Below are 57,073 nucleotides of genomic sequence, written 5' to 3' on the forward strand. Positions count from 1 at the left end.
ATGGAGCGGCAATAGCAGCGGCCAAGCAAGGTTTTGGGATCACCCGCCTAATGTCGTATCAGATTGGTGAGGAGTTAAAAAACGGCTCCCTGACGCGCATATTACGTGACTACGAACCCAAACCACTTCCGGTCAGCATCATTCATCTCGAAGGGCGGCAAGCCAACGCAAAGATCAGATCGTTTATCGACCTTGCTATCGATCGATTAAGGGCCAGTCCCTATATAGACCACTACTAAACAGGTCATTCGATATTGCCAGTACCCAGAGGAAAGACAGCAAACGTATCGATAGAGCTGTCGGCCACTTTCGCTCGAAGTGAAGCAATGTCCGGTAAGTGCCCTTAGGGGGCACTCAATAAAGCGTTAATATACTCACCGCCAAACCACTTTTGGCCGGTCACGCCATTGCTGATCGGTCAGTCCGGCGAGTTTTTGCTGTCATGGGGTAGCCCAACGGCTGCACGAACTGCCGTAGATCCAGCAACCACTGCTTTGTGACCCGCAACGGCTATTTCCCGGCCTCAGGCGAGCCGGTGCCAGCGACACTCAGAACTAACCCCTTCCAAACTGTAAGTAGGCCCTGTTGACGTTTGCAGGATATGTCCTGCGCGGAAGGGGTTGCTCTGCAAAACGCATCATACGGCTTCAGCGAACTTGCAAAGGGAGCCACCCTGAGCGTCGTCCGCTTCATTGTCTGAGGGATTTTGCAGAGCAACAGAACGCATCCGCAAACGCCAACAGGGCCTATAGTGACTCTTTAGTGAGGCGGCTCGAAAGCCGTTCCGTGGAATATCAGCAAGGGAAGTAAGCATATGTTAAATAGCGTGACGGTCAGAAGCTTCTGTTTGGCAGTGGTCATGGCGCTGGGTGCCGGTTGTGCGCAGCACAGCGGCATGATGGAAGAGGGCCTGATGCAGGAGGGGGTGGCGACCGATCCCGGCAGCGCCCAGGGCACCAGCTGGCAGTGGTTGTCGAAAACCACGCCGAGGGAAATGCTCGAGGTCGCACAGCCGGAGCGCTATACCCTGGCGCTGCAGCCGGATGGCAGGGTGCAGGCGCAGTTTGATTGCAACCGGGGGCACGGCAGCTACGAGATTAGTGATGGCAGGCTAACAATCGGCCCCGTCGCCACGACGATGATGGTCTGCTTGCCGGGGTCTTTGGATGCCGTTTACGGCCAGGCATTGGAGAAGGTGGAAAGCTTTCGCGTCGAAAACGGCGAGCTGCTGCTGGGGCTTGAAGACGAGGGAGGAACATTGCGCTTCAGGGCGGCACCCTGAGTGCATCGCCGGATCCCCGGCCGGGGATCCAGTGTTCATTGCCTCAATTCAGCAGCACAAAAAAGCCCGAGGTGATCGCAAACACCATCACGAAGTTGCGCAGAAAGCGGCCGTTGATGGATTTGTGCACCAGGTGGCTCAGCAGCATGCCGGCCAGCAGGGCGGGCAGCAGCCAGAGCATGGGGGTAATGCCGGATGATTCCAGATGGCCGCTTCCGGCCAGTACCGCCAGCGAGACAATTTCACCAATCAGGAAGCAGAGCGCGACCGAGGCCCGCAGTGTCGCCACCGGCATATGCTGGTACACCAGCGCCAGGGGCGGGCCGCCAATGCCGGTCGCTGTTTCGGTGATGCCGGTGATAACGCCGGTGGAGACGAAAGCCCGCTTGCCGGGGGAGAAAACCGGTGCCAGCCAGGTGGCGACCGAGGCCGCAATGGTCGATACACCGATCAGAATGTTCAGGTAATTGAGCGGCAGTACGATCAGCACCCAGAGACCGCCAAAGGTCCCCAGCACCCGCCCCAGCGTTATCCACTTGGTGCCCATCAGGTCAATGGCATCGCGTTCGCGCCAGGCAACGGCGGCATTAAGGGGCAGCATCAGTACCAGCAAGCCGACCGGCAGCAGCGACGGCTGCAAAATGCCCAGCACCGGGGCGACGATAAGCGCGAAGCCCATGCCGGTGCTGCCCTGTATAAAGGCGCCGCTGGCCACGGCCAGCGCCAGCCAGCCAAAAATTTCCGGGTTCATAGGGGAGATTCATCCTGTGTTGCAGATTGAGGAAAACCTGTGGCTATCAGCCGCTGCATGCTGCGGCAAGGGTATCGGCCGGGCCTTGGCTGCCCGGGTTCCGGCGGCTACGTTCGGCATGCTGCTGCCGGTGCTGATCCGAGAAGCTGTGGATTTTCTGGATCGGGGCCCCGGCAACACCGGCTTTGGCCTCTGCGCTGACCTGGCGCATCAGCGCCCGGGCGTCCCAGTCCAGCGGCCAGCCCTGCCATAGCCGCAGTTTGCCATCGACAAAGACGCCTTCGATCTGGTCACGGTTGGCCAGGCGCACCAGCTCCCAGCTCAGATCCCAGGATGGCACCATCTCCGGAACCTCCAGATCAATCAGCAGGAAGTCGGCCGCCCGGCCGGCGGCAATTTCGCCGGTTTTGCGGCCCAGCCCGAGCACGTCGGCGCCGCCCAGGGTGGCCTTCTCCAGCCAGGGCCAGCCACCGCCACAGGATGAGTCGCCGGCGGCCATGCCGAAGGCAAAGCGCTGGGCGGCCTCGGCGTAATCCATCAGGCGAAAGCCATCACTGCGGGTACCATCGGTGCCCAGCCCCAGGCGGATATTGAAGGCGTGCATCAGCTCGGCCTGGGCCACGGCATTGCCTTTCCAGGCACTGGCCACCGGGTTGTAGGAGACGGCGGTATCGGTCTGCTGAATCATGTGGATTTCAGTTGGCGTCAGCAGGGTAGCGTGGGCCAGCAGTGTCTGGGGGCCCAGAGCGCCGGCGTGATACAGATGTTCAACAGGACGCTGGCCGCGCTGCTCCAGTGAGCGCTCAACCGCCACCAGGTGTTCATTGGCATGGGTCTGAAAGATGATGCCGGCTTCACGACACAGAGACGAAACGGCGTGCAGCATTTCATCGGTTGCAATCTCGGGTATGGGGATGGCCAGGGAAGGGCTGACCAGGTGGCCGGACCCCTGCCAGGCACTGATATGCTGGTCGGCCCTGGCGAGGATGCTGTTCTTGTCCAGCAGCGTCGTGCCCTGCTTGTCATTGCAGACCATGCCGAGCACGCAGCGAATGCCGGCTTCCTCGGTGGCGCGGGCAATGCTGCTCAGTGCCGCGGAAGAGCGGGTGCCGGCATCGCAGACGGTGGTAAAGCCGCCGCGCAGGGCTTCCAGTGCCGCCAGCTTGCTGCTCAGATAGAGGAAATTTTCATCAAGGCTCGCTTCCAGAGGCACCCAGACACGGCGAAATATCTCCGACGGTTCGCCAAACACCAGCGCCTTGCCAAAGGCCTGGGTCAGGTGGTGATGGGTATCGATAAAGCCGGGCATGATCAGGCGGCCAGGCAGCGACAGCAGCGGCACAGCGGGCGCCTGGCGCTGCAGTTCGGCGACGCTGCCAACGGCGCTGATGTTCCCCTGGCTAACCAGGATGGCCTGGCCCTGTACCGGCTTGTCCCGGAGCAAAAGCCACTCGGGGGCCAGAATCTGTTCGGGCGCGTTAAAGTTGTTGGGGGAGAAGGGAGCTGTCATTGGAATTCCGCCAGTGTGTTCATTGAGAGTATGTAGCGGGCGCCGACGGGACCTGGGTCCCGCCGGTGCCTTGGCCCTGCGGTTGTCCGAGCGGGATCAGTTCTGCGACTGGATGGTCTTTTCCAGCGGGGCAGGCTTAGGTTCAGGCGCAGACTGGGTGTGATGAAAGATCGCATTCAGGACTGCGGCCGTAATGGCGCCGGCGGCGACACCGTTGCCCAGGAAGGCGGCGATGCCGGTCGGGAAATTGCTGTAGGCGCCGGGTACCAGGATCGGAAACAGACCCACCGCCAGGGCGACCGCAACAACATACATGTTGGCGCTGTCGCGCAGGTCGGTACGGCGCAGCATTTCAATGCCCATGACGCCGACGATGGCAAAGAGCACCAGCCCGGTGCCGCCGATCACGGCATCGGGTATGACCTGAATGGCGCTGGTAAAGGGTGCCAGAAACGAAATGACAATCAGCATGCAGCCGGCGGCTACGGTGACCCAGCGCGAGCGGATGCCGGTTGCCTGAACCACGCCGATATTTTCACCGCTGGTGATGATCAGCGAGGTACCAAAGAAGCCGCCCAGAAAGGAGATAATGGCGTCACCGCGGATGGTGCTGGCAACGTCCCGTTCCTTGTCGAGCTCCTTGCCGACCACCTCGCTGATGGCCACGGTCTGACCGGTGGCTTCCACCATGGAGATCATGCAGAAAATCATCAGCGGCAGGGCAGCGATAATATCAAAGGTGGGCATGCCAAAAGGCAGTACCTGGGGTACGCCGACCAGGGGTGTGAGGCTGAAGTTCTCGGTATGCATGGCGCCGGTCATGAAGGCGATCAGGGTGCCGCCGATCAGGCCGCCGAGAATGGCCAGTTGCTTGAATATGCCGGTCAGAAAGCGGGCCATCAGTACTGTCAGTACAATGGTCGCGAAGGCCAGGAAGATATTGCCGGGGTCGGCAAAGTCGGGCGCTTCAGGGTTTCTGCCAACGATCAGCAGGCCCAGGATTTTCACCAGGTTGACACCCACCAACAGCAACATGGTGCCTATGACCATGGACGGGAAGAACCTCAGCAGGCGCTTGAACACCGGTAGCACGACAAAATAGAACAGACCGGTCAGAATGACCGCGCCCGACGCCGTCGCTGCGTCGTACTGCTGTGCAATCTGAATAAACAGAATGATCGGGGCACCGCCTGGCAGCATGATAAATGGCAGGCGGGAACCAAAACCCGCGTAGCCAATAGACTGTAGCAAGGTGCCCAGACCGCAGATCAGAAAGGTGGCGCTGAGCAGGCTGGCGGTGAGGTCGGCATCGAAGCCCAGGATTCTGGACATCAGGAAGACCGAGGCGATGGGGGAGGCGGCCATAACCAGCACGTGCTGCAAGCCGAAGGCGAGCAGTGTTCGTAATGGCAGCTTTTCATCCACGGGGGCAGTCTTGCCCACGGCATCTGTGTTTAACATTTTGATTTTCCTTTGTATTTATTGTCGGCGTTAAGGCATCAAAGCATGTTGCTGCACGGCACTGACCAAATCGATTTGGGTTGGAGGTAAAAAATTCCCCGTACCTCTTTCCGGCAGAAAAAGCAGATACGGGGTCCTGAAACCCGAAAACCTAAAGGGTAGGCATGCATAAATCGATTTTGGTTGCATTTCGTCGTGGCCTAAATCGATTTGGTTAACGTACCTCCGTTAATGATTTCTGTCAACCGCTTCTGTTACAGGGGGAAGGAGTACCGGATAGCTCTGGGGCTCACGTATGCCAAATCGATTTAGAACGGCGGCCGGTTTGGGTATACTCAGACGCTGTGCAGCCCGAATTCGAGTGCCCCATGTCTGAATCCCCCCTTCGTGCCCCGTCCCGTTTGACCATTGCCGATGTCGCCAGGGCGGCAGGCGTTTCCCGTACCACTGTCTCCCATGCCCTGAATGACCGTGGCCAGGTTGATCCCCGGACGCGGGAGAGGGTCAAGCAGATCGCGCAGGAGCTGGGCTACCGTCCCAACCTGCGGGCGCAGCGGTTGCGCACAGGCAAAGCCAACTCCATTGCCCTGGTGTCGTCCATGCCCTTTTCCGTGGCCGGCGGCCCATCGCGGCTGGGTTTCATGATGGAAGTTGCGGGCTCGGCCATGGAGGCCGCCCTCAGACAGGGGCTGGCGCTGGTGCTGGTACCGCCGCTGGATGCGGCAGAGGCGCTGCTGGATGAGCTGGATATCGATGGCGCCGTGGTGATTGAACCGGCGGCCCATGATCGCAATGTGACACAGTTGCAGCGCCGCGGCGTCAAGGTGGTGTCTATCGGGCGCCAGCCAGAAGGAGATCAGGCCTTGCCCTATATCGACCTGCAGGGCTACGAGACCGGTCGCATCCTGCTGCAGCACCTGGAGGAGCAGGGGGCCCTGCGCACCGCGCTGCTGATCGGCACTCAGCCGCGTCATTCCTATGTCGATATGGAGCAGGCGTATCGGGATTTTGTCGGCGCACGGGATATGCCGGTGATCATCGCACGCGCCGAAGAAGCCGGCGGCGAAAGCGCCGGTCGCGAGGCGTGCCGGGCGCTACTTGAGAGTCACCCTGGCATTGATGCGATCTGTGCGCCGGTGGATGCCTTTGCCGTCGGTGTGGTGAAGGAGGTTCAGGCCCGGGGGCTGCGTGTGCCCGAGGATATCCGTGTGGTGACCCGCTACGACGGTCTGCGGGCCCGAAGCTGCCAGCCGCCTCTCACCGCGGTTAATCTGCATCTGGACGAGATTTCCGCCCTGGCCATTGACCTGCTGTTCGAGCATATCAATGGCCGGACTCAGCGCACCGTCGTGACGGGCCCCAAACCCGGCCTGGTGATCCGGGCATCCTCGGTTAGCCCTCGCGGCAATTGACCGGCTCCCATCGTCGCCGGGCGTCAACGATGCTGTTTGCTTCTTGGTCATCAGGCGTCCAGTAGCGACTTGAGTACCTGTTTGAAGCGGGTCGCACTGGTTTCTTCCAGCGGGTGGTGGCCATCCTTGATGACCCATTGCCCCGCAACCATCACATCTTTTACCGGGTTACTGCTGCTGGCGAACAGCCAGCGATTGAGCAGTGCATCGCCCTGGGCGGTCGCCAGGTAGGGGTCGTTGTGGTCCAGTACCAGCAGGTCGGCGCGTTTGCCGACGGCGAGCGCACCGATGGCTTGCCCTGACGCCTGGGCGCCACCGGCCAGCGCCGTGTCGAAGAGCGTGCGGCCAATCACCGGGTTGTCCTGACGGTAGAGGCGGTTGCGCTTTTCATCGCGCAGACGCTGCCCGTACTCCAGCCAGCGCAGTTCTTCAACAACGCTGAGCGATACATGGCTATCCGAGCCGATGCCAAAACGCCCGCCCTGGGCCAGGTAATCGGTCGCCGGGAAAATGCCGTCACCGAGATTCGCTTCGGTGGTCGGGCATATCCCGACCACGGCCTGACTGCGCGCCATGGCCGTCACTTCGTCCGCCGTGGCATGGGTGGCATGCACCAGGCACCAGCGATCATCCACCGGTACGTTCTCGTAGAGCCATTGCAGTGGCCGGCGCCCGCTCCAGGCCAGGCAGTCGTCGACTTCCTGCTGCTGCTCGGCGATGTGAATATGGATGGGGCAGCGGCTGGATTCGACCGCCAGCACCTGCGTCACCTGCTCGGGTGTTACCGCACGCAGCGAATGGAAACAGAGCCCCGTGGATTGACAGGCGTGTGCGCTCTGGTGCGCGCGTATGGACTCCAGCACACCGAGGTAGCTGTCGACATCGTTGATGAAACGGCGTTGGCCGTCGTGTGCCGGCTGTCCGCCGAATCCTGCATGGCTGTACAGCACCGGCAGCAGTGTCAGGCCAATGCCACTGTTTTCGGCCGCCCGGCTGATCCGCAGGGCCAGCTCTGCCGGTTCGTCGTAGTGGTGGCCGTGCGGATCGTGGTGGACGTAGTGGAATTCGGCGACATGGGTATAGCCTGCCTTGAGCATTTCGATATAGAGCTGGCAGGCGATGGTCTCCAGCTGTTGCGGGGTTATACGGCCGACCAGCTTGTACATCAACTCGCGCCATGTCCAGAAACTGTCCTGCGGATTGCCGGCCACTTCGGCCAGGCCCGCCATGGCGCGCTGAAACGCATGGGAGTGAAGGTTGGGCATGCCCGGCAGCACTGGCCCCTTCAGAGCGTGTGCGCCGTCGCTGCTCGCCTGGGTCTGGATATCCTGGATGAAGCCGTCGGATGACACCTCGATGCGCACCGCATCGGCCCAGCCCTGTGGAAGTAGTGCGCGTTCAGCGTAATAGGTTGGCATCCTGGTTCTCGTTCTTTTGAATGTATATACATAGATATATACATGTGTTTTCAAGGTGCGTAAACTGCTATTTTCACCGCTCAATCATGGGGCTTAACGATACGCCTGTTCAATACGTACCTGCAGTGTCCGGGGATGCGTCACTGCCTGAAGGGAATATGTCTATCATGATTCAACTTTTGCGCGCGCCAGGGTATCCACGCATGCCCTGGAAAAACGGTGCAGGCACTACGCTGGAAATCATGCGTGATGCCGGCGTGAACCTGGATGGGTTTGGCTGGCGCGTATCGATCGCGGATATCGACGAGGCGGGCGCCTTTTCGTCGTTCGCCGGGTACCAGCGCATCATCAGTGTGCTGGAGGGAGAGGGTATGTGCCTGAGCGTCGACGGTGCCGATTCTCGCCCGTTGCGCGCCTTTGATCCCTATGCCTTCGCGGGAGACAGTCGGGTGGAGTGCCGCCTGCTGAACGGTGCAATCCGTGATTTCAACCTGATTTATGCGCCCCAGCGCTATAGCGCGCGCCTGCAGTGGTTACGCATAGAGCAGGCCCAGCGGCTGTTCAGCTCGGCAGCAACCGTCCTGGTGTTCAGTACCGGCGAGGGCCTGCAGGTTAACCGGCGAGGAGACGACTGCGGTGTTCTGGGGCGTTACGACTGTCTTGGTATCGGTGGCGACGGGCAGCTGCTGGAGCTGACGCTGTCGGCGCCGGCCGCGGTGAACTGCTGCCTGATTGAATTGACGCCCCTTTAGCACCGGGTGAGCAGGCGCTGTTCTGAGCCCGGCCCGCACGGCTTTTAATCGGATGGTGTCGAAACGGATAGTATCGAAGCGGTGTGCAGAGTTGGCATCTGTGATGTTCAGTGGCCTGCAACGTAATTTGTATATACATTTGGAGCCTGAAGCCCGGCCAGCCGGCTTGGTCCCGTTTTTTCCCGGTCTGGAGCGGCTTTGCGTGTGACGCCGGCCAAGCCGTTTTACGGGCAGGCCCGGTTGCCACGCAGTATCCGCAAACATAAACAGAGCATACGGAGGTATCCATGGAGAACGTTCTAAATTTCACGCGCGGTCGAGTGCCGCTGCTGATCAGCATGCCGCATCCCGGTACATGCCTGACACCGGCTGTCGAGGCGGGGCTGGTGCCCGAGGCGATGAGTCTCGCCGATACCGACTGGCACATTCCCGAACTGTACGATTTTGCAGACGCGCTGGGGGCCAGTGTGCTGGAGGCGCGCTATTCGCGCTATGTGATCGATCTCAACCGCCCGGCCGACGACACGCCGCTGTACGCCACGGCCACCACCGGGCTCTACCCGGATACGCTGTTCGATGGCCGTCCGCTGTTCCGCGACGGGCTGGCGCCGTCTGCAGCGGAGCGTGCCCGTTACCTGGCAGAGATCTGGACGCCCTATCACCAGACCCTGCAGGCGGAGTTGCAGCGCCTCAAGGCCGAGTTCGGCTATGCGCTGCTCTGGGATGCACATTCCATCCGTTCGCAGGTCCCGCGGCTGTTCGACGGCCGCCTGCCGGACCTGAACCTGGGCACCAACAGTGGTGCCAGCTGCAATCCTGCGTTGGCGGCGCGGTTGCAGGCGGTGTGTGCGCAGCAAAAGGACTACAGCCACGTTTTTAACGGTCGCTTCAAGGGCGGCTATATCACCCGCCAGTATGGCGATCCGCAGGCGGGTATTCACGCCGTTCAGCTGGAACTGGCGCAATGTGCCTATATGGATGAAACCGAACCCTTTGGCTTACGCCCGGATCTGGCACAACCCACCCGGCAAGTCCTCAGGCAGCTGCTGCAGGCGGCGCTGGATTGGGAAGGGCGCTGACAGCGGGTTTGGCACATTTGAGTCCCGGCGGGCGGCCCGGTTGCTGCCGGGGTGGCGCTACCAGCCCGGTGGTTGGCAAGCTTCAGGGCGCGCTGGCGACCGGCGTCAGTTTGCGGTAGTCCGACGGCGTCATGCCCTTGAGTGCCTGAAAGCGGCGGTTGAAGTTGGAGATGTTGGTGAAGCCCACATAGAAGCAGATCTCGGTGATGGGCAGGTCGCTGTGGGCCAGCAGGTCACAGGCCCTTGTGATGCGCAGGCTGTTGATAAATTCAACCAAGCGCCGCCCGGTGGCCTGGCGGAAGAACTTGGAGAAGTAGGTTGGCTGCATGGCCAGATGCTCCGCGACTTCTTCCAGGCTCAGGTCGCGGTTGTAGTGCTCGAAAATGTAGTTCACCGCCAGATTGACCCGGTGCTGATTCTTTTCGCTGCCCAGGCGGCGGTACTGATCGCTGGACAGCAGCGCGTACTGGTCGGTTTCCGCCAGCAGGCTCATTAAACTCAAAAACGCCGCCAGTCGTCTGAGGCCTTCGCTTTGCGATATCTCCTGCATCAGCGTGCTGACCTGGCTGATCAGCGCCGGGCCCTGAAACTGAATACCGAACCTTGAGCGCTGCAGCAGGGTGTCGAGGGAGGTGATCTCCGGAAAAACCGAGCGGGCTGACTGGATCAGTTCATCGGTAAAGGTGACCACCTTGTCGCGCTCCGCGAAGGTTTCGCCATCATTGGTCTGGCTGATCCAGTTATGGGGCAGGTTGGGGCCGGTGAGTATCAGGTTGCCGGGGTAGAAGTTGCCGATGTAGTCACCCACAAACACCTTGCCCGAACTTGCCGTAATCAGGTGCAGCTCGTATTCCTGGTGGTAATGCCAGCGCACCAGCGGATGGGGGAAGCCATGCTGGCGATACAGGATGGAGCTATTCTCAAGGGGATTGATCAGTTCGTAGGCTGGATCCGCCTGTCGCTCGGCACGATTGGGCATGGTGCGAACGGGCCTCCCGGGGTGCTGGTTTGAACAGGCCTCAGACTACCCCAACGCTCATTACCTGTACACTTTGGGATGGCAGTGCTTTTCTTTAAAAGTTTATATAGTGCTGATTATTAAGGTTTTATATTTATTTTTTGATCATTTTTTATTGGCATCTATAGTTGTTGAGTGCAAAAAAGTATAGGAATTGGGTGGTTTTTGCATTTGTTTTGATTCCCCGCGAAGCGTGTAATGGATTCACCCTCGCTCCCCCGCTGTATCACCTGAATGTACAGGGGAGGGTACACAAGAAAGATAATAACAAAGCTGATCGCGGTATCAGCTCAGGAGTGTAACCCAATGAAACAACGTTTGATTCCCTCGCTGCTTGTCTCGTCTATGGCACTGGCGTCCCTGGGGGCACAGGCCGCCACCGTCACCATCGGCACTGTCAACAACGGCGACATGATCCGCATGCAGGAACTGTCCGGCGCCTTTGAACAGGCCCATCCCGATATCAAGCTGGAATGGGTGGTACTGGAGGAGAACGTGCTGCGTCAGCGTCTGACCACCGATATCGCCACCGGCGGTGGGCAGTTCGATGTCATGACCATCGGCATGTATGAAGCCCCCATCTGGGGCAAGAAAGGCTGGCTGGCACCGATGGATAATCTGCCGGCCGACTACGATCTGGCGGATATCTTCCCGTCGGTGCGCAACGGCCTGTCGTCCGAGGGCACCCTCTACGGGTTGCCGTTCTATTCCGAAAGCTCCATGACCTATTACCGTACCGACCTGTTCGAGGCCGCGGGCCTGAGCATGCCGGAGCAGCCGAGCTGGGATCAGGTACGTGATTTTGCCAAGGCACTGCATAAGCCTGCGCAGGAGCAGTACGGTATCTGCCTGCGCGGCAAGGCGGGCTGGGGCGAGAACATGGCGCTGGTCAGTGCCATGTCCAATGCCTTTGGCGCACGCTGGTTCGATGAGCAGTGGAAGCCGGAGTTCAACGGCAGCGCCTGGAAAGACACCATCAGCTTCTATGTTGATCTGCTGGGCAATTACGGGCCTCCGGGCGCCTCATCCAACGGCTTTAACGAGAACCTGGCGCTGTTCAACTCCGGCAAATGTGCCATCTGGGTCGATGCCACCGTGGCCGGCTCCTTCGTCACCGATGCATCCCAGAGCAAGGTGACCGACAAGGTCGGTTTTGCACTGGCGCCGCAGCAGGTCACCACCAAGGGTGCCGGCTGGCTCTGGTCCTGGGGTCTGGCAATTCCGGCCAGCTCCGATGCCAAGGACGCCGCCAAGGCCTTCGCGACCTGGGCCACCTCCAAGGAGTACAGCCAGCTGGTGGCCGATAAGTTCGGCATTGCCGCCATGCCGCCGGGCAGCCGCGCCTCCACCTATGCCAATGCCGAGTACATGGCGGCCGCACCCTTCGCCGCCAAAACGCTGGAGTCCATGGACCGCGCTGATCCCGATGACTCCACCCTCAAGCCCTCGCCCTATACCGGCATCCAGTTTGCGGCCATTCCGGAGTTCCAGTCCATTGCCACCCAGGTGGGCAAGCTGGTGTCCGGTGCCCTGGCCGGCAGCATGACGGTGGACGAAGCCCTGTCCAGCTCGCAGTCCGTCACCGAGCGCGAGATGAAGCGCGCCCGCTACTACCAGTAAACCGCTGCGGACAGGCACCGTTCGGTGCCTGTCCGTCCGACACAGCCGTGTCGGCCCTTCTAATAACACAAAATGAGCACTTCCCATGAGCATCTCAAGTCTGCCAGCCGAGGGGACGGCGCACGCCTCGGCCCCCCCCGTAACCGTGCATGAAGAGCGTCAGCGACAGAGCCGCCTCAGCCTGGCCATGGTGTCACCCTCAGTGGCAGTACTGCTGATCTGGATGGCGGTTCCGCTGGCCATGACCATCTATTTTTCCCTGATTCGCTACAACCTGCTGTACCCGGGCGATAACGACTTTGTCGGCCTGGAGAATTATTACTTCTTTCTGACCGACGAAGGCTTTACCGCCGGCATGACGAACACCCTGTTGCTGGTGTGCTCGGTACTGCTGATCAGTGTCGTCGTCGGGGTACTGATTGCGGTGCTGGTGGATACCTCCTTCTGGGGCCGCGGCATCGTGCGGGTACTGCTGATTTCGCCGTTCTTCATCATGCCCACCGTAAGTGCGCTGGTGTGGAAGAACCTGCTGTTGCACCCGGTGTCCGGCGTGTTCGCCGCCGTCTGGCGCTTCTTTGGTGCCGAGCCCATCGACTGGTTCGCCACCTATCCGATGGAAGCCATCATCCTGATCGTGTCCTGGCAGTGGGTGCCCTTCGCCGTCCTGCTGCTGATGACCGCCATGCAGTCGCTGGACCAGGAACAGAAGGATGCGGCCCGCCTCGATGGCGCCGGGCCCGTCGCCATCTTCTGGCACATCACCCTGCCACACCTGGCGCGGCCGATCGCCGTGGTGGTGATGATCGAGACCATCTTCCTGCTGTCGATCTTCGCCGAGATCTTTACCACCACCGGGGGTGGCCCGGGCTACGAGACCACCAACCTGGCCTACCTGATTTACAGCCAGGCACTGCTGCAGTTCGATGTCGGCCTGGCCTCGGCCGGCGGCCTGGTGGCGGTACTGCTCGCCAACATAGCGGCCTTCATCCTGATCCGGATGATCGGCAAGAACCTTACAGATAAAGGGTAGGAGATTACCATGCTGACACTCAAACAAGGCCGCCAACTGCAGACCGTACTGCTCGGCACCCTGGCCTGGCTGGTGGCGCTGACCATCTTCTTCCCGATCTTCTGGATGATACTGACCAGCTTCAAGACCGAGATCGACGCCTTCGCCACGCCGCCGCAGCTGTTCTTCACGCCGACGCTGGAGAACTACCTGCATATCGATGCGCGTAGCGACTACTTCCACTTCGCCTGGAACTCGGTGGTGGTGTCCTTTGGCTCGACCCTGCTGGGCATGCTGCTGGCGGTGCCGGCGGCCTACTCCATGGCGTTCTTCGAGACCAAGCGCACCAAGTCGACGCTGCTGTGGATGCTGTCCACCAAGATGCTGCCGCCGGTCGGCGTGCTGGTGCCCATCTACCTGATCTTCAAGGATTTTGGCCTGCTGGATACCAAATTCGGCCTGGTGCTGATCTACACCCTGATCAACCTGCCGATCATGGTCTGGATGGTGTACACCTACTTCAAGGAAATCCCCAAGGACATTCTCGAAGCGGCCCGCCTGGACGGCGCCACCGCGCTGCAGGAAATCTACCGGGTACTGCTGCCCATCAGCAAGGGCGGTCTGGCCTCGACGGTGCTGCTCTCCCTGATCCTGAGCTGGAACGAAGCCTTCTGGTCGCTCAACCTGACCGCCTCGTCCGCCGCGCCGCTGACCGCGCTGGTGGCCTCCTACTCCAGTCCCGAAGGGCTCTTCTGGGCCAAGCTGTCGGCCGTATCGACGCTCGCCTGTGCCCCGATCCTGATCTTCGGCTGGCTGAGCCAGAAGCAGCTGGTGCGCGGTCTGTCCTTCGGCGCCGTGAAATAAATAATAACAACACGCTGACTAACGCTGCTGTGACCAAACCGGCGGCGCTCAATAAGAAAGAGGTTTTCCCCATGTCCGATCTGACCATTCGCAACCTGAAAAAAAGCTTCGACGATACCCACATCATCAAGGGCATCGACCTGGATATAAAGGATCACGAATTCGTGGTGTTTGTCGGCCCCTCCGGCTGCGGCAAGTCGACCCTGCTGCGCCTGATCGCCGGGCTCGAAGAAGTCACCAGCGGCAGCATCCAGCTGGATGAGCGCGACATCACCGACGTGGCGCCGGCCAAGCGCGACCTGGCCATGGTATTCCAGTCCTACGCCCTCTATCCGCACATGACGGTGCGCAAGAACATGTCCTTTGCCCTGGACCTGGCCGGCATCGACAAGGCCGAAATCCAGCGCAAGGTCGAGGACGCCGCCAAGGTGCTGGAACTTGGCCCCTTGCTGGAGCGCAAGCCCAAGGCCCTGTCCGGCGGTCAGCGCCAGCGTGTGGCCATCGGCCGTTCCATCGTGCGCAATCCCAAGATCTTCCTGTTCGACGAACCCCTGTCCAACCTCGATGCCGCGCTGCGCGTGCTGATGCGCCTCGAACTGGCGCGGCTGCACAAGGAACTCAACGCCACCATGATCTACGTCACCCACGACCAGGTCGAGGCCATGACCCTGGCCGACAAGGTGGTCGTACTCAATGCCGGGCGCGTGGAACAGGTCGGCTCGCCGCTGGAACTCTATCACCACCCGGTGAACCAGTTCGTGGCCGGCTTTATCGGCACGCCGAAAATGGCCTTCCTCAAGGGCACCGTCAAGGCGGTCAGCAACGCCGGCGTCACCGTGGCGCTGGACTGCGGCCCGCACTACCAGCTGCCGCACCAGAGCACCAGTCTCAAGCCAGGGGATGACATCACCTTCGGCATCCGGCCGGAAAACATCGAGGTGGTCGGCGCCGATCAGAGCCCGTTCAAGGTGCGCCTGGATGTCACCGAGCACCTGGGTGCCGACACCTACTGCTACATCAAGCTGGCCAATGGCGAAATGATGACCGTGCGCGCGCCGGGGGATTTTATGGCCGATTATGGCCAGAACGCCGGCCTGCTGCCGGACCTGTCCCAGGCGCACCTGTTCGATGCCAGCGGCAAGACCATCCCGCGCCCGCGCACCCCGGCCCAGGCGGCCTGAGCCCTTCAACAGACTCGATCCGGGCTTTTGCGGCCCGAGGTAACGGATATCATGAAACTGAATGCTGAAAATTTGTCGTCGCTGCCTGCCAGGGTGCTGCGCCCGGGCTATGACCGCAGCCAGGTCCGCCAGGGCATCGTGCACATAGGCGTAGGTGGTTTTCACCGCGCCCACGAGGCCGTCTATACAGAACGGCTGCTGAATCAGGGCATGGCTAACGACTGGGGCATCTGCGGTGTCGGGCTGCGCGCCGAAGACCGAGCCATGCAGTCGGCACTGGCTGCACAGGATTATCTCTATACCCTGGTGGAGCTGGGTGAGGGCGCGGACACCGGGGTACAGGTGATCGGTGCCATCGGCGATTTCCTGCTGGCCGACGATGGCGCCGAGGCCCTGATCGCCAGGCTGGCGTCCCCCGAGACCCGCATTGTCTCGCTGACCGTGACCGAAGGCGGCTACTGCACCGATGACAGCACCGGCGAGTTCAACGCCAGCCTGCCGCAGATTCGCCACGACCTGGAACATCCCCAGAGCCCCATCAGCCTGTTTGGCTTTCTGGCCGAAGCACTGATGCGCCGCCGGGATGCCGGTATCGCACCCTTTACGCTGATGTCGTGCGATAACCTGCCGCACAATGGCAACGTGGCCCGCAATGCCCTGCTGGGATTCTGCGCGCTGCGTGATCGCGCGCTGCATGACTGGGTTGCCACCCAGGTCAGTTTCCCCAACGCCATGGTGGATCGCATCACCCCCATGACCAGCGATAGCCACCGCGCCCAGCTGCAGGCCGATACCGGCATTGAAGATCGCTGGCCGGTGGTGGCGGAACCCTTTATTCAGTGGGTACTGGAAGACAAGTTCTGCAACGGCCGTCCCGCATGGGAGCAGGTCGGGGTGCAGTTCACCGATGATGTAACGCCCTACGAGGAAATGAAGATTGGGCTGCTTAACGGCGCCCACCTGGCCATGGCCTACCTGGGGGCCTTGCTGGGCCATCAGTATGCCCACGAAACCATGCAGGATTCCCAGCTGCGCCGCTATGTGCGCCGCTACATGGATGAGGATGTCACGCCGCTGCTGGTCGAGGTGCCGGGCATTGATCTGACCGAGTACAAGGACACCCTGATCGAGCGTTTCTCCAATACCGCGATCTGCGATCAGGTCAGCCGCCTCTGTTCCGATGGCTCATCCAAGTTTCCCAAATTTGTGCTGCCGACCCTGCTGGGGCAGATTGAACAGGGCAGGGCGCTGGATCGCACCGCACTGATCATCGCCGCCTGGTGTCATTATCTCAGGGGCGTGGACGAGCAGGGCAATCACTATACGATTCCCGATCCGCGGGCCGCCTGGCTGGCGCAGGCCATCAGCGATGCGGACCGGCTGTGCGAAAACTTCCTCGCGCTGGACGACGTATTCGGCCAGCGTATTCCGCAGTCCGCTGCCTTTGTACAGGCGTTCAGGCGCCAGCTGGAACGGCTGCAAACCCTGGGGGTACGCGCCACCCTCGATCTGGTCATGGCGGACTAAGCATGCCTGTGGGTACAAAGCGGTTTGCGATTTTCGACATGGACGGCTTGCTGATCGACTCCGAGCCGCTCTGGCTGGCGGCCCAGAAAGCCCAGCTGCGCATGCTGTACGACCTTGAGGTGCCGCAGGCTGAACTGCTGGCGTTTCAGGGCACCAGCACGACGGAATTCTGCGCCAGCATGGCCCGTCGACATGCCAGCCTCGGCGTTGACGCCCAGCAACTGCTGACGGCCATGCTGGCGCACATGAGCGCAGCGATACAGGGTGCGCCCCTGATGCCGGGGGCGCTGGCGCTGCTGCGACAACTGTCGCAACAGGGTATCGATCTGGCGATCGCATCCTCATCGCCACTGCACTTTATCGAGGCGGTCGTGCATACCCACAACTTGCCCGTGTCGGTATTTGCCTCAGGGCTGGAGGTGCCGCGCTCCAAGCCGCACCCGGCGGTATTCGAACTGGCCGCCACGCGGCTGGGCGCAGGCTCGCCCGCGCAGTGCTGGGTCTGGGAAGACTCGATCAACGGGGTGATTGCCGCCCGGGCCGCCGGCATGCAGGTCATCGCCGTACCGGACCGGGCACACCCGCAGCCTGAACAGTTCGCCATTGCACATCACATTCATTCATCGCTGCTGGACAGCCTGGGCCTCGATGGCCGCGTGACTGTCTGGCAGGACAGAACTTAACGAGGGTCCCACATGGCCAGTCTGCTGGAACAACTCAAACAACAGAGCACCGTAGTTGCCGATACTGGCGACCTGGATACCATCCGCCGCTTTTCGCCGCAGGATGCCACCACCAACCCGTCGCTGATTCTCAAGGCTGTGCAGTCGGGCAGTTACGATGCCCAGGTGCAGGCCATACTGTACGGCGTGCGCGATCACGCCGGCACCCTGGACGAGGCCGTCGACGAGGCCTGCGATCGCCTGGTGGTGGCCATGGGCACTCTGATCCTGGCGCAGGTGCCGGGCCGGGTCTCCACCGAGGTGAACGCACGGCTGTCGTTCGATACCGCAGCCAGTCTTGCCAAGGCGCGCCGGCTGGTCGAACTCTATGCCCAGGCGGGCATCCCGCGCGAGCGTATCCTGATCAAGCTGGCCTCCACCTGGGAAGGCATCCGTGCCGCCGAGGTGCTGGAAAAAGAGGGCATTCAGTGCAACCTCACGCTGATCTTCAGCTTTGCCCAGGCCCGCGCCTGCGCCGAAGCCGGTGCCTTCCTGATTTCGCCCTTTGTCGGCCGCATTCTGGACTGGTACCGCAAGGCAGACCCGGAGCGCAGCTATGCCCCGGCCGATGAGCCCGGGGTGCTGTCGGTGCAACGCATCTACCGCTATTTCCGCGAGCGTGCCTACCCCACGGTGGTCATGGGGGCGAGCTTTCGCAACAGCGGCGAGATCCTGGCGCTGGCCGGTTGCGATCGCCTGACCATCAGCCCGGCGCTGCTGGAGGAGCTGGCCCATACCGACGGGACGGTCGAGCGGGTGCTGGCCGACAGCGGTGAGCGTGCCGAGCGCCCGGCGCCCCTCCGGGAAGCGGATTTTCGCTGGGACATGAACGAGGATGCCATGGCTACCGAAAAGCTGGCCGACGGTATTCGGGGTTTTGAGGCCGATCAGCTGAAACTCGAAGCCCTGCTGCGCGAACAGCTGGCCGCCATTCAGGCGCCCGCAGGCCGGGGAGAACAGGCATGAATGTGGCCGCAACAGACCTGAGCCGACGGACCCTTGCCAATGCGCTGCGGGTGCTGAGCATGGATGCGGTACAGCAGGCGGGCTCCGGCCATCCCGGCGCCCCCATGGGCATGGCGGACATCGCCGAGGTGCTGTGGCGCGATGAGCTGCGGCACAACCCGGCCAATCCCGCCTGGCCCAATCGCGACCGCTTCGTGCTGTCCAACGGCCATGGCTCCATGCTGCTTTACAGCCTGCTGCATCTGAGCGGCTATGACCTGCCGATGGAGGAGCTGAAAAACTTCCGCCAGCTGCATTCACGTACTCCCGGCCATCCCGAATACGGCCTTACGCCGGGGGTCGAGACCACCACAGGTCCGCTGGGACAGGGCTTGGCCAATGCGGTGGGCATGGCGCTGGCCGAGCAGGTCCTGGCGGCGCAGTTCAACCGCCCCGGCCACGATCTTATCGATCACCACACCTATGCCTTTGTCGGCGATGGCTGCCTGATGGAGGGCATCTCCCACGAAGTCTGCTCGCTGGCCGGCACCCTGGGCCTGGGCAAGCTGGTTGTGATCTATGACGACAACGGCATCTCCATCGATGGCGAGGTGGAAGGCTGGTTCAGCGACGATACGCCGGCCCGTTTTCGCGCCTACGGCTGGCAGGTGATCGAGGCCGTGGACGGTCACGATGCCGCGGCGATTCAGCATGCGCTGAGCGATGCGCGGCACAACAGCACCCAGCCAAGCCTGATCTGCTGCAAGACGACCATCGGATTTGGTGCGCCCACCAAGGCCGGCAGCCATGAATGTCACGGTGCCCCCCTGGGCGCCGCCGAGGTCGCGGCCACCCGCACGGCTCTGGGCTGGCCCTATGGGCCCTTCGAGGTGCCACAAGCCGTCTATGCCGGCTGGAATGCCCGCGAGCGCGGTGCTGCGCTGGAGCATGGCTGGCAGCAGCGCCTTGAGGCGTATAGTGCCGCGCACCCCGCGCTTGCCGCCGAACTGGAGCGCCGTCTGGCCGGTGATCTGCCGGCGGACTGGGATCGACTGCACAACGACCTGATCGAGCGCACCCAGAAGGCCGCCCGCACCCAGGCCAGTCGCAAGAGCTCGCAGCAGCTGCTCGAAGCCCTGGGGCCTGTATTGCCGGAACTGCTGGGCGGCTCGGCGGATCTGGCACCGTCCAACCTGACCCAGTGGTCGGGCTCAAGATCCATCTCGGTGGAGGAGCGAGGCGGCAACTATATCCACTATGGCGTGCGCGAGTTTGGCATGAGCGCCATCATGAACGGTCTGGCGCTGCACGGCGGCTTTATTCCCTACGGTGGCACTTTCCTGATGTTTACCGAATATGCCCGCAATGCCGTGCGCATGGCGGCGCTGATGGGAATACGCAACATCTTTGTCTACACCCATGACTCCATTGGTCTGGGGGAAGATGGCCCGACCCATCAGCCGATCGAGCAGCTGCCGAGCCTGCGCCTGACGCCCAATCTGGATACCTGGCGTCCCTGCGACGACACCGAAACCGCGGTGGCCTGGTGCTGCGCCCTGGAACGCACAGAGGGCCCGAGCGCCCTGGTGCTGTCGCGCCAGAGCCTGCCGGCCGAGGCGCGCACCCCGGCGCAGCTGCAGGCGATCCGCCGCGGCGGCTATGTGCTGCGCGACTGTGACGGCACGCCTGCGCTGCTACTGCTGGCCACCGGCTCCGAGGTTGCGCTGGCGCTGGCCGGTGCCGAGGAACTGAGTGCCCAGGGCGTGGCGGTGCGGGTGGTGTCGCTGCCCTGTGTCGAGCGTTTTGAGCGCCAAGACCAGAACTACCGCGATGCGGTGCTGCCGCCCGGCGTGCGGGCGAGGCTGGCGATCGAACTGGCGCAGCCGGATGGCTGGTATCGCTACGTAGGCCTGGATGGCGCGGTCATGGGCATGCGCACCTTCGGCGAGTCGGCCCCGGCCGAGGATCTGATGCGGCATTTCGGCTTTACGGTGCCGCGGCTGGTGGAAACAGCGCAAGCCGTGCTGGCGATGCAGAAGACGGGGCTGTAGCTATGGTAGCTATGAATGAAGGCATGAATCAGGGCATGTATCTGGGTATTGATTGCGGCACCCAAGGCACCAAGGTGGTGATCCTGGATGCCGAGCAGGGTGCCATCCGGGGCGAGGGCTATGCGCCCCATGCGCTGATCAGCGAGGCTGGCGGGCGGCGCGAGCAGGAACCCCAGTGGTGGATCGACGCCTTCGAACAGGCGTACCGCCAGGCGCTGGGCCAGGCCCGTATAGATAGCCGGGCCATTCGCGGCATCGGTGTATCGGGGCAGCAGCATGGCCTGGTGGTGCTGGATGCCAGCGGCGAGGTGATCCGCCCGGCCAAGCTCTGGTGCGATACCGAAACCGCGCCGCAAAATGCGCAGCTGCTGGATTTGCTCGGTGGCGAAGAGGGCTCCATGGCGCGTCTGGGGCTGGTGCTGGCCACCGGTTACACCCTGTCCAAGCTGCTCTGGCTCAAGCAGCACGAACCCGAGTCCTTTGCTCGCATTGCGCATATCATGCTGCCCCACGACTACATCAACTACTGGCTCAGCGGTGAGATCGCCGCCGAGTACGGTGATGCCTCGGGTACCGGCTATTTCGATATCCGTAGCCGCTGCTGGGTGCCGGACGTGCTGGCGCTGATCGCCCCGGATGGCGCCCTGGAGCGGGCACTGCCGCCGCTGCGCCAGGCGCATGAGCCGGTGGGGCGGGTCAGGCCCCGGGTCGCCGCGCGGCTGGGCCTGGGGGACCGGGTGCTGGTGTCCAGCGGCGGCGGTGACAACATGATGGGCGCCATCGGCACCGGCAACATTGCAGACGGCATTGTGACCCTGAGTCTCGGCACCTCCGGTACTGTCTATGCCTGTACCGACCGGACTCCGGCGCAGCCATCTGCGCTGCTGGCGCCTTTTTGCTCGTCCAGCAATGGCTGGCTGCCGCTGATCTGCACCATGAACCTGACCTCGGCCGCCAATGCGGTGCGTGAGCTCTTCGGGCTGGATCTGAACGACTTCAATGCGCAGGCGGCACGGGCCCCCATCGGCTGTGAAGGCATAAGCCTGCTGCCGTTTTTCAATGGCGAACGGGTGCCGGCACTGCCGGATGCCAGCGGCAGCCTGCTGGGGCTGAACATGCAGAACCTGACGCCGGCCAACCTGTGCCGTGCGGTGCTGGAGGGCACCAGCTTTGGCCTGCGCTACGGGCTGGACCTGATGCGTGAAGCCGGTATTGAGGTACAGCAGATTCGCCTGATCGGCGGTGGTGCCAAAAGTGCCTTTTGGCGCCAGATGGTGGCGGACATCATGCAGGTGCCGGTGATCTGCCCGCGCATCGGCGAGGCGGCGGCGCTGGGCGGTGCGATCCAGGCGCTCTGGTGTGACAGCCGTACCAACGGGCCGGGCGTTTCGCTGCAATCCCTCTGTGATCGCTATGTGGCACTGGATGAAAGCAGTGCCCTGAAGCCGGACCCGGTGGCTGTCGCGGCGTACGAAACGGCCTATGCTCTTTACCGCGAACGCCTTGGCAGCCTCCACCCCGGCGCCTGATGCCCCGTTGACCTGTGCCGCAGCCGGCTGTTTAGCCGGTTGTCAGGAGGCAGACTCGGTCTGTAGCTGCGCCTGCAGCCGGTCGGCAAAATCCTCGGGGTGACCGTAGCAGCGGCTGTGATCCAGTCGGAGCAGCCGGTCGCCCTGTTGCAGCACTAAGGTCGGGTAACCAGCGGCGCCGGTGCGGGCCATCAGCTGTGCCGTCTGTGCCAGGTGAGGTTCGACACCGGCAGCGAGCTGCGCGGCGTAAGCGCGCTCGAATGCCGGGGCGGACAGCCCGACGGACTGCGCCAGCGTTAGCAGCGTATCCGGCTCGCTGACCCGCCGCCCGTGCTGGTAATGCGCCTGCTGGATCGCCCGAAGCATTGCCACGGCGCTGCCGGGTTCGAGCCGCGCGACGGTCAGGATGGCGGCGATCAGCGGTGGCGAGTCGAGCCGTGCGGCGGGATCGTTCAGCAGGCCCTGCAGGTAGGGCTCGCCAAAGGGCTGGCCGCTGAGGCGGGCAATACGGGCGTCGTGCTCGCGAATGTGTGTCGCCAGCCCGGGCGTAATGCGCTGGCCGGAAAAAAGGCCGCCGCCGTGCAACCGGATCGGCAGCTCCGGCAGGCGACGGGCCACTGCATCCAGCAGCGGGGCGGCGGCATAGCACCAGCCGCACAGGGGGTCGTAGAGATAATGCAGCTGTGCATGCATGGGTGATCCCTCAGTAACCGACGGTAAAGCGCTGGCGACGGTGGGCCGGGCGTTCCAGCTCGTCGAGCATGGCCACCGCATAGTCCTCGACCGAAATCCGGCTCTGGCCTTCGCCATCCAGCAGCAGCTGATCGCCGCCCAGACGAAACTGTGCGGTACGCTCGCCCGGGGCGATCAGGGCAGAGGGTGACAGGAGGGTCCAGTCGAGGTCCGCTTCGTCGCGCAACAGTGCAAGCGCAGTACGTGCTCCCTCGGCGGTTTCCCGGTACTCGGCCGGGAACTCTGGCGTATCGAGCAACTGCACACCGGGGGCGACCTCCAGACTGCCGGCGCCGCCCACTACCAGCAGCCGTGGCACGCCGGCCGCCTTGCTGGCCGCGATGATCGAGCGGATGCCACGTTCGTAGTAGGCCTGGACAGCATCCTGCCGGTGACCGCTGAAGGCGCTGATCACGACGTCCTGGCCGGCCAGCTGCTCGCTCAGGGCCCGGGTATCGGCAACATCGATTTTAATGCCGCTCAGGCCGCTGGCCGGGGCCAGTTTCTCCGGGCGGCTGACCAGGCCCTTGACCCGGTGTCCGCGTTGCAGGGCTTCGTTCAGCAGTGCCGAGCCGATAAATCCGCTGGCACCGATCAGGGCAATATTCATCTTGTCTATCTCCATCGTCATTCATAGAAGATCCGATTGTAGAGAAGTTGATTGATTTGATAATCGTCACAAAATATAAATGACTGTTATTGATTCGTTAACAGTAGGGATTTCAGGTGAAGATCGTCAAATCTCCGGATCTCAACAGCCTGAGGGTATTCGTGGCCGTGGCCGAAGCCGGTGGCTTTACCGCTGCTGCACAGCGGCTGAGCATCGCCAAGTCCAGGGTCAGCCTGCAGATCAGCCAGCTTGAAAAGACCCTGGGCGTGCAGCTGTTTCATCGCACCACCCGGCAGGTGTCGCTGACCCGGGCCGGAGACAGCCTGCTGGCCGAATCCGCACCGTTGCTCAGTGGCCTGCAGGATGTGCTGGAGCAGGCCGGGCGTGACAGTGTCGAGCTGAACGGTGTCCTCAGAATCAGTGCCCCGGTCGATTTTGCCGTGCAAACGCTGGCACCGCTGGTCAGCGAATTTGCCACGCGGCATCCGCGGTTGCAGCTCGAGCTCTGCTCGAGCGACCGCATTCTCGACCCGGTGCGCGAGGGGATCGATCTCTCGTTCCGGGTGGGCTGGCTGCAGGACTCATCGCAACGGGCGGTCAAGCTGCGGGACTTCGATCAGTACCTGGTGGCGGCGCCATCTTACCTGGCGCGTGCCGGCAGACCCGAGTCGCCGGCACAGCTGGGCGCTCACGCCTGGCTGGCGCTGACCCTGCTGCGCTCGCCGCTGACCTGGACATTCGAGGCCGCCGACGGCGCCTGCGAGCGGGTTCAGCTGCAGTCGGCGCTGAAGGTCGACTCGGCGACCGTGCTGCGCGCGCTGCTGCTGCAGGGGGCGGGCATCTCGGTGCTGGATCAGCCCAGCGCGCAGGAAGCGCTTGCGACTGGCCGGCTGGTGCGGTTGCTCGAGGGCTGGTCACTGCCCCAGGGGGGTATCCATGCGGTCTACCCGCCCGGGCGTTACACGTCCGTGAAAGCGCGCGCCTTTGTCGATTTCTGCCGCGGTTTCCTTTCACCGGGCTGAGAAGGCATGCCGGCGGGCCGTCGATGAGTTCGGATGAAAGCCGTCTTTTTCGTGCAGGACGCTGGCGCGGACCGGTGGTACGTCCTTGACTTCAAGTTTCCGGTGGCCCGGTTCGACCGTCATGTGGGGTGGAAACCGTCCTTTTCGTGCAGGACGCTGGCGCGGAACAGCAGGTCGTTGACTTCGCGCAGCCGGCGGCTCAGTTCGCGGCCCAGGTTCATGTAGATCATGGTGAACTGGGCGGGGTCCTTTTCATACAGCTGTTGCAGGCCGGTTGCCGAAAGCTCGATGGCGCGGCTGTCGTCCAGAGCCCGCACGCTGGCGCTGCGGGGGCAGAAGTCGATCAGCGCCATTTCTCCAAAACAGTCGCCCTGGCCCATGGTACTGATCCGGTAGTCCTGGCCGTGCCAGTGGCGCAGTATCTCGACCTTGCCCTGTTCCAGCACGTACAGCTCCTCGGCCTTGTCACCTTCATGGAAGAAATAGTCGTTGGCCTGACAGGTCACGATACGGGTGCTTTGCAGCAGAAACTCCAGTACCTCATCGGTAATGCCACCGAAGATCGGCATCTGCTGCAGCAAACTGAGCCGGGTGTCGGACATGGTGGTGTTCTCGCTCCTGTGTCATTTCAGGTGATGGAGATGGCACGCACATTCAGGGTTTCAGGACCTGCCCCTCGCGTGCCACCACAGATCCGGGTCGTCGCCGCTGCAACTCGTCATCAAGCTGTTGCAGCTGTGCGTCGGTGCGGTCGGGGGCATGGTGAAAGACCACCAGGTTGCGTACGTTGGCCTGTTCACACAGCGCCAGACCCGATTCCCAGGTGGAGTGTCCCCAGCCGCGGTGAGTCGGGTAGTCCTGGTCGTTGTAGGTGGCGTCGTAGATAACGATATCGGCGCCCTGGATCAGCTGCAGGATGTTGGCATCCAGCCCCTGCTCGGGATGTTCGGTGTCGGTGACATAGCAGACTGAACGGCCATCGTAATCGATGCGGTAGGCGGTTGCGCCGTCGGGATGATTCAGCGCTGTAGTGCGGATATGCACGGCCCCGCCGGGATTAAGGGTATCGCCGGCGCTGAAGTCCTCAAAGCGGATGCGGGCCGACATCCGCTGCAGCGGTACCGGAAAAAACGGCGGCTGCAGATACTGCTGCAGGGCCGCTTCAATACCGCCCTGACAATCGCCGGCCCAGATGCGCAGGCTATTGCGGCCATCATAGGCCGGGGCAAAAAAGGGCAGGCCCAGAATGTGATCGTAGTGCAGGTGGCTGAGCAGCAACTCGGCCTCGATAGGACCGTCCGCCAGCAGGCTGTCACCCAGTCCCAGCAGGCCGCTGCCGGCATCCAGAATCAGCAGACGGTCGCCGGCGCGTACCTCCACACAGGAGGTATTGCCGCCAAAGTGCAGGGTGCCCTGTCCCGGGCAGGGGATTGATCCCCGCACACCCCAGAACCGGACATAAAAATCTCCAGCCATGTTTGCCTCGTCGTATCCGCTACCTGATATCCAGTGTAGGAGCTGCAGCGCCAATTGGCGCTACTACGGACCTAAAGGGCAGGGCACGCCGGGCTGGCGGCGGGCGCCAGGGTCAGGCAGGGTGCCAGGCGGGGTCGTCGCGCAGGAACATCTACAGCTGCATCTGCAGCCCGCCCTGCACCGTTTTAAGGGCGTCTCAAGGTCAGGCGTCTTGTCAGGCAGTTCAGGCCGCGTAGGCCCGCAGAAACATGGTTACGCAGTTTTCCAGGTAGCGCTGGTGTTCGCTGTCCGCAATGGGCTGGCCGGTATTGAGTTCGAGTTGCATCTGCCGTTCACCCTGCACCATTTTCAGGAACTGCACCGCGGCGAAGCGGGTATCGGGGACCTGCAGCCGCCCGAGCGAGTCGAGTTGGGCCAGCAGCTCGCTCATCATGCCGGTCAGGTGCGCGGGGCCGGCGTTATAAAACAGCCGAGACAGCTCAGGGTAGGTTTCGGCTTCGGCCATGCAGGTGCGCAGCACCTGGATAGCCTCCCGGGACTGGATCAGCGCAGTAAACTGGCGGGCGATCTCCAGCAGCTGTTGATGCAATTCGGGCTGTGGCTCAAACAGGTCCGGCGTAATGGAGTGGGCCGCACACTTGCAGCCCACCGCGCCCACAAAGAGATCTTCCTTGTTGCCGAAGTGGCTGTAGACGGTCTGTTTGGAGACGCCGGCGAGCTTGGCTATCTGGTCCATGCTGGTATTGGAGAATCCCTGCTCGGTAAACAGCTCTACCGCCGCATCCAGTATCAGGACACGCTTTTCTTCGCTCTTGGTTCTGGTTTTGCTCATCGGACACCATAAATCATACTGGACAGTCTAGTTTAACGAGCCTAAACTTCTGCTCATTACTAGACTAGACAGTCCAGTCTTTCGAGTTCATCTGTGGGCGAATGTAACATGAATACCCGGCAAGTTGTCTCTTTAAAGGCGGGTTCACGCCTGCGATCGCGGGCCCTGCGCGGGCTGCTGTTCCTTGCGGGCACGGGGCTGGTCGCGACTCTGGCCGGCTGCGCGGATTCCGATGCCACCCAGGCGGTAGCCGCCCATCACCATGTCGCCCGCAGTCTGGTGTTGCAGCAGCAGCCAGGTTACGCGCTCAGTCGCACCTTTATCGGCAAGGTCCAGGCGAGGCAGAGCGCCAGTATCGGTTTTGAGCAGAGCGGCAAGGTGGCAAAACTGCTGGCCGACGAAGGCCAAACCGTGGCCAAGGGCGCTGTGCTGGCGCAGCAGGACACCGAATTGTTGCACATCGAACGCCAGGAGCTGCAGGCCCAGCTGCAGCAGACCCAGGCGGATCTGGCGCTGGTGCAGGCCAACCTCAAACGGCTGAATTCACTCAACAAGCGTGGCTTTAGCTCGGAGCAAAGCCTGGATGAGCTGCAGGCCCGGCAAAAGGTTCTGCAGGCCACCCGGGCGCGGGTGCAGGCCTCCCTGGCCGCCAGTCAGCTGCGTATCGATAAATCCACCCTGCGGGCACCCTACAGTGCCCAGATCAGCCGCCGCCTGACTGACGAAGGGGAGGTGATCGGTGCCGGCAGCCCTGCGTTTACCCTGTTACAGAGCGGTCCGGCCGAGGTGCATGTCGGTGTGCCGGTGGACATGCTGGAGCAGTTGCACGCGCAACAGCAGCTGGATGTGCGCCTGGGCACGCGGCAGCTGAGTGCGCGCCTGCTGACCAAGGGCTTTGATGTAGACGCCCTTACCCGCACCGTATCCCTGCGGCTGGAACTGCCGGATGACGCCGTATCGGTTAACGGCGAGCTGGCCTATCTGGCGCTGGAGCAACGCTTCAAGCAACCCGGCTACTGGGTGCCGCTGAGCGCATTGACCGACGGTCTGCGCGGGCTCTGGAATATCTACAGCCTGCAGCCCCAGGCGGAGCCCGGGCTATACAAGCTGCAAAGCCGCGATGTACAGGTGCTGCATGCCACCGCCACCGATGCCTTCGTTACTGGTGCGCTGGCCGATGGCGAGCGGGTACTGAGCACGGGCCTACAGCGCCTGGTGCCGGGTCAGATCGTCAGGCTGGCGGCGGATACTGTTGCAACGGCACCCTTGGCGGAACCTGAGTCATGAGGCGCCTGTTGCAGAATGGCCGCCTGCTGACACTGCTGGTGGCGGTGCTGATTGTGGCGGGCATGGGCGCAGTCACCACCTTGCCGCGCACCGAAGACCCGCGCATTCTCAACCGCCAGGCCATCGTCATTACCCATCTGCCGGGGGCCAGCGCCGAGCGGATCGAGGCCCAGGTGAGCGAGAAAATCGAAAACAAGCTGCGTACCCTGGCCGAGGTCAAGCACCTGACTTCAACCTCCCGCCCCGGCATTTCGATGGTCAAGATCGAGCTCAAAGACAGCGTGACCGCCACCAGGCCCATCTGGTCACGCACACGGGATCTGCTGGGGGATCTGGCATCGCAGCTGCCGCCCGGCGCCAGCAGGCCGGAACTGGACGACGAACGTGGCTACGCCTTCACCAGCCTGATCGCGCTCAAGTGGCACGCCACAACCGAGGCGGATCTTGCCATCCTCGGGCGCTACGGCAAGGCGCTGCGCGATCGCATGCGTGGGCTGCCGGGTACTGATTTTGTTGATCTGTACGGCGAGCAGGACGAAGAAGTCCTGGTGCAGATCAACGCGCACCTGGCCAGCAACCTGCACCTGACGCCGGCCCAGATTGCGCAGCGCATCGAGGGCGCGGACGCCAAGGTGTCCGCAGGCCAGCTCAACAATGATCACAATCAGTTGCAAGTGGAACTCAGCGGCGCGCTGGACTCGCTGGATCGCATCCGCCAGATTCCCCTGGCCAGTGATGCCAATGGTTATCTGCTGCGCCTGGGGGATCTGGCCGAGGTGCGCCGCAGCCTGAAATGGCCCGAACAGGAACTGGCGATCATCGATGGCGATGCCGCCGTCGTGGTGGCGGTACGGATGCTGCCGGATCTGCGCATCGACCGCTGGAGTGCCGCGCTGCGGGCGGATCTGGCGCAGTTCGAACAGCAGCTGCCGGGCAATATAGAAGCCGAAATACTGTTTGATCAGAACCACTATACCGAACGTCGCCTGGGCGAGCTGGTGAACAATATCCTGCTGGGTTTCAGCCTGATTGCGCTGGTGCTGCTGGTGACCCTGGGCTGGCGTTCGGCGCTCATCGTCACCTTTTCCCTGCCGCTTACGGTGCTTTTCACCCTTGCGGTGATGAAATATTACGGCCTGCCGATCCACCAGATGTCGGTTACCGGGCTGGTGGTGGCGCTGGGCATCATGGTGGATAACGCCATCGTCATGGCCGATACCATCGCCCAGCGAAGGCGCCAGGGGCTCAGTGCCATTGAGGCGGTGATCCGCTCCCTGCGCCACCTCTGGCTGCCGCTGCTGGGGTCGACCCTCACCACCATTCTGGCCTTCATGCCCATAGTGCTGATGCCGGGGCCGGCAGGGGAGTTTGTCGGTGGCATTGCCCTTAGCGTGATCTTTGCACTGATTGGCTCCTACCTGATTTCCCACAGCGTGGTGGCCGTGCTGGCCGGGCGCTTTCTGCGGGCAGGTGATGCCAGCCAGACGCACTGGTATCAGCAGGGCGTGCAGCTGGCAGGGCTGGCACAGCTGTTTCGGCGTTCGCTCGAAACCGTGCTGCGTTTTCCCAGGATGGCCATATTCCTGCTGTTTCTGATTCCGCTGACCGGCTTTATCAGCGCAGGCCAGCTGAAGGAGCAGTTTTTCCCGCCCTCGGATCGGGACATGTTTCAGATCGAGATGTATCTGCCGGCCCAGACCAGCATCGTCGAAACCCGCCGCGTCAGTGCCGAGGTCAGTGCGCTGCTGCAGAATACGCCCGGAGTCGATTCGGTGCAGTGGTTTCTGGGCAAAAGCGCGCCGGCCTTCTACTACAACATGATCGGGGGGCAGCAGGGGGCGCCGAACTTTGGCCAGGCCATGGTCAGTACCCACGACTTTCGCATCGCCAATCGCCTGATTCCGCAGCTGCAGCGCGAACTCGATGATCTGTTGCCGCAAGCTCAGATCCTGGTGCGCACGCTGGAACAGGGGCCGCCGTTCAATGCCCCCATCGAACTGCGCCTCTATGGCCCCAATCTTGATCAGCTGCAGGCCCTCGGCCAGAAGGCCCGGGAGGTGCTCTCCAGAACGAATGATGTGATCCACAGTCGCGCGACCCTGCAGCCGGGCACGCCCAAGGTGCGGGTAAGGGTGGATGAAGCGGCGGGCCAAATCAGTGGCTTCACGCTTCAGGGTATGGCCGGCGCACTCCAGGACACGCTCAGTGGTGTCACCGGTGGCAGCATTCTGGAAAGCACCGAGTCGGTGCCGGTACGGGTGCGGGTGGGCAATGATGATCGCCGCGAATTGCAGGATCTGGCCAACCTGAGCCTCACCTCGCCCGGTGCCGGGGGCAATATACCGCTGTCGGCTCTGGCGCGCCTGGAGCTTGAGCCCAGCCGTGGCGCCATTCCCCGGCGCGATGGCCAGCGCGTTAATGTCGTGGAGGGCTATCTGCACGCAGGAGTGCTGGCGTCGGTTGCACTGGCGGAGTTTCGGCATAATCTGGAAGAGGCCGGGTTCCATCTGCCGGCGGGTTATCGCATGGAGTTTGGTGGTGAGTCGGCCGGGCGCAACGACGCCGTGGGCAACCTGATGGCGAGCCTCGGCGTGATCCTGACCCTGCTGATCACGGTGGTGGTACTGTCATTCAACTCGTTTCGTATCAGTACGCTGATTTTTCTATCGGCGCTGCAGTCGGCGGGGCTCGGTCTGCTCAGTGTTTACCTGTTCTCCTACCCCTTTGGCTTTACCGTGATTATCGGCCTGCTGGGCCTGATGGGGCTGGCGATCAACGCGGCCATCGTTATTCTGGCCGAACTCAAGGCCGATTCCCTGGCGGTGCGGGGTGATCCGGCGGCGATTGTGCACGCGGTACAAAGCTGCAGCCGCCATATTGGCTCCACGACGATCACCACGGTGGGGGGCTTTCTGCCGCTGATCCTGGCAGGTGGTGGCTTCTGGCCGCCCTTTGCCATTGCCATTGCCGGCGGCACTGTGCTGACGACGCTGCTGTCGTTCTACTTTGTACCGGCGGCTTTCATGCTGATGGGGCGCTACAAGGCGTTTGATGTTGCCGGCGGTGAGCCGCAGCAGAGCCCGGTAACGGGCGCACGCTACAAACCCTGGGCTAGCGAGGAAGCCGCCTAGGCCAGATAAAAGTGATACAGCAGCGCCAGTGCGAAGCAGATTAGCGCGGGCGCGGTCAGGGCATAGAACTGCAGCTGGGCGTAGAACAGCGCGCCCGTGACGCCGCCGGTAATAAAGCCCACAATGATCAATATCAGCAGCAGTGCCTTGCGCCGGTCAAAGCGCCCGCCCCTAAGCGGTGCGCCTAGCAGAAAGCTCAGCAGCATCGCTGCCAGGTGCAGACTGGCGCCGGATGCAACTGCCAGCTGCGCCCCCAGCAGGGTGGCAGTATCCGCAGGTGGGAGATGGACTGGTGCGCAAACCCCAGCAGACCCACGGCATTCACCGTGCCCGCGAGCAGGGCCAGCATAAAGGCGCCCGACTCAATCCCGCGGCGCAGTTTTGAGATCATGAATCCATCCTTGCGTGAGCGATAACAGGTACCGAGTAAGGATGGCAACTTTTATGCCGGCACAGACCACGGCTATTTCAACAGTCTGGGTGCAACCAAGTCGCACCCGGGCGACAGTGGTACAGGGGTGACCCTGGCCGCTGGCTTAGCCATAGATATCGCCTGTAACATCAATACCGATGTCATGGGAAAAGGGAGCTGCATGATCAATCTAGAGCTCAAAATACCGCCCGTTGCCCTGGTGCTCATCTGTGCTGTGCTGATGTGGCTTGTCGCGGTGGTTTTGCCGCAGCATGGCCTTGCCGAGAATATTGCCCGCGTTGTCGCCGTTGTTTTTGTGGCGGCCAGTATGCTGAGCGGCTTCTTGGGCGTACGGGCGTTTCTAAAGGCAAAGACCACGGTCGATCCGTTGTTGCGGCACAAAACATCCACGCTGGTGACCTCTGGCATTTACGGGATCAGTCGTAATCCCATGTACCTGGCGCTCTTGGGTCTGTTAATTGGCTTCGGCTTTTATCTTGGCAGCCTCTATTCGCTGAGTCTGTGTGTCGGCTTTGTGTTGTACCTTAACCGTTTTCAGATTGAGCCTGAAGAACGGATGCTGTCGGCACAGTTCCCGGTGGAGTTTCCCCGTTACCAGGCCAGGGTACGGCGCTGGGTCTGATACGCCGGGCCCCGAACACCCAGCGCAAAACCGTATTATCTTCTGAGTGGCCAAAGGAGTATTTATGTCGCTCGAATCAATGTCATTCGCCGCTGAGCATATCGAAGAGCTTAAAACTGCCAAGCGCTTGCTGGAGAATCCCGGTATCGCCGCACGCCTGTCAAACTCACTGGCCACGCCGATTGACCGGGCGATGAAGCTGCTGCCACCGGCGGCCCACAAAATCATTATGGCGGCTGTCACCAAATCCCTGGAGACGGCGCTGCGCACGGCCCTGTTTACCCTGGGAGAGGCCCCGCAGCCGGCCTCCAATCGGACCCACAGGGCAACGGCCGCGCTCAGTGGTGCCGCGGGGGGCGCTTTGGGGCTGGCGGCCCTGGCCATTGAGCTGCCTGTCTCCACCACCATTATGCTGCGTTCGATCGCCGATATTGCACGGGGCGAGGGCGAAGACCTGAAGCAGGAAGAGCCCCGGCTTGCCTGTCTTGAGGTATTTGCATTGGGGGGGAGCAGTGATACGGATGATGCGGCCGAGTCCGGCTACTTCGGTATTCGGGCCGCGCTGGCCTCCGCCATTACCGAGGCTGCGAGCCATGTTGCCTCCAGGGGAGCGCTAAAGGACGGTGCGCCGGCGCTGGTCCGGCTCATTACTCAAATTGCTGCGCGATTCAGCATTCCAGTGACGCAAAAAGCCGCCGCACAGGCCGTGCCCATTATAGGGGCGGCGGGCGGCGCCTTGATCAACACATTGTTCATCGGCCATTTCCAGGATATTGCCCGCGGGCATTTTACCGTCCGGCGGCTGGAGCGGATCTATGGGGCTGAGCGGGTAAAGGCTGTATACGACGGGTTCTAGTCTGCAAGAGCACTAAAAATTTGCGAGGCGGTCTCGATCGCGCTTCACGGCTCGGTGTGGGTGCGGGAGCTAGTTTCAGCACAAGCGCGCAGGTTCTGCCGTGTCAGGACATGATTCGCGACTATCCTTGAAACGGTACTTGATGGATTTCGACTTGCCAGTTCCGATTCAGGCCGACCCGGCAGGGTTAAATCTGTGACGGATGCCGGCCGCCAAACCCCAGCTGTTGTAGTCCCATGAGATCCCCGTTCAACTATCACCACCCATCAATTGAAAAGGAGACTGGTTGTGACCATGAAAGATGCTTACGAGAAGAAGATGCAGGCCCAGCTCGATGAATGGGATGCTGACATTAAAAAGCTCAAGGCGCAGGCGGATAAGGCCAGGGCCGATGCGCAGCTTGAATACTTCAAGCAGATAGAGGACTTGCGCGAGCGCCAGCAACGGGCGCAGCAGAAACTGACCGAAATCCAGCGGGCCAGCGATACGGCCTGGGAAGACCTCAAAGCCGGCGCAGAAAGTGCGTGGGACTCGCTCGCTGAGGCCATGCGCGCGGCCCGATCCCGTTTCAAGTAAGAACTAATAATCGCCTCCCGACTGGCCTGGAAATGGCGCCAGTGCCAGCCCTGGTTTCGTCCTGAGCAGATGATGACTTTACTTTTCCTGCGCCTCGACGCTATTGGCAAGCCGGCCCGGCGTTGCCATCCCGGGCCTGTTGCAGCAGCCAGTCAATCAGGTCACGCAGTGGCGGGGCCAGGGTCGGGCTTTTGGGGTGCACCAGGTAATAGGCCGCACCGGTATGGATCTTCAGGTCGAAGGGGGTCGTCAGCCGTCTGGCCGCCAGGTCATCGCCGATCAGGGCATAGTCGCCGATCGCGACACCGGAGCCCTGGGCAGCAACGGTCATGGCCAGGTCCAGGGTATCGAAATGCTGACCCCTGCCCAGGTTGCTGATACGGGCGCCGGCGCCATTGAGCCAGGCTTCCCAGTCCCGATGATCGCGTGTCGGGTGCAGCAGCATGTGCTGTTCAAGGTCGTCAACGGTTTGCAGGGGCACGGGCCCTGCGAGCAACTGCGGCGCGCAGACCGGGGTTAGCTGTTCATCGAACAGGTGATGGGAGGCGAGCTGATTGCCGGGCGGCTCGCCATAGACCACGGCGGCGTCGTATTCCTCGCGGTGGAAGTCGATGCCATGCTGCACGGTGGTGGTCAGCTCCACCGGTACGTCCGGGCGCTCTGCCTGCCATTGCAGCAGCCGCGGCAACAGCCAGCGCATCATGCAGGTCGGGGCCTTGAGTTGCAGGGTTTCGCGCTGGGCACCGACCTGCTCGAGTGTTGTGTTGATCAGGTTGAACGCCTGCTGGATCCCGGGCAGCAGCTCACGGCCCTGGTGGGTCAGGCTCAGGCCGCGGGCCTGGCGATGGAAGAGGGCATAGCCAAGAAAACTTTCCAGCCCGGCGATCTGCCGGCTGACCGCACCCTGGGTCAGGTGCAGCTGATCGGCGGCGCGGGTGAAGTTGCAGCACTGTGCCGTGATCAGAAACGTATGCAGGGCGGGCAGCGGCGGTAAGCGTTTCATCGGCGTTCAGGCATCAGATTTGGACATGGCTCGTATGACAATTTGTGCATTGTAACAGCCGTCTCCTGCCAGTTCTAATGACCGCATTGAGTTGTGTCATCCCGGAGTCGGCACGGGGCTTTGGCCTTGCCGGTTAGCCTGCCATGGCGCGGGGTGGCGCCAAACTTTTGGTTCCGAACAGGACGGTTGCAGATGGCTACTTGCGGTGAAGTACTGGTTAAATTGCTCGAGCGCTATGGCGTGGAGCAGGTTTTTGGCATACCCGGCGTGCACACGGTCGAACTCTATCGCGGGCTCGCGCGCTCCAGTATCGAGCATGTCACCCCGCGTCACGAGCAGGGCGCGGGCTTTATGGCCGATGGCTACGCGCGTACCCGTGGCAAGCCGGGGGTCTGTTTCATCATCACAGGCCCCGGCATGACCAATATCCTGACCGCGATGGGGCAGGCCTACGCCGATTCGATTCCCATGCTGGTGATTTCCAGCGTCCAGGCCCGCACTCAGCTGGGGGGCGGGCGTGGCAAGCTGCACGAGCTGCCATCGCAAAGTGCGCTGGTCGGCGGCGTGGCGGCATTCTCGCACACCCTGATGTCCGCCGCCGAACTGCCGGCGGTGCTAGCCCGGGCCTTCGCCCTGTTTCAGGCCGGGCGGCCCCGGCCGGTACATATCGAGATTCCGCTCGATGTACTGGTGGAAGAGGCGGATGATCTGCTCGAGTGCGAGCCCGTGTCGGTCGCCAGGGCGGGGGCTGCGCCCGGCGCCCTGGCGCACATGGCCGGGTTGCTGGCAGCGGCCCGACGGCCGCTGCTTCTGGCAGGTGGCGGCTCCATTGATGCGGCCACTGAGCTGACTGAGCTGGCCGAACGGCTCGGGGCGCCGGTGGCGCTGACGATCAATGCCAAGGGCATGCTGCCGGCGCGGCACCCGCTGCTCATCGGCTCAACGCAATCGCTGGATGCCACCCGTGAACTGGTGGCCGAGGCCGATGTGGTGCTGGCGATCGGCACCGAGCTGGCCGAAACCGACTACGACACCAGCTTTGGCGGTGGCTTTGACATTCCCGGCGCGCTGCTGCGCATCGATATCGATGCCGACCAGACGGTGCGCAACTACCTGCCCACTGCCGCCCTGGTCGCCGATGCCCGGCTGGCGGTGCAGGCCTTGCTCAGTCGCCTCGGTGAGGCAGCATTGCCGGCTCGCGACCCGGCCTGGGGGGCGGCACGGGCCCAGGCGTTGCGTACCCGGCTGGATGCATCCTGGGATACGGCAATGCTGGCGCAGACCCTGCTGCTGCAGACCCTGTTGCAGGAGCTGCCGGAGGCCGTCATCGTCGGTGATTCGACCCAGGTGGTCTACACCGGCAACCTGACGCTGAACCTGGACAAGCCCCGGCGCTGGTTCAATTCCTCGACCGGTTACGGCACCCTCGGCTATGCCTTGCCGGCGGCCATTGGTGCCTGGCTGGGCGGCGGGCCCGAGCGCAACCGGCCTGAGCGTAACCCGGTGGTCTGCCTGATTGGCGATGGTGGCCTGCAATTCACCTTGTCGGAGCTCGCCAGTGCGGTTGAGGCCCGCGTGCCGATCATCGTGCTGCTCTGGAATAACCAGGGCTACGAAGAGATCAAGCGCTACATGGTCAACCGGTCGATCGAGCCGGTGGGTGTCGACATCCACACCCCGGACTTTATCGGCCTTGCCAGGGCGTTCGGCTGTGCGGCCCAGTCGGTGGCGACAGTCACGGCGCTTAGGGATGCGCTGCACAGCGCCACTGATTGCCAGCGCCCGACGCTGATCGAGGTCGATCAGCACGCCTGGATGGACGCCCTGCAGTAAAACAGGGGGCTGCAATCGCCCCGCTCATGCCTGGTCCTGGACCAAAAGGCACCCAGGCCAGCTGCTCGCTGCCGGGAGTGTGCAACACTCCCGGCATGGCGCCTGTTATTGCCCCGTCCATCCGCCCATCTGCGCTATCCAGCTACCCAGCTACCCAATTTTCGCTTATCGACGTTCCCGTTTATCCATTCCCCCGCTTATCAAGGACCCACCGCTGTGCAGTACCTGCCGGCAACGGCGCTTCGTGCTGTGGCGGTTTTTTGCGGCTGCCCGCGGGCGCCGTCACGTTCGGCGCTAAGCCATGTATTCGACATTAAGCTATGCGCCTGGCACATGGCTTCGATGACGAATTTTCGATTGTTGGTTATTCAGGGCCACCGCAAGATGACTCGTCGACTGCGCCGACGCCCGGGTTGGGATACGGACGCAGATTGCAAGGCAACCAGGGGCGCACACCGTGCATTCCCGTGACCAATAAAAACAGCAGGAGTCAGCGATGGCCGAGTACGATCTGAACCGAAGAAAATTTATTAAATCAGCCGGTATCGCCTCGGTGGCGGCAGCGACCCTGGGCATGCCGTTCATTCGTGCCAGCGCCAGCGACAATCGTTTCCAGGGCAAAACGCTGCGTTTGCTGACCTGGTCTGATGACACCGGTCTGGCCGCGTTGCGCAATATCGCCGCCACCTTTGAGGCCAAGACCGGCGCCAAAGTCATCGCCGACCGGACCGGCAGCACGTCTGAAATGGTCGCCAAGCTGAAAGCCGGCGGTGACCGTCCGCAGTACGATATCATCACCCTTGCCGGTGTTGGCGCAGAAGGGCTGGCCAGCGCGGACTTGCTGGAAAAACCCGACCTCAACCGCATTCCCAACCTGAAGGATGTACCACTGCAGTACCAGACCGGCGCCAACGGTCACGGCATTGGCTATCTGCTCTGGTGCAACAGCCTGGTCTACAGCACCCGCACCGTGCCGAGTGCGCCGCAAAGCTACGCCGCGCTCTGGGATGCGGACCTGGCACCCAACATCTTCCTGCCGCCGCCCAACTGGACCGAGGCCATGGACCTGATCATCATCGCCGCCAAGCTGGCCGGGGGTGACGAGTACAATGTCGAGCCCGGCTTCAGGAAGCTGGCCGAACTCAAGGACCGGGTCATCACCCTGGGTGAAAACCCCAACCAGATCGCCGAACTCTTCCGCACCGGTTCGCTGGATATGGGCGGCCTCTATGCGCCGGCATTCTTTCCCAAGCAGATTCGCGATCCGGCCTATGGTCTGGGGGCGAGCTTCGGCATGGAAGAGGGTTTCTACACCGACCTGATGCTTTCGGTCATGCCCCGCAACCGTCCCGGTGATACCGATCTGGCCTATGCCTTCATCGACCACTCGCTGGACCCGGTGGTGCAGGGCAAGATGGCCGAAGATATCTTCAACGGCCCGGTCAACGCCAAGGCGATCATCTCGGCCGAGGCGCGAAAAAGTCCCTTTATCCTCACACCGGAACAGATCAGCGAGAAGGCGATCATGCATGACAACGCCTTCCTCGCCACCGTTCACGATCAGTGGATCCGTCGCTACACCGAAATCTTCTCATCCTGATGCAACTTGCCTGACCGATGCTGCGCAGCCCGCCTGCGCAGTGCCGGGGCTTTCCTGATTGCCATTGAGAATATCCCTATGGAACAAACAAATCTGACATATCCGGTCGGCGGGGCACCGCTGCGGGCCCGCAAAACGCTGTCACCCACCGCCAGGGCCTGGCTTTTTCTCTCGCCCTCGATGCTGTTTCTGGTCGTGCTGATCGCCGCCAGTCTGCTGGTGCTGCGCATGAGTGTGGGCACCAAGGGCGCCGAGTGGACCGGCTTCAGCCTGGCCAGTTATGCCCAGCTGCTCGAGCCCTATTACCTCAAATCACTGCTGCTGACGCTGCGCCTGGCGCTCGTCAGCGCACTCATTGCAGTGATTCTGGCGATCCCGGTTGGTTACAGCATGTCGCGCCTGCAGTCGCCGCTGTTGCGCCGGCTGTTTCTGGCCGCCGTGCTGCTGCCGCTGCTGGTCAACCTGCTGCTGCAAAGCTATGGCTGGCTGGTGATCCTCGGGCCTGCGGGCATGCTCAACCAGGCGCTGATGGGCCTGGACCTGATCCAGCGGCCGGTCATGCTGCTCTACAACCAGACCGGTGTGCTCATGGGCCTGGTGCAGACCGCCTTTCCGCTGGCCGTGCTGCCCATTGCCAGTGCGATGCGCGGTGTTGCGCGCAGTTACGAAGAGGCCGCAGCAACCCTTGGCGCCAGCCGTTTTCAGGTCTTCCGCCAGGTGGTTATCCCCATGAGCCTGCCCGGCATCATCACCGGTGCCACCCTGGTGTTTGCCTATAACGCCAGCAGCTTCGTGGTGCCGCTGCTGCTGGGCGGCCGGCGTGTGCCTATGCTGGCGGTGATGGTGCATGACCAGATCGCCCCGCTGATGAACTGGCCCGCCGCCTCCGCCGCAGGCGTGGTGCTGATCGTGACCACACTGGCGATCATGACCTTTTCGGAATTCGTAACCGGGCGCCGCCGTCGCGTCCTGGAGGCGTCGCAATGAGGCGTTTTTTCGGCCTGCGCCCGGCGTTGCCCGGTGACGGCAGCACTCTGGCGCTGGGCCTGTCGGGCGTCATTCTGCTGCTGGCGGTGCTGCCCATTCTGACCATGATTGTGATGTCGTTCAGCGGCGCCGCCAACCTGGACTTTCCGCCCAGGAGCTACAGCCTGCAGTGGTACCAGGCGGCCTGGAACACATTTGTATCACCGGATTCCAGTGATGTGCTGAGTCTCGGCCAGGCGCTGACCACCAGCCTGCTGGTGGCCTGCCTGACCATGCTGATCGCCACCGCCATTGCCGTGCCGGCAGCCTATGCGCTGGTGCGGTGCGAGTTCCATGGCAAGGCCGTCGCACTGCAGCTGATGTCCCTGCCGCTGGTGTTTCCCATTGTGGTGCTGGGGCTGGCGCTGTTGCTGATGTTCGATAGCCTGCCGTTCCAGATCAACACATCGCGGCTGGTGATTGCCCACGTGATCCTGGCGCTGCCGTTCGTGATCCGGAACTGCACCGCGGCCATGCTCTCGATCGGCAGCGAGGTGGAGGAGGCTGCGCAAATGCTCGGAGCCACGCCCACTCGCGCCATCCTCGATGTGGTGGTGCCGCTGATGCGCTCGGGGATTCTGGCCGGCATGCTGCTGGCGTTCATCGTCTCGTTCAACGAGTTCACGGTGACCTACTTCCTGTACAACATCGACGTCATGACCGTGCCCATCTGGATGTACAGCCGCACCGTATCCTCCCTCGATCCGACCGTATTTTCGTTCGCCGTGCTGATTGTGCTGATCGACTTCGTCCTGATCTGGGCGCTGGAGAAGCTGGTTGGTGAAGGTGGCGTGTCGTTCTAATTTAAGGTGAACCCATGAGTGGACTGATTCTAAAGAACATTGACAAGCACTACGGCGCCGCCTGTGCCGTGAGCGACGTGAACCTGCACCTTCCGGCGGGCAAGCTGGTGTGCTTTCTGGGGCCTTCCGGGTGCGGCAAAACGACCCTGCTGCGCATGATCGCCGGGCTCGAAACCATCAGTGCAGGCGAGATCCGGCTGGATGGCGAGGATATTGGCGATACGCCGGCGCACCGGCGCGATTTCGGCATGGTATTCCAGTCGCTGGCGCTGTTCCCGCATATGACGGTAGGTGAAAACATTGCCTATCCGCTGAAGCTTAGGGGCGTCAGCAAGGCTGATCAGCAGGCGCGGGTGACCGAGCTGCTGCAGTTGATCCAGTTGCAGGACATGCTCGACCGGCCGGTGGCCAAGCTCTCCGGCGGGCAACGCCAGCGGGTGGCCATTGCCCGGGCCATTGCGGCGCGGCCCAAACTGCTGCTGCTCGATGAGCCGCTGTCGGCGCTCGATGCCAAGCTGCGCGAGTCGATGCAGGTTGAAATCCGCCAGCTGCAGCGCCAGCTCAATATCACCACCATCATGGTCACCCATGATCAGAGCGAGGCCATGACCATGGCCGATATAGTGGTGGTACTGGGTGAGCACCGGATACAGCAGATAGGCTCGCCAATCGATATCTACCGCAATCCGGCCAATGCGTTCGTGGCGGACTTTATCGGCAACGGTAACATCTTCCCGGCGACCGCACTGGGTGACGGTACCGTCGGGCTGCCGGGCGGCGATGTGGTGCGGGTGCCGCAGGGCGAGGGCATTGAACGCGGTACCGCCATCAGGATGCTGGTGCGCCCGGAGGATCTGCAGCTTTCGCAATCGCAGGCAGCAGGTGACAATTGCCTGCAGGGCGTGGTGACCTTTGTGCGCGATGTTGGCGCCACCATCGAAACCGTGGTCGAGTGTTCGGGGGTCTCCCTGACCGCGCTGAGCACACCGAGTCAGAGCATCCCGCTGACCTTGGGCGATCCGGTTTCGGTGACGCTCCCGATGCAGGCGTGTCGGGTGCTGAGGGCCTGATGCTGGCATCCTGATGACGGCTGCGTGGCGGCTGGCGTCTTAAGCGCCATTCGCCGTTGCAGCCATCGCAGGCTGCGATGGCAGGGCGCAGACGAATGCCCATTCGCCAGGTCGCAGAAGAACGCCTGTGCCTGCTATGGTTGAAGTCTGAGCAGAAGATGAGAGGTCGCCATGCTCTACTTTTCCTATGGGTCGAACCTGTCGGCAAGCCGGCTCGGGGCCCGCATTTCCGCCGTCCGCAAAGTCGCGGTCGGCGTGCTGGAAGGGCACCAGCTGCGATTTCACAAAGTCAGCCATACGGATGGCTCGGCCAAGTGTGATGCCTTCGAAACCGGTGATGCCGGGCACTTTGTGCTGGGGGCGGTGTTTGACGTAACCGCAGCCGACCGGGTGAGTCTGGACCGCTATGAAGGCCTGCATTGCGGCTATGAGACCCGGGACATCCGGGTCCGGCTCGACGATGGATCAAGCCTTGCCGCCTTTACCTACTGTGCCACCCTTATCGATCCCGCACTGCGACCCTTTGACTGGTACCGGGAGCATGTATTGAGGGGCGCCCGGGAACAGGGCTTTCCGCATGCCTATATTCAGTGGATCGAGGCGATCGAGTGTATCGCCGACCCTGATTTGGCACGGTGTGCGCGGGAGCTGGCCATTTACCGCTAGCCTGTTCAGACGGTCATCATTCCGGATAGTCACGTTGCCGTGAGCCCGTATAGAGCTGGCGTGGCCGGCCGATGCGGTTCGGGCTGCTGTGGAACTCGCTCCAGTGAGAAATCCAGCCGATGGTTCTGGAGACGGCGAAGATCACCGTGAACATGTTGGTCGGTATGCCGATGGCCTTCAGGATGATGCCCGAATAGAAGTCGACGTTTGGATAGAGTTTGCGCTTGATGAAATAGTCGTCTTCCAGCGCGATCTGTTCCAGCCGCTTGGCTATTTTCAGCAACGGCTCATTTTCCTTGCCCAGTTCCTTCAGAACCTCATCGCAGGAGGCCTTCATCACCGTCGCCCGCGGGTCGAAGTTATGGTAAACCCGGTGGCCGAAGCCCATCAGGCGGAAGGAGTCGTCCGGGTCCTTGGCGCGCTTGACGAATTCGGGGATGCGGGATTCGTCGCCGATTTCCTGCAGCATGGCCAGCACGGCTTCGTTGGCGCCACCATGGGCCGGGCCCCAGAGCGCAGCGATGCCGGAGGCAATGCAGGCGAAAGGGTTGGCGCCGGAGGAACCTGCCAGACGCACGGTGGAGGTCGAGGCATTCTGCTCGTGATCCGCATGCAGCAGGAAGATACGGTCCATCGCCCTGGCCAGCACCGGGCTGGGCCGGTAGTCCTCACAGGGTGTGCCGAACATCATGTGCAGAAAATTATCGGCATAGGTCAGGTTGTTGCGCGGGTACATGAAGGGCTGGCCAATCGAGTACTTGTAGCACATCGCCGCCAGGGTCGGCATCTTGGCAATCAGACGAAAGGCGCAGACTTCGCGATGATAGGGTTCACTGATGTCCAGTGAGTCATGGTAAAAGGCCGAGAGGGCGCCAACGCAGGCGACCATGATGGCCATCGGATGCGCATCACGCCGGAACCCCCTGAAGAAGTAGGTGATCTGTTCATGCACCATGGTGTGGTGCATGACGAGATCGACGAACTTTGCCTTCTGCTCGGGGGTTGGCAGTTCGCCGTTGAGCAGCAGGTAACAGACCTCCAGATAGTCCGATTTCTCGGCCAGCTGTTCGATCGGGTAGCCCCGGTGCAGCAGTATGCCCTTGTCACCGTCGATATAGGTGATCTTGGACTCGCAGGCCGCGGTGGAAACGAAGCCGGGGTCATAGGTAAACAGGCCTTTGCCACTCAGGGCGCGAACGTCGATAACGTCCGGGCCTTCGGTGCCGGAATAGACCGGTAACTCGATCGGTTCATCGATACCGTCGACAATCAACTGTGCTTTTCTGTCGGTCATTGGGGGGAGCCTCGGGTGGTCGTAAAGTTGTATACGCTTCATAGAGCAGTTTAGTCCGGAATTTGCCGACCCCTGCGTCAGGGTGTCTGTCGCTTTCTGGCCCGGGTCAATTAATTGCGGGCACAGGGGCAAATCAGCCACCTCATCAGGATCAGCTTCTATACTGCAGCGACCTTCTGACGGATCGGCGATACCGCATGGACGATGGGCGCGGTTCGACAAGACGCCCGACCGCGGCTGATCACCCCTTGTCGGCGGCGCAGGATCTCGACAGAGTCAACACCATTGGACAAGGGAGTGAAAAATGGCTGAGATCGCGTACGCCAAGATCCACCCGGCAATTGGCATCGCCCGGGTCGGCAATTCATCCAGCATTGACGGTTACTTTATCGGCCCCCAGGTCACGGAGCCGGAACCCAAAGCGCCCGGGGCCTACCGGGATGCTACCGGTGCGCTGAAACGGGAAGTGGCTGAATTTCGCATCTATGGCTACGATGCCACGGGCCAGGTGGTGCGGGAACTGACCATGGATGCCCGAACCCGGATTGAGTGGCAGGTGGAGCTCGCCAACCACAAGGCCGCCTGGTACAACTTCGAGCTGGCCCTGGATATCCCCGAAGCGGCGACCGCAACACCCTCCACCCGGCGCAATGCCGATATCGTCGGCGAAGAACGGCACCAGCTGTCCATCACCCCGGGCGCCCGCTGCATCAGTACGCCGGCCAGCCTGGGGCCGGAGTACCAGTTCAGCGGCGGCCGCTTTATGGGTATTGAGGTGCCGCTGGGAGAGCTGCGTACCGACAACGACGGCCGCCTGCAGGTGTTTGGCGGCCACGGCAAGTCGGCCTCTTATCTGAACGAAGCACCCAGCACCTTTGCCAATAACGACACTTGGTATGACGACACCGGCGACGGCCCGGTAACGGCCACCGTGCTGCTGGATGGCCGTGCCATCGCCGTGGCGCCGGCCTGGGTTGTGGTGGCCCCGCCCAACTACGGCCCGCAGCAGAAAGCAGTGCGTACCCTCTATGCCCTGATGACGGATCTTGCCATCCGCGCCGGCCAGTTACCCGCACCCTGCAAGCCGTCCTTTAGTCACGACATCCTGCCCATCCTCAAGGCCATGTGCGACCTGCAGTGGATGAATGCGGGCTTTGCCGCCGGATTCGGCTACGGCATGCCGCAGCACTTCCTCGAACCCCGCTACCTCGGCCAGCTGGCGTCGCCAGGCCATGACTATGCCGAGCTCAGGCGCACTCTGGCCCACGGTTTTCGCAATCCCCAAGACGGTGACATTTCCATGAAGCTCTGGCCCTGGGTGTATGGCGACGCCATGGGGGTTCCCATGCCGCAGGTCGCCAATGCCATGAATGCCCTGACACAGACCCAGCTGGCGCTGCTGGAGAAGTGGGCCGACGGCGACTTCGAGGCAGACTATGATCCGCACTACCAGCCGCCGCGCTGCATCGCCGAAGTGCCACTGGCCGAACAACCGGCCATGCTGGACAAGGCCGCGCTGGAATTCTGCCTCGCCGATGCCTTCCACCCCGGCTGCGAGGTGACCTGGCCGGTGCGCCACAGCACCCTCTATATGGAGCCCTACCGCTGGCGGCACCGCGAGGCCTACAACCCGGAACCCGACTACGGCACCACCCTGACGCCAGCCATGGCGCTGTCCTATGACGGCCCTCTCTATGGCCAGTCACCGGGGTCCGTCACCCGCTGGATGGCCATTCCCTGGCAGACCGACACCGCCAGCTGCCGCTCCGGTTATGACCGGGACTACGATCCCTATCTGCCCACCTTCTGGCCCGCCCGGGTACCCAACCAGGTGCTCAGCGAGGAAAACTACCGCAAGGTGGTCGACAGCACGCTGCCCCGCGACGAACGCCTGGCTGCCTACAACCAGCGCTCGGACTGGGACCGCACCCTGGGGGTGGGCAAGCCTACCCAGCTGGCTAACATGGTGACCCATTTCGATCACCAGGGCATCGTCGAGGTGCGGCCAGGTGTGCCGGATGATCCTGACTTTGCGCCGGTGATGCAGGTGGAAGACCGCGGCGGTCAGGACCTGACACCCCAGGAGCGCCATGACACCGACCGTGCCATGCGCCAGGTGTTGATACGCCAGCGCAATAAGCGCTGATGGCACGGCACACCTATGATGTGATGGTCTGTGGTGCAGGGCCGGCGGGCCTTGCCCTGGCGACCCTGCTGGCGCCGCAACGGCGGGTGTTGCTGGTGGAGCGCCGGGCAGGCCAGGGAGAAGGCCCCCGTATCGGGGAGTCCCTGCCGGGTGCCGCGGCGCCGCTGCTGCATCGCCTGGGCGTGCTGGAGCGCTTTCGTCGCGGCGGTCATCGCGAGCGCGGGCCTGCCATTGCCGTCTGGGATATCGACACGCCGGTATGGAAGGATGCCATCTTTGATCCGGCCGGTCCCGGCTGGCACCTTGACCGGCGCGGCTTTGAGCGGATGCTGCAGCGGCGGGCGCAGGAGGCCGGCGCCACGCTGGTGGACGGCTGCCGGCATATCCGTGTCGACCGTCATCAGGGCGGCTGGCAACTGGATACTGGCAGCGCCCGCTACAGCGCCCCGGTCCTGGTGGATGCCACCGGCCGCGCCAGCGGTATTGCCCGCCAGCTGGGACTGCGTAAATCCGCCAACGATCCGCTGCTGTGCCTGCACAGTTTCCTGGACAGCCCCCCTGGTGACCCGGACAGCGCCATGCGCATCCAGGCCGACGCGCAGGGCTGGTGGTACAGCGTGCCGCTTCCCGGGGCTAAAAGGGTGCTGGCCTACCACCTGGACAGCGACAATCCCCTGTGGCACCGCCTCAAACGGGGGGCGGTTTTCCTGGCCCATGCCCGGCAGCACCCGCTGCTGGCCGAGGCGCTGACGGACCTGGCCCCCGCGCGCATGCAATGCCGGCCCGCCGGCACCGCCATGCTCAGTGTCGAGGCTTTGGCATCGGTCGGGGACGGCTTTCTGGCCATCGGCGATGCACTCTATACCTTCGACCCCATTTCCTCCCAGGGCCTGTTCCACTCCCTGGCCTCGGCCGCCAGCGCGGCCAATGCGATAGTGGCGGGGTCGGCCGAGGCGCTGCAGCGCCACCGGCAGGAAATGCAGGCGGTGGCGGATCAGTACCTTGCGCACTGGCACGGCACCTATCAGGGCCCCGCACGCTTTGGCGGTTATCCGTTCTGGCAGCGCCGGCAACGGCTGCCCGGCGCCTGACACGCGGGCTTTGTGGCCTGAAGGGTAACCGCCAGGAAAGCTGCGCACTCAGCTCTTAACAGTTGCTTGTTCATTATCAGACCACTCCAGGGAAGGTGCCCTTATGAAGCTGTTAACCCGTAAGAAACGACAGCCCGCAGGGCTGCCCCTGTCACTGCTTGCCAGCAGCTTGCTGCTGTCCCTGCTGTCGCAGGCGGCCGAAATCCGCGAGCTTCCGGAGCTGCCCCATGCCCGCCTGCAGATGCAGGCCGGGGCGACGACGCCGCCCGCGGCAGAATCGGTGCAGCTCATGGCCAGGCTAACAAACTCACAGAAGCGGGGGCCCGGCACCGAGGTCTTCTATGACCTGACCCTCGACTATGTCGACAGCAGCCTGTTCAACCCCTCCACCCAGCAAATGGATGCGACAAGCAGTCTGTCGGGCTTGGCCGGTCGTAGCGAGGGAAAGTCAGTTTTGAGGCAGTTTTTGAGCTCTTTTGAGACGAATAGTGGTTCTATTTAACAAAAAAGAGCACGAAAAATGACCAAAGTCTGCTTTTCCGCAGTAGATCAGTGTTAAGTCCGACAACCTGCTAGGCTCCGGGCGCTGACCGGTAGCGTGACCAGCAAGACGGTGCCCTACATCGGGCCGGTGGTGGAGCTCTACCCGGGGGAAACCTTTCGCCTGAGCCTGAACAACAAGCTGCCCGCCGACGATCCCTCCTGTCCCGGCACCAGCGCAGACGGCAACGGCGGCCACTGTTTCAACACCACCAACATGCACACCCACGGTTTGTGGATCAGCCCCGCCGGCAACAGCGACAACGTGCTGCTGAGCATCAAGCCGGATGTGAGCTTCCAGTACGAATACAACATCCCGGTTGACCACCCGGCCGGCACCTTCTGGTATCACCCGCACCTGCACGGTTCCACCGCGTTGCAGGTGTCGAGCGGCATGGCGGGCCCGCTGGTCATTCGCGGCACCCGTTATCCGCGGCAGCAGGGCGATCAGGTGCGCTCGGGTGACCTGGACACCCTGCTGCTGCAGCCGGCGCCGGACAGCCCCCAGCCGATCAGGGAGCGCATTGTGGTATTCCAGCAGATCGGCTATGCCTGCCGGCAACCGGGCGCCGGGCTCGGCCAGTTGGGGCCGATTCTCAAAGACAGCGAGGGCAACTGGATCTGCAACAAGGAAAGCCCCCATGACAGCGAAAGGATCGGCCAGATAGAGGCCTATGATCAGTTCGGTATCAGCAACGGCATTAGCGCCTGGAACGCATCCGGCCGCTATACCAGCATCAACGGGGTCGTCATGCCGACCTTTACCCAGGTGCGTGCCGGCGATCTGGAACGCTGGCGGCTGGTGCATGCCGGCGTTCGGGACAGCATCAACCTGCAGTTTCGAAAAGCCCGGGCGTCTGTCTTGACGGACCCGTATCAGCCGGCCTCGCTGGAGGACCGAACCGAGCAGGTGGATACGCAGTGCGACGGCGCCCTGATCCCGCAGTTTTCGGTGGCCTCGGACGGCCTGACCCGGGCGCAGGTCGCCAGCCAGGATCGCACCATACTGCAGCCCGGTTACCGGGAGGATCTGCTGATGACCTTTCCCGCCGCCGGTATTTATTGCGTGATAGACGCCAGCCTGGAGGCGACCCAGGCGGTGAACGGCCAGGCACACGGCCGTGAACTGCTGGGCTATGTTCAGGTGCTGCCGCCGCTGGCGGATGCCGACAACCGGGTTCAGGCGCTGGCGGATCTCAGCGGGCGCAGCCTGACCGACGCCCTGCGCAGCTGGGTACAGGACTGGCTGGTGGCGTCGGCCCTCAAGTTCATGCCCGCAGACGTTAGGGACAGCATCGTCAGGGACCTTGAAGACCAGCTGAAGCTCAGCGCCTTCGTCGATCACAAGACGATCATGCAAGCCGAGGTCACCGGCAGCCAGACCCTGGGCTTTAACATCGCCATATCGCCCCCGGCCCCGAACCGCTATGAGATAGGTACCCTCGATTACGACGCCGCGACCGGCACCTACAGCCTGCAGGATGCCAGCCCGTATTCGGCCACCAAGGTGAACCGGGTGCTCAAGCTCGGGGGCGTCGATGAGTGGACCCTCAGCACGTTCTTTGCCGGTCACCCGTTTCATATCCACGTCAATCCCTTCCAGGTGGTGTCGGTGCAGAAGTGCCTCAGCGAAAACTGCGCGGACCCGGCCAGCTGGCAGGACCTGACCGCCGATCCCGCGAGCCAGTATTACGGCATGACGGGTCGCTGGCGGGATACGCTCTTTGTCGAACAGGGGGTGGTGATCAAGACCCGCAGCCGCTATGAGCGCTATATCGGCGAATTCGTGCTGCACTGCCATATCCTGGACCATGAAGACGAAGGCATGATGCAGAACGTGATGGTGGCGTTGCCTGATGGCAAGGGTGCTGTGTCGGCCATGGGGCATCACTGAGGCATGTTGTAATCCAGCAGGCGCTTGAAAGGCGTCTGCCGGTAGCACGCCGCCATGCCGTCATAACGTATGGCTGTAATAGTAAGGAGCTGGAGACATATGTTTTCTGGATCGGACCTGCCGGCGGAGAGTCTGCGGTGTTTTTTGAGTCTGTATTTTGCCTTTTGGCGACCGACTTTCCTTGTTACGCGACAAGGACTGTTTCCAACGAAAGTAATGCACATCGATTTACCTTGAAGAATGCGCCCCGATGAATCCTTCTTGCTGCGCTCTGGCGTCATTGTATGGGCGGCACTCCCTTCAAGGTGAAGAGCCGGCACATCCTGTGTCGCTATCTGCGGATCGACAGTCCCTGTCTTGCCGCTGCGGGTTAATTCGCCGGATGCGTTCTGCGCCCATACATTAGAGGCAAAGGGCCTGTGGCGTGTCGAATAAATACATTTCGTCAGGCAGGGTGGAATCGTAGGAGCCCGGTCTCCGGGCGAATTTGAGCGTCTGATCTGCGAACGATATAGGGACTTGGGTAACAGCGAAGTTCAATGACATGGGTAACACTTTATATGAGTATTGATACGTCTGGTTCCTTGAACCTGTTGTGTTGGCGAGTGCTGCGAGGTGATTTGATGGGTAGTGTTGCGCCTTGCTGGCGCGTTACTTTCTTTGCACGCGCAAAGAAAGTAACCAAAGAAAGGCGTCCCGATGAAGCCTTTCCGCTGCGATCTGACGCCATTCTGCGGGTGCCGGCCAACCGGCACATCCTGTGCCTAATCTGCGGCGTAACAGTCCCTGTCTTTGCCCCTGCGGGCCTGATCGTACACTGACGCCAGTGCTCGCCGGCATACGGCCATGGATGGCCGGTAGCCAGAAAATGCAGGAGCAATTTTCTGCTCATAAGGGGGAGGGTGGCCGTTCTGAAGTTTTGGTTGCTCAGACTCGCTTGTGAAGTTAAAGACTGCCGCGGTTGTAGGAGTTGCGCCCCGCGACGAAGCTCTTCTGGTGTTGGTTCGACAGTCCCTGTCTCGCAGACGTATGGCCGGTAGTCAGAAAATGCAGGAGCAATTTTGTGACTAAGGGGCTATCTGGCCGTGCTGAGATCCCTGAAGTTGAGTGCTGCCATACCGGACGGTCAGGTTTGATCTTGGGTTGCGCTCGCGTCACTGACGCCTTTTTAATGCCTTCGGCGTTTTCCTTTCAACTTGAGCCTGTATTGAGCATCATGCTTCAGGCACCGACGGAGTATGGGTGTCAGATTTTTATCGTCAATAAAGCAAACCTTCAGCTGAGCAACGCAAGCCGGGCTGGGTGAGTTGCCTCCAATCTCAATTCCTCTGTTCTTCCTGGCCCTGACTGCGTTGCAGGATCTATTTCGTTGCAGGACGGGCGGTCGCCTGGCTGCAGGCGCTTTTGGATGAGCTGGCCGGATAAAACGGCCTTGCAGCGGTATCCAGGCCTGTGGCCGCAGCTGTGATGGTTTTTATCTAAAATCAATAAGCCACGGTATATGCTTCAGGCAACAAGCGGAGATTCCGATGCGGTCACTGTTAAAGTACAAGCAGATTATGGGGCTAGTCGGTTGGCTGATTCTAAGCTTTGTGGCTTCCGCCGTTGGAGCCGTGGCTTCGATACAGGCCAAGTCTTTTTACAGCCAGCTTGTGCAGCTTGATTGGGCACCGCCGCCATGGGTTTTTGGCCCTGTATGGACGGCGCTCTACGTTCTGATGGCCATCGCAGCCTGGCTGGTATGGCGCTGTGGTGGATTGCGCGCCAATCGCCAGGCACTCAGGTTGTTTCTGGTGCAGCTTGCGTTCAACGCACTGTGGAGTTGGGTTTTCTTTGCCTGGCATAGCGGCCTTTGGGCGTTCGTCGAGGTCATAGTGCTGTGGAGCCTTATTGTGGCTACCCTGGTCTCTTTCTGGCGCGTACGGCTTCTTGCGGCTGTGCTGCTTCTCCCATACCTGCTATGGGTGAGTTTCGCAGCTGCACTGAATTTTTCCCTGTGGCAGCTCAACCCGCAGCTTCTCGGTTAGTGGCGCTGCTGCCTAATAATCCCTTCAATCCTGACGCAGCAGGCAACGCGCCTCGAGCTGCCTGTCGGGCTTTTCCGCACTACTGCACGACTGCACAAGTGCATGGATGCAGGAAGTAGGGCGAAGCAGGATGCCTGAGTCGAGTAGACCCGTATTAAGTCCGAGAGTCTGCCAAGTAAAAATGGTACATTTCTGGTCCAGATCGCTGCCAATTTCACCCGATTGGTGTTTGATGCAGTATATTTTTCTCTGTTTCAGTGGTTTCAAGGATTCTGTATGAATGTGGATAAAGCTAAAAAACGAATTGCAAAGCAGGTTAATAAAGGATTTAAAGGTTATCCTCAGATTACACTGGCGTACTTTGGTAAAAGCGCTGATTGTGCAACAGAAGTCGTTATTCAGTTTACTTTGGAAGAAGGCGCCGAAGTGCAAGAGGAAAGGTTTTCGAGTGAAACTGACGTTAGAGAAAATGAAGTTATTCAGTCTGCCTTGCTTAAAATTATTGAACGCGCCAATGCTAATTCAGTAATGCAAATTGAAGGTGTGTCGGCTCTTTAATTTTCTAACAGAAACGTAAGGCTATTAATCTGGCGGACACTTCGGCTCGGTTTGATTGTCTGTTTTTCGTCTGTGATCGACATATTGTCTTTGCTCGTGAAAAGAAAGTATCCAAGGCTTTTTAGCTTTAAGAATACACCCCGATGAAGCCTCCTTGCTACGCTCTGGGGGATTCTGCGGGTGGCGTTTCCTTCAAGATAAAGAGCCGGCACAACAGTCCCAGTTGTGCCACTTCGGGCCAATTCGCCGAATGCGCTCTGCGCCCACACTTTAGAGGCAAAGCGCCTGTAATGTGTCGTATAAATACATTTCGCCAGGCTGGGGGGAATCGTGGGAGCCCGGTCTCCGGGCGAATTGCAGCGTTTGACCTGCGAACGATATAGGGACTTGGGTGACAGCGAAGTTCAATGACATGGGTAACACTTTGCTGGGAGCGTGAGTTTCTGCCCGTTGGATCTGCAGTGCTGACGGACGCTTCGGCTCGGTTTGATGGTCTGTTTTTCGCCTGACGGCGACCTACTTTCCTTGTTGCGCGACGAGGACTTCCTAGAAGGAAAGAGCGCAAAGGAAACGCGCCCCGAAGAAGCCTTTCCGCTGCGCTCTGAGTCCATGCGACGGGCGCCGGCCTTCAAGGTGGAGAGTCGGCACATTCATGTGCTAATCGGCATCGATACAGTCCCTGTCTCGACCCTTTGGGCCAATTCGCCGCATGGCCCCAGTGCTCGCCGGCATACGGCCATGGATGGCCGGTAGCCAGAAAATGCAGGAGCAATTTTCTGCTCATCAGGGGGAGTGGGTCGTTCTGATGTCTTGGTAATACTGATTTAATTCTTGCGGCTGGATATGCACTTGTAGGATGGGCAAAGCGGAGCGTGCCCATCGGGTACTGGCTTTGATTGGGGGGCAGCGAGCCTCCATCGAATCGAACCACTCGTTAGGGTGTAGTTCATGCCCGTAGGTAACGGTTCAGTTCAATGACATGGGTAACACTTTGCTGGGAGCGTGAGTCCCTGGGCATTGGATCTTCAGTGCCGGCGGGGGCTTCGGCTCGGTTTGATGGTTTGTGTTGCGCCTTGCTGGCGCGTCACTTTCTTTGCACGCGCAAAGAAAGTAACCAAAGAAAGGCGCCCCCGATGAAGCCTTTCCGCTGCGCTCTGACGCCATTGTACGGGTGCAGCTAACGGAACATCCTGTTCCTAATCTGCAGCTCGACAGTCCCTGTCTCGCCCCTGCGGGCCTGATCGCACAATGACCTCAGTGCTCGCCGGCTTCATAAGGGGGGGGGCGTTCTGATGTTTTGGTGGTGCTAGTTAATTATTGCAAATTGCACGCGCCTGGCAGCGCGTCGCCAAGCTGTTTGTCTCTGTTTGCAAACACTGGTAAATTGGCGCATCTTCAACGATACAACGGCTCATGGAATGGAGTCGCGATAACCAGGGAACGGTCCTATGCTTTCTTCTCACTCTATCTCCTCAAAAATGCCATTGAACGTGTTCTCAGACAGGTTTTTCTGTGGCCGCTCAATTAACGGCCGCAATGTGTTTTGTTGGGGGTAGAGGTGTATGTATCTGCCCGACATGAATTCTGACGGGCTCCAGCACCCTGGTTTATGCAACATCGGAGGTTGTACAAATTGGCAAAGTTTCTGAATACCAGCGCGACAAATTATTTTCTTGAGGAGTTGATCAAGGGCGCTTCGGAGAGGCTGATTCTGATCAGTCCGTTCCTGAAATTGAACGACCGGGTCAAGGAGCTGCTGTCCGACAAGAACCGGCTCAAGATTGACGTCCGCATTGTCTATGGCAAGAACGAACTTCAGCCCGAAGAGATCAATTGGCTGCGTGAGCTCACCTATATCCGCACCAGCTTCTGCAAGAACCTGCATGCCAAGTGCTACCTGAACGAAGAGTCCTGCATCATCACCAGCCTGAATCTGTACGAGTTCAGCCAGGTCAACAACAACGAGATGGGCATACATTTGTCCCGCTCCCAGGACCCTGAAATCTACCGCGAAGCCTTTGAAGAGGCCCAGCGCATTATCCGCATCAGCGACGAAGTACGGATGTCACTGGAAAAGATCTCCAGCGCCCAGGCCGAACGTGCCGAGACGGTGACTGCTGAGCCCGCTGCTTCCAGTGAAAGCTTGGAACCTGCCAGCGGCAAAATAACATCGTCGAAACTGGCCAAAAAGCTCGGTGTCTCCACCCAGACCTTCCTCGACAGAATGGTCGAGGCAGGCAACCTGGAGCTCCAGGACGGCAAGCATTTGATTACCGAAAAAGGGAAAACCGAAGGCGGTGAATTTAAAGTCAGCAAGCGCTTCGGGCCTTACTTTATCTGGCCGGAGTCGTTTTGCTTGTAGCCGTTATGGAAAAGGTGAACAGGAACAGGGATCTTTTCTATCATGAATTGGGCACCAGAGGAGCATCGATGCGAGGCTTTGATCGTTAGTAAAGAAAATCGTCAGCTGAGGCATCAGTCGTGCACGCGTTTGCGTGTACGATGTCGTTGATTTATATCGCGAGTACCAGAAGATTGTCCGTGACCGAGTTATGATCTTGCCCAGTAGCAGCGGACAGAGTATGAAAGCAATAGGGACGTTCTTCGGCCTGCACTATTCGCGGGCAAGCCGGATTATCAGGGGGAGGAAGGCAAGACCTGATCCTGTGCATCGAGCGAAAGCAGTTGCTGGCCCGCCAACTGTATTGCTTCTAACCGCTCGCGTTGCTTCACGCCAAGGTAGCCACAGCTATCATTATCCATCAGCATGAGATGGCTGAGTCCCAAAATAGCATTAAGCGGAGTACGTAATTCGTGACTGACACGCGCTAGAAATTCACTTTTACCACGATTGGCGCGGGTGACTACCTCAAGCTCGATGGATTGCTCCATTTTTTCTAAGGTGATCCTGGCGATTTCGGCATCCGCCTGAGCATTCAACGTTGCAATGACTAACTGCTCGTTGGCTTCGAGTAAAGGGTTTTCACCCTCCAAATGATTCCTGGCTTCGGGAACGAGTACCGGTAAATGATGCGGCGCCATCGGCAATGCAGGTTCTGCCAATTTGGTATTGCTGACCCTGGCAACTTTATCACCGCGATAGACACAGCTACTGAAACCGTTACGCTTGGCCTGGTACATCGCACTATCTGCACACTCTATCAGTTCACCGGGATCTTCGCCGTGGTCTGGATAAAGACTGATGCCGATACTCACCGTGAGCCTTAAGACCTGATCGCCTAGAGGATAAGGATCTAAAAGGGATGTGTGGATCTTATCGGCAATAAGAATAGCATCGGATACCTGTGTGATCTCCGCTAGCAAGATTAAAAACTCATCGCCACCGTGGCGACTCACTGTATCAACTTGGCGAACAACAGCCGTTAGACAATGTGCAATATGCTGCAATACCTGATCGCCAACACTGTGGCCGTGGGTGTCGTTGATATGCTTGAAGTCATTGATGTCGAGAAATAACAACGCGAGACAGCTACCATGACGCTTTGCCACAGCAACTGCTTGAGTAAAACGATCCAGCAACAGCATTCGGTTCGGTAACGCCGTCAATGCATCGAGCTCGGCCGACCGAGCGATCTTTTCCGCATGTATTTGTGCATCTATGGTCGACAACACCAGCTGTTGGTTTGCCTCGACCATCAGCATTGTTTCGCTGCCTAATTTGTTGCCGACATCGATCAAATCTGCTTGTAGACGCGTCAGCAGCAGGCGCGCTTCTACGATTTGTTTTTCCAGCCGCATCAACTCATGGGCGGCCTTCGCCACTTTGTCTTCGCTCCGGCCCGGGAGGGTGGCTGTCACTGAGGGCCGCCAGGTAATCCGTTGTCAGTCGCCGTTGTCTCGGCAGTAGGCAATGGCGTGGGTTGGATTTTAGTTGCGCGACCGCTCAACAAACCTTCCTGATCATTGAGCATTTCACCGATATGTATCCCGTCAGCATCGATATGGTATTGGCGCAATTGATCGGAATGACTACTCGCACGCACTTTCACCACGGCCATCATCCGGCATAAACGGCTATCGACTTCAATGTAGCGCTGGACAATGATGGCATCGGTCAGGAAAGCCGTACCATAGGGGCTAAACCGCAGGTCGGTGTAGCGATCTTCAAGTTCCGAGGTCATCAACACGGTGACGCCTGTGGACGCTAGGGCAGCAACCAGGCGTGCGAGCGATTCACGAAAGTCGTCGCGAAACGTCGGAGCGACGGCGAGCTCAAAACCCGATAGCGAATCGATAACCACGCGAGTTGCCTTAAATCGGTCGATCTCGCTGAGCAGCTGAACCACGATTTCATCGATTGAGAGATCAGGCGCCCGGCTATCCAGCAAGCTGACGTGGCCCTCGTCAATTAAATTAACCAGGATGTGATTGCGCAATCCTCTGGGGCGCTGTTCGAAGGCAGCTATAATGCCTTTTTCGCCGCGCCGCGCACCCTCCGCCAGAAAGCTTGCCGCCAAAATACTTTTTCCTGATCCCGAGGGGCCTGCGACTAACAGCGAATAACCACTTGGAAAACCACCTCCCAACATTTCGTCCAGCTCGGGAATTCCCATAGATACCCGTGAATCGATGTTACTACTCAGCGAATTATCAGGTGTATTTACGACGCTTTTAGCGGGCGCAAATATTTTCAGGCCTGAGCTATCGATGCGAAAAGTATGCAACCCCGGCAGTGTCGGCTGCCCCCGCATTTTCATAATCGCCAGCTTGCGGACCATGGAGTTACGCTTCACACTTTGACGCATCCATATCAAGCCATCGGCTACGGTAAATACGGGGTTAGGATCGTTCTCGTTAAGATATTCGCCGATCAAAAAAGTGGTGGCCTGCCAGCTTGTCATCAACATGCCGAGCTCCTGCACGAATTGCTGCAGGATATTATGCGAATTGTCAGTGGATTTATTCGCAAGCGTCATTGAACGAAACGAATCTACAAATACCAGTGCCGGACTGTGCGCCTCAACTTCAGCGACGATACGGCTTAGGACCTGATCCAAATTGCCCGTTAAAGCATCGTCCGCCAGATTGACAAAGCGAATCGAGTGATCGATCGCTTCGCTATCGAAAAAGTCGAATTGCTGCTGATACCGCAGCATTTTCAATGGCGGCTCACCCAGCACTGTCAAATACAGCGCGGGTCTTTCACGAGTTGCCAGAGCGAACATCATTTGGTGTGCTAGTGTGGTTTTTCCACAACCGGGCGACCCGGCAATGAGATTAAAAGAAAATTCCGGTAAACCACCACCCAAGATTTCGTCTAGACCGGGTACACCGGTCGCTAAACGTTTGATTTTGACTTTGGTGTTCATTTGCATTCCTGTGCGGGTGGGCTGCTAAAAAGGTTATCTCCCACCGAGCGCAGCAATCGCTCCGTGAGCGAAGGTCCTACTAAACTGACCAACAATTCATGAAGGTTTTTAAAAATAACAGAGCCACCCTGGATAAGATCATCCGGCTGTTGATGAATTAACAACGATTTGAAATGTGTGAAATCGATAGAGGTCTGAACCCCTTGGTGAGGACTCGCCAGCCAGGGATACGTTTGGGCAGCAAGATAAAGACTGCGTTGATAAAGAGCAGCGACCCCACGTTTACCCATAATGGGATTCAGCACGATATCGATCTCCCGCCAGAGCGTAACAAGTGCAGCAGCGATTAATCCAGCGTCCATTCGACCTTCGAATCGATGAGCTAGTTCAGCCTCAATTCGGCTGCTAACACTATTTTCCATAAAACATCGCATTCAATTGACTGATCTGTTGAGCATAAGCGAGCGCCCATTAGTCGTCTGTA

At 60.9% G+C, this 57,073-nt stretch carries 50 protein-coding genes (1 of these 50 running past the window's edge); 33 read left to right on the forward strand and 17 right to left on the reverse strand.

The features are described from left to right. Positions 1–239 carry the 3' portion of a LysR substrate-binding domain-containing protein gene (locus MRS74_RS11535; RefSeq protein ID WP_254580439.1) on the forward strand. 535 nt of this gene lie to the left of the window's left edge, so 239 of the gene's 774 nt are visible here — the last part of the coding sequence; its start codon lies off the left edge, out of view; its stop codon occupies positions 237–239. Between the two features lie 575 nt (positions 240–814). Next, positions 815–1,282, forward strand: a complete 468-nt coding sequence (locus MRS74_RS11540; RefSeq protein WP_254580440.1) for an META domain-containing protein — start codon at positions 815–817, stop codon at positions 1,280–1,282. A gap of 43 nt (positions 1,283–1,325) precedes the next feature. Here the strand turns inward: MRS74_RS11540 and MRS74_RS11545 are convergent, their stop codons facing one another. The 3 genes from MRS74_RS11545 to MRS74_RS11555 form a co-directional block, all read right to left on the reverse strand. After that, positions 1,326–2,033 carry a sulfite exporter TauE/SafE family protein gene (locus MRS74_RS11545; RefSeq protein ID WP_254580441.1) on the reverse strand — a complete coding sequence of 236 codons (708 nt, stop codon included), beginning with the start codon at positions 2,031–2,033 and terminating at the stop codon, positions 1,326–1,328. A gap of 46 nt (positions 2,034–2,079) precedes the next feature. Next, positions 2,080–3,543 (reverse strand): amidohydrolase family protein, encoded by a 1,464-nt coding sequence (locus MRS74_RS11550; protein ID WP_254580442.1) that lies wholly within the window; start codon positions 3,541–3,543, stop codon positions 2,080–2,082. A 96-nt stretch (positions 3,544–3,639) separates the two neighbouring features. Continuing rightward, positions 3,640–5,004 carry a uracil-xanthine permease family protein gene (locus MRS74_RS11555; RefSeq protein WP_254580443.1) on the reverse strand — a complete coding sequence of 455 codons (1,365 nt, stop codon included), beginning with the start codon at positions 5,002–5,004 and terminating at the stop codon, positions 3,640–3,642. Between the two features lie 368 nt (positions 5,005–5,372). Between MRS74_RS11555 and MRS74_RS11560 the strand changes: the two genes are divergently transcribed. After that, entirely contained in the window at positions 5,373–6,416 is a 1,044-nt protein-coding gene (locus tag MRS74_RS11560; RefSeq protein ID WP_254580444.1) for a LacI family DNA-binding transcriptional regulator, read from the forward strand. Between the two features lie 50 nt (positions 6,417–6,466). On the opposite strand, the gene MRS74_RS11565 is transcribed toward MRS74_RS11560, so the two are convergent. Then, a complete protein-coding gene (locus tag MRS74_RS11565; RefSeq protein ID WP_254580445.1) occupies positions 6,467–7,834 on the reverse strand; it encodes a formimidoylglutamate deiminase in 1,368 nt (455 codons plus the stop codon). Positions 7,835–8,001: 167 nt separating this feature from the next. On the opposite strand from MRS74_RS11565, the gene MRS74_RS11570 reads away from it, so the two are divergent. Together MRS74_RS11570 and hutG are read left to right on the forward strand one after the other, a co-directional pair. Then, positions 8,002–8,586 carry a HutD/Ves family protein gene (locus MRS74_RS11570; RefSeq protein ID WP_254580446.1) on the forward strand — a complete coding sequence of 195 codons (585 nt, stop codon included), beginning with the start codon at positions 8,002–8,004 and terminating at the stop codon, positions 8,584–8,586. A 287-nt stretch (positions 8,587–8,873) separates the two neighbouring features. Continuing rightward, the gene (hutG, locus tag MRS74_RS11575; protein ID WP_254580447.1) at positions 8,874–9,665 is read left to right on the forward strand and encodes an N-formylglutamate deformylase; all 792 of its coding nucleotides are present in this window, start codon (positions 8,874–8,876) and stop codon (positions 9,663–9,665) included. An 82-nt stretch (positions 9,666–9,747) separates the two neighbouring features. On the opposite strand, the gene MRS74_RS11580 is transcribed toward hutG, so the two are convergent. Next, positions 9,748–10,644, reverse strand: coding sequence for an AraC family transcriptional regulator (locus MRS74_RS11580; protein WP_254580448.1), 897 nt, complete (start codon positions 10,642–10,644; stop codon positions 9,748–9,750). A 345-nt stretch (positions 10,645–10,989) separates the two neighbouring features. Here MRS74_RS11580 and MRS74_RS11585 point away from each other — a divergent pair, with 345 nt between their 5' ends. The 9 genes from MRS74_RS11585 (at position 10,990) to xylB (ending at position 22,131) form a co-directional block, all read left to right on the forward strand. Further along, complete coding sequence (locus MRS74_RS11585; RefSeq protein WP_254580449.1) at positions 10,990–12,303, forward strand: ABC transporter substrate-binding protein; 1,314 nt, start codon at positions 10,990–10,992, stop codon at positions 12,301–12,303. A 187-nt stretch (positions 12,304–12,490) separates the two neighbouring features. Next, positions 12,491–13,333, forward strand: coding sequence for a carbohydrate ABC transporter permease (locus MRS74_RS11590; RefSeq protein ID WP_254580502.1), 843 nt, complete (start codon positions 12,491–12,493; stop codon positions 13,331–13,333). A gap of 9 nt (positions 13,334–13,342) precedes the next feature. Further along, positions 13,343–14,176, forward strand: coding sequence for a carbohydrate ABC transporter permease (locus tag MRS74_RS11595; RefSeq protein WP_254578486.1), 834 nt, complete (start codon positions 13,343–13,345; stop codon positions 14,174–14,176). A 71-nt stretch (positions 14,177–14,247) separates the two neighbouring features. After that, complete coding sequence (locus MRS74_RS11600) at positions 14,248–15,357, forward strand: ABC transporter ATP-binding protein (RefSeq protein ID WP_254580450.1); 1,110 nt, start codon at positions 14,248–14,250, stop codon at positions 15,355–15,357. A 51-nt stretch (positions 15,358–15,408) separates the two neighbouring features. Further along, on the forward strand, positions 15,409–16,884 hold the full coding sequence (locus MRS74_RS11605; RefSeq protein WP_254580451.1) for a mannitol dehydrogenase family protein: 1,476 nt from the start codon (positions 15,409–15,411) through the stop codon (positions 16,882–16,884). A 2-nt stretch (positions 16,885–16,886) separates the two neighbouring features. Further along, positions 16,887–17,567 (forward strand): HAD family hydrolase, encoded by a 681-nt coding sequence (locus MRS74_RS11610; RefSeq protein ID WP_254580452.1) that lies wholly within the window; start codon positions 16,887–16,889, stop codon positions 17,565–17,567. A 12-nt stretch (positions 17,568–17,579) separates the two neighbouring features. Next, on the forward strand, positions 17,580–18,572 hold the full coding sequence (tal, locus tag MRS74_RS11615) for a transaldolase (RefSeq protein WP_254580453.1): 993 nt from the start codon (positions 17,580–17,582) through the stop codon (positions 18,570–18,572). Beyond that, a complete protein-coding gene (gene tkt, locus MRS74_RS11620; protein WP_254580454.1) occupies positions 18,569–20,602 on the forward strand; it encodes a transketolase in 2,034 nt (677 codons plus the stop codon). The genes tal and tkt overlap by 4 nt, the downstream gene beginning before the upstream one ends. 35 nt (positions 20,603–20,637) lie before the next feature. After that, on the forward strand, positions 20,638–22,131 hold the full coding sequence (gene xylB, locus MRS74_RS11625) for a xylulokinase (protein WP_254580503.1): 1,494 nt from the start codon (positions 20,638–20,640) through the stop codon (positions 22,129–22,131). A gap of 42 nt (positions 22,132–22,173) precedes the next feature. On the opposite strand, the gene MRS74_RS11630 is transcribed toward xylB, so the two are convergent. Together MRS74_RS11630 and MRS74_RS11635 are read right to left on the reverse strand one after the other, a co-directional pair. After that, positions 22,174–22,824 (reverse strand): DsbA family protein, encoded by a 651-nt coding sequence (locus MRS74_RS11630; protein WP_254580455.1) that lies wholly within the window; start codon positions 22,822–22,824, stop codon positions 22,174–22,176. Between the two features lie 10 nt (positions 22,825–22,834). Next, complete coding sequence (locus MRS74_RS11635) at positions 22,835–23,494, reverse strand: NAD(P)-dependent oxidoreductase (protein WP_254580456.1); 660 nt, start codon at positions 23,492–23,494, stop codon at positions 22,835–22,837. A gap of 95 nt (positions 23,495–23,589) precedes the next feature. Here MRS74_RS11635 and MRS74_RS11640 point away from each other — a divergent pair, with 95 nt between their 5' ends. Continuing rightward, positions 23,590–24,495, forward strand: coding sequence for a LysR family transcriptional regulator (locus tag MRS74_RS11640; RefSeq protein ID WP_254580457.1), 906 nt, complete (start codon positions 23,590–23,592; stop codon positions 24,493–24,495). 119 nt (positions 24,496–24,614) lie between these two features. Here MRS74_RS11640 and MRS74_RS11645 read toward each other — a convergent pair whose 3' ends face one another. The 3 genes from MRS74_RS11645 to MRS74_RS11655 all read right to left on the reverse strand — a co-directional run bounded on the left by MRS74_RS11645 (position 24,615) and on the right by MRS74_RS11655 (position 26,803). Then, positions 24,615–25,097, reverse strand: coding sequence for a Crp/Fnr family transcriptional regulator (locus MRS74_RS11645; protein ID WP_254580458.1), 483 nt, complete (start codon positions 25,095–25,097; stop codon positions 24,615–24,617). 52 nt (positions 25,098–25,149) lie between these two features. Further along, entirely contained in the window at positions 25,150–25,971 is an 822-nt protein-coding gene (locus MRS74_RS11650) for an MBL fold metallo-hydrolase (RefSeq protein ID WP_254580459.1), read from the reverse strand. A 223-nt stretch (positions 25,972–26,194) separates the two neighbouring features. Then, the gene (locus MRS74_RS11655) at positions 26,195–26,803 is read right to left on the reverse strand and encodes a TetR/AcrR family transcriptional regulator (RefSeq protein WP_254580460.1); all 609 of its coding nucleotides are present in this window, start codon (positions 26,801–26,803) and stop codon (positions 26,195–26,197) included. A 108-nt stretch (positions 26,804–26,911) separates the two neighbouring features. On the opposite strand from MRS74_RS11655, the gene MRS74_RS11660 reads away from it, so the two are divergent. Together MRS74_RS11660 and MRS74_RS11665 are read left to right on the forward strand one after the other, a co-directional pair. Beyond that, positions 26,912–28,090: an efflux RND transporter periplasmic adaptor subunit gene (locus tag MRS74_RS11660; protein ID WP_254580461.1), complete on the forward strand. Its 1,179-nt coding sequence runs from the start codon at positions 26,912–26,914 to the stop codon at positions 28,088–28,090. Beyond that, entirely contained in the window at positions 28,087–31,221 is a 3,135-nt protein-coding gene (locus tag MRS74_RS11665) for an efflux RND transporter permease subunit (RefSeq protein ID WP_254580462.1), read from the forward strand. The genes MRS74_RS11660 and MRS74_RS11665 overlap by 4 nt, the downstream gene beginning before the upstream one ends. Here the strand turns inward: MRS74_RS11665 and MRS74_RS11670 are convergent. Together MRS74_RS11670 and MRS74_RS11675 are read right to left on the reverse strand one after the other, a co-directional pair. Beyond that, a complete protein-coding gene (locus MRS74_RS11670; protein WP_254580463.1) occupies positions 31,218–31,427 on the reverse strand; it encodes a YoaK family protein in 210 nt (69 codons plus the stop codon). The two genes, MRS74_RS11665 and MRS74_RS11670, sit on opposite strands and share 4 nt — an antisense overlap. Further along, a complete protein-coding gene (locus MRS74_RS11675; protein ID WP_254580464.1) occupies positions 31,418–31,612 on the reverse strand; it encodes a hypothetical protein in 195 nt (64 codons plus the stop codon). Before MRS74_RS11675 ends, MRS74_RS11670 begins: the two co-directional genes overlap by 10 nt. A 202-nt stretch (positions 31,613–31,814) precedes the next feature. Here MRS74_RS11675 and MRS74_RS11680 point away from each other — a divergent pair, with 202 nt between their 5' ends. The 3 genes from MRS74_RS11680 (at position 31,815) to MRS74_RS11690 (ending at position 33,708) form a co-directional block, all read left to right on the forward strand. Further along, the gene (locus tag MRS74_RS11680; protein ID WP_254580465.1) at positions 31,815–32,276 is read left to right on the forward strand and encodes a methyltransferase family protein; all 462 of its coding nucleotides are present in this window, start codon (positions 31,815–31,817) and stop codon (positions 32,274–32,276) included. A 64-nt stretch (positions 32,277–32,340) separates the two neighbouring features. After that, complete coding sequence (locus MRS74_RS11685) at positions 32,341–33,132, forward strand: EcsC family protein (RefSeq protein WP_254580466.1); 792 nt, start codon at positions 32,341–32,343, stop codon at positions 33,130–33,132. Positions 33,133–33,426: 294 nt separating this feature from the next. Continuing rightward, positions 33,427–33,708 (forward strand): sll1863 family stress response protein, encoded by a 282-nt coding sequence (locus tag MRS74_RS11690; RefSeq protein ID WP_254580504.1) that lies wholly within the window; start codon positions 33,427–33,429, stop codon positions 33,706–33,708. A 100-nt stretch (positions 33,709–33,808) separates the two neighbouring features. Here the strand turns inward: MRS74_RS11690 and MRS74_RS11695 are convergent, their stop codons facing one another. Beyond that, the gene (locus tag MRS74_RS11695; protein WP_254580467.1) at positions 33,809–34,711 is read right to left on the reverse strand and encodes a LysR substrate-binding domain-containing protein; all 903 of its coding nucleotides are present in this window, start codon (positions 34,709–34,711) and stop codon (positions 33,809–33,811) included. A 192-nt stretch (positions 34,712–34,903) separates the two neighbouring features. On the opposite strand from MRS74_RS11695, the gene MRS74_RS11700 reads away from it, so the two are divergent. From MRS74_RS11700 to MRS74_RS11725, 6 genes are all read left to right on the forward strand, one after another. Beyond that, the gene (locus tag MRS74_RS11700) at positions 34,904–36,544 is read left to right on the forward strand and encodes a 5-guanidino-2-oxopentanoate decarboxylase (RefSeq protein ID WP_254580468.1); all 1,641 of its coding nucleotides are present in this window, start codon (positions 34,904–34,906) and stop codon (positions 36,542–36,544) included. 496 nt (positions 36,545–37,040) lie between these two features. Beyond that, positions 37,041–38,144, forward strand: a complete 1,104-nt coding sequence (locus MRS74_RS11705) for an extracellular solute-binding protein (RefSeq protein ID WP_254580469.1) — start codon at positions 37,041–37,043, stop codon at positions 38,142–38,144. 78 nt (positions 38,145–38,222) lie between these two features. After that, complete coding sequence (locus MRS74_RS11710) at positions 38,223–39,131, forward strand: ABC transporter permease (RefSeq protein WP_254580470.1); 909 nt, start codon at positions 38,223–38,225, stop codon at positions 39,129–39,131. Beyond that, the gene (locus MRS74_RS11715) at positions 39,128–39,973 is read left to right on the forward strand and encodes an ABC transporter permease (RefSeq protein ID WP_254580471.1); all 846 of its coding nucleotides are present in this window, start codon (positions 39,128–39,130) and stop codon (positions 39,971–39,973) included. The genes MRS74_RS11710 and MRS74_RS11715 overlap by 4 nt, the downstream gene beginning before the upstream one ends. Before the next feature lie 14 nt (positions 39,974–39,987). Further along, positions 39,988–41,043 (forward strand): ABC transporter ATP-binding protein, encoded by a 1,056-nt coding sequence (locus tag MRS74_RS11720; protein ID WP_254580472.1) that lies wholly within the window; start codon positions 39,988–39,990, stop codon positions 41,041–41,043. A gap of 171 nt (positions 41,044–41,214) precedes the next feature. Beyond that, the gene (locus MRS74_RS11725) at positions 41,215–41,709 is read left to right on the forward strand and encodes a gamma-glutamylcyclotransferase family protein (protein ID WP_254580473.1); all 495 of its coding nucleotides are present in this window, start codon (positions 41,215–41,217) and stop codon (positions 41,707–41,709) included. A 16-nt stretch (positions 41,710–41,725) separates the two neighbouring features. Here the strand turns inward: MRS74_RS11725 and gltA are convergent, their stop codons facing one another. Further along, positions 41,726–43,003, reverse strand: coding sequence for a citrate synthase (gene gltA / locus MRS74_RS11730; RefSeq protein ID WP_254580474.1), 1,278 nt, complete (start codon positions 43,001–43,003; stop codon positions 41,726–41,728). 304 nt (positions 43,004–43,307) lie between these two features. On the opposite strand from gltA, the gene MRS74_RS11735 reads away from it, so the two are divergent. The 7 genes from MRS74_RS11735 (at position 43,308) to MRS74_RS11765 (ending at position 53,621) form a co-directional block, all read left to right on the forward strand. Beyond that, complete coding sequence (locus tag MRS74_RS11735) at positions 43,308–45,149, forward strand: LodA/GoxA family CTQ-dependent oxidase (protein ID WP_254580475.1); 1,842 nt, start codon at positions 43,308–43,310, stop codon at positions 45,147–45,149. Then, on the forward strand, positions 45,149–46,240 hold the full coding sequence (locus MRS74_RS11740) for an NAD(P)/FAD-dependent oxidoreductase (protein WP_254580476.1): 1,092 nt from the start codon (positions 45,149–45,151) through the stop codon (positions 46,238–46,240). Before MRS74_RS11735 ends, MRS74_RS11740 begins: the two co-directional genes overlap by 1 nt. A 103-nt stretch (positions 46,241–46,343) precedes the next feature. After that, a complete protein-coding gene (locus tag MRS74_RS11745) occupies positions 46,344–46,742 on the forward strand; it encodes a hypothetical protein (RefSeq protein ID WP_254580477.1) in 399 nt (132 codons plus the stop codon). Positions 46,743–46,838: 96 nt separating this feature from the next. After that, positions 46,839–48,674: a multicopper oxidase family protein gene (locus MRS74_RS11750; protein WP_254580478.1), complete on the forward strand. Its 1,836-nt coding sequence runs from the start codon at positions 46,839–46,841 to the stop codon at positions 48,672–48,674. Positions 48,675–50,203: 1,529 nt separating this feature from the next. Then, on the forward strand, positions 50,204–50,701 hold the full coding sequence (locus MRS74_RS11755) for a TspO/MBR family protein (protein WP_254580479.1): 498 nt from the start codon (positions 50,204–50,206) through the stop codon (positions 50,699–50,701). A 276-nt stretch (positions 50,702–50,977) separates the two neighbouring features. Beyond that, positions 50,978–51,259: a hypothetical protein gene (locus MRS74_RS11760; RefSeq protein ID WP_254580480.1), complete on the forward strand. Its 282-nt coding sequence runs from the start codon at positions 50,978–50,980 to the stop codon at positions 51,257–51,259. Between the two features lie 1,633 nt (positions 51,260–52,892). After that, positions 52,893–53,621 carry a phospholipase D family protein gene (locus tag MRS74_RS11765; protein ID WP_254580481.1) on the forward strand — a complete coding sequence of 243 codons (729 nt, stop codon included), beginning with the start codon at positions 52,893–52,895 and terminating at the stop codon, positions 53,619–53,621. 275 nt (positions 53,622–53,896) lie between these two features. On the opposite strand, the gene MRS74_RS11770 is transcribed toward MRS74_RS11765, so the two are convergent. From MRS74_RS11770 to MRS74_RS11780, 3 genes are read right to left on the reverse strand one after another with little or no spacing between them, the layout of a single operon-like run. Further along, positions 53,897–55,042, reverse strand: coding sequence for a diguanylate cyclase domain-containing protein (locus MRS74_RS11770; RefSeq protein ID WP_254580482.1), 1,146 nt, complete (start codon positions 55,040–55,042; stop codon positions 53,897–53,899). A 32-nt stretch (positions 55,043–55,074) separates the two neighbouring features. Further along, complete coding sequence (locus MRS74_RS11775) at positions 55,075–56,589, reverse strand: ATPase domain-containing protein (protein WP_254580483.1); 1,515 nt, start codon at positions 56,587–56,589, stop codon at positions 55,075–55,077. Further along, entirely contained in the window at positions 56,586–57,011 is a 426-nt protein-coding gene (locus MRS74_RS11780; RefSeq protein ID WP_254580484.1) for a hypothetical protein, read from the reverse strand. The genes MRS74_RS11775 and MRS74_RS11780 overlap by 4 nt, the downstream gene beginning before the upstream one ends. Between the last annotated feature and the right edge of the window lie 62 nt (positions 57,012–57,073).

The sequence above is a fragment of the Marinobacterium sedimentorum genome, assembly GCF_024267675.1.
GTDB classification, from domain to species: domain Bacteria; phylum Pseudomonadota; class Gammaproteobacteria; order Pseudomonadales; family Balneatricaceae; genus Marinobacterium_A; species Marinobacterium_A sedimentorum.

What these genes read in the sequence shown, in the direction of transcription:
- MRS74_RS11600 (WP_254580450.1), top strand. Translation starts at nt 14,248, where the DNA reads ATGTCCGATCTGACCATTCGCAACCTGAAAAAAAGCTTCGACGATACC.
- MRS74_RS11685 (WP_254580466.1), top strand. Translation starts at nt 32,341, where the DNA reads ATGTCGCTCGAATCAATGTCATTCGCCGCTGAGCATATCGAAGAGCTT.
- tkt (WP_254580454.1), top strand. Translation starts at nt 18,569, where the DNA reads ATGAATGTGGCCGCAACAGACCTGAGCCGACGGACCCTTGCCAATGCG.
- MRS74_RS11585 (WP_254580449.1), top strand. Translation starts at nt 10,990, where the DNA reads ATGAAACAACGTTTGATTCCCTCGCTGCTTGTCTCGTCTATGGCACTG.
- MRS74_RS11610 (WP_254580452.1), top strand. Translation starts at nt 16,887, where the DNA reads ATGCCTGTGGGTACAAAGCGGTTTGCGATTTTCGACATGGACGGCTTG.
- gltA (WP_254580474.1), bottom strand. Translation starts at nt 43,003, where the DNA reads ATGACCGACAGAAAAGCACAGTTGATTGTCGACGGTATCGATGAACCG.
- MRS74_RS11710 (WP_254580470.1), top strand. Translation starts at nt 38,223, where the DNA reads ATGGAACAAACAAATCTGACATATCCGGTCGGCGGGGCACCGCTGCGG.
- MRS74_RS11690 (WP_254580504.1), top strand. Translation starts at nt 33,427, where the DNA reads ATGAAAGATGCTTACGAGAAGAAGATGCAGGCCCAGCTCGATGAATGG.
- MRS74_RS11780 (WP_254580484.1), bottom strand. Translation starts at nt 57,011, where the DNA reads ATGGAAAATAGTGTTAGCAGCCGAATTGAGGCTGAACTAGCTCATCGA.
- xylB (WP_254580503.1), top strand. Translation starts at nt 20,638, where the DNA reads ATGTATCTGGGTATTGATTGCGGCACCCAAGGCACCAAGGTGGTGATC.
- tal (WP_254580453.1), top strand. Translation starts at nt 17,580, where the DNA reads ATGGCCAGTCTGCTGGAACAACTCAAACAACAGAGCACCGTAGTTGCC.
- MRS74_RS11735 (WP_254580475.1), top strand. Translation starts at nt 43,308, where the DNA reads ATGGCTGAGATCGCGTACGCCAAGATCCACCCGGCAATTGGCATCGCC.
- MRS74_RS11655 (WP_254580460.1), bottom strand. Translation starts at nt 26,803, where the DNA reads ATGAGCAAAACCAGAACCAAGAGCGAAGAAAAGCGTGTCCTGATACTG.
- MRS74_RS11745 (WP_254580477.1), top strand. Translation starts at nt 46,344, where the DNA reads ATGAAGCTGTTAACCCGTAAGAAACGACAGCCCGCAGGGCTGCCCCTG.
- MRS74_RS11555 (WP_254580443.1), bottom strand. Translation starts at nt 5,004, where the DNA reads ATGTTAAACACAGATGCCGTGGGCAAGACTGCCCCCGTGGATGAAAAG.
- MRS74_RS11590 (WP_254580502.1), top strand. Translation starts at nt 12,491, where the DNA reads ATGGTGTCACCCTCAGTGGCAGTACTGCTGATCTGGATGGCGGTTCCG.
- MRS74_RS11540 (WP_254580440.1), top strand. Translation starts at nt 815, where the DNA reads ATGTTAAATAGCGTGACGGTCAGAAGCTTCTGTTTGGCAGTGGTCATG.
- MRS74_RS11760 (WP_254580480.1), top strand. Translation starts at nt 50,978, where the DNA reads ATGAATGTGGATAAAGCTAAAAAACGAATTGCAAAGCAGGTTAATAAA.
- MRS74_RS11580 (WP_254580448.1), bottom strand. Translation starts at nt 10,644, where the DNA reads ATGCCCAATCGTGCCGAGCGACAGGCGGATCCAGCCTACGAACTGATC.
- MRS74_RS11755 (WP_254580479.1), top strand. Translation starts at nt 50,204, where the DNA reads ATGCGGTCACTGTTAAAGTACAAGCAGATTATGGGGCTAGTCGGTTGG.
- MRS74_RS11645 (WP_254580458.1), bottom strand. Translation starts at nt 25,097, where the DNA reads ATGTCCGACACCCGGCTCAGTTTGCTGCAGCAGATGCCGATCTTCGGT.
- MRS74_RS11635 (WP_254580456.1), bottom strand. Translation starts at nt 23,494, where the DNA reads ATGACGATGGAGATAGACAAGATGAATATTGCCCTGATCGGTGCCAGC.
- MRS74_RS11550 (WP_254580442.1), bottom strand. Translation starts at nt 3,543, where the DNA reads ATGACAGCTCCCTTCTCCCCCAACAACTTTAACGCGCCCGAACAGATT.
- MRS74_RS11630 (WP_254580455.1), bottom strand. Translation starts at nt 22,824, where the DNA reads ATGCATGCACAGCTGCATTATCTCTACGACCCCCTGTGCGGCTGGTGC.
- MRS74_RS11725 (WP_254580473.1), top strand. Translation starts at nt 41,215, where the DNA reads ATGCTCTACTTTTCCTATGGGTCGAACCTGTCGGCAAGCCGGCTCGGG.
- MRS74_RS11715 (WP_254580471.1), top strand. Translation starts at nt 39,128, where the DNA reads ATGAGGCGTTTTTTCGGCCTGCGCCCGGCGTTGCCCGGTGACGGCAGC.
- MRS74_RS11695 (WP_254580467.1), bottom strand. Translation starts at nt 34,711, where the DNA reads ATGAAACGCTTACCGCCGCTGCCCGCCCTGCATACGTTTCTGATCACG.
- MRS74_RS11565 (WP_254580445.1), bottom strand. Translation starts at nt 7,834, where the DNA reads ATGCCAACCTATTACGCTGAACGCGCACTACTTCCACAGGGCTGGGCC.
- MRS74_RS11680 (WP_254580465.1), top strand. Translation starts at nt 31,815, where the DNA reads ATGATCAATCTAGAGCTCAAAATACCGCCCGTTGCCCTGGTGCTCATC.
- MRS74_RS11665 (WP_254580462.1), top strand. Translation starts at nt 28,087, where the DNA reads ATGAGGCGCCTGTTGCAGAATGGCCGCCTGCTGACACTGCTGGTGGCG.
- MRS74_RS11660 (WP_254580461.1), top strand. Translation starts at nt 26,912, where the DNA reads ATGAATACCCGGCAAGTTGTCTCTTTAAAGGCGGGTTCACGCCTGCGA.
- MRS74_RS11650 (WP_254580459.1), bottom strand. Translation starts at nt 25,971, where the DNA reads ATGGCTGGAGATTTTTATGTCCGGTTCTGGGGTGTGCGGGGATCAATC.
- MRS74_RS11545 (WP_254580441.1), bottom strand. Translation starts at nt 2,033, where the DNA reads ATGAACCCGGAAATTTTTGGCTGGCTGGCGCTGGCCGTGGCCAGCGGC.
- MRS74_RS11570 (WP_254580446.1), top strand. Translation starts at nt 8,002, where the DNA reads ATGATTCAACTTTTGCGCGCGCCAGGGTATCCACGCATGCCCTGGAAA.
- MRS74_RS11775 (WP_254580483.1), bottom strand. Translation starts at nt 56,589, where the DNA reads ATGAACACCAAAGTCAAAATCAAACGTTTAGCGACCGGTGTACCCGGT.
- MRS74_RS11705 (WP_254580469.1), top strand. Translation starts at nt 37,041, where the DNA reads ATGGCCGAGTACGATCTGAACCGAAGAAAATTTATTAAATCAGCCGGT.
- MRS74_RS11675 (WP_254580464.1), bottom strand. Translation starts at nt 31,612, where the DNA reads ATGATCTCAAAACTGCGCCGCGGGATTGAGTCGGGCGCCTTTATGCTG.
- MRS74_RS11560 (WP_254580444.1), top strand. Translation starts at nt 5,373, where the DNA reads ATGTCTGAATCCCCCCTTCGTGCCCCGTCCCGTTTGACCATTGCCGAT.
- MRS74_RS11595 (WP_254578486.1), top strand. Translation starts at nt 13,343, where the DNA reads ATGCTGACACTCAAACAAGGCCGCCAACTGCAGACCGTACTGCTCGGC.
- hutG (WP_254580447.1), top strand. Translation starts at nt 8,874, where the DNA reads ATGGAGAACGTTCTAAATTTCACGCGCGGTCGAGTGCCGCTGCTGATC.
- MRS74_RS11740 (WP_254580476.1), top strand. Translation starts at nt 45,149, where the DNA reads ATGGCACGGCACACCTATGATGTGATGGTCTGTGGTGCAGGGCCGGCG.
- MRS74_RS11605 (WP_254580451.1), top strand. Translation starts at nt 15,409, where the DNA reads ATGAAACTGAATGCTGAAAATTTGTCGTCGCTGCCTGCCAGGGTGCTG.
- MRS74_RS11670 (WP_254580463.1), bottom strand. Translation starts at nt 31,427, where the DNA reads ATGCTGCTGAGCTTTCTGCTAGGCGCACCGCTTAGGGGCGGGCGCTTT.
- MRS74_RS11720 (WP_254580472.1), top strand. Translation starts at nt 39,988, where the DNA reads ATGAGTGGACTGATTCTAAAGAACATTGACAAGCACTACGGCGCCGCC.
- MRS74_RS11700 (WP_254580468.1), top strand. Translation starts at nt 34,904, where the DNA reads ATGGCTACTTGCGGTGAAGTACTGGTTAAATTGCTCGAGCGCTATGGC.